Source organism: Pseudomonas sp. BYT-1, assembly GCF_023611805.1.
Taxonomy (GTDB): domain Bacteria; phylum Pseudomonadota; class Gammaproteobacteria; order Pseudomonadales; family Pseudomonadaceae; genus Aquipseudomonas; species Aquipseudomonas guariconensis.
This window is the reverse complement of the sequence record NZ_CP072559.1, coordinates 3937676-3994615: the sequence shown is the minus strand read 5'-3', so window position 1 is coordinate 3994615 and position 56940 is coordinate 3937676. Positions and strand designations below refer to the sequence as shown.

General features: G+C 61.9%; 48 protein-coding genes, 11 tRNA genes and 1 pseudogene (2 of these 60 only partly in view). 50 read left to right on the top strand and 10 right to left on the bottom strand.

Features of this window, described 5'->3' with window-relative positions:
• The 7 genes from J5X93_RS18550 to J5X93_RS18520 all read left to right on the top strand — a co-directional run.
• Nucleotides 1-671, top strand: the 3' portion of a protein-coding gene (locus tag J5X93_RS18550; protein ID WP_090343789.1) for a DNA polymerase III subunit delta'. It extends 316 nt beyond the left edge of the window; only the last 671 of its 987 coding nucleotides appear in the window; its start codon lies beyond the left edge, outside the window; it ends in the stop codon at nt 669-671.
• A 33-nt stretch (nt 672-704) separates the two neighbouring features.
• Nucleotides 705-1490, top strand: a complete 786-nt coding sequence (locus tag J5X93_RS18545) for a TatD family hydrolase (protein ID WP_090343791.1) — start codon at nt 705-707, stop codon at nt 1488-1490.
• A gap of 392 nt (nt 1491-1882) precedes the next feature.
• On the top strand, nt 1883-2518 hold the full coding sequence (locus tag J5X93_RS18540; RefSeq protein WP_043215450.1) for a TetR/AcrR family transcriptional regulator: 636 nt from the start codon (nt 1883-1885) through the stop codon (nt 2516-2518).
• Between the two features lie 104 nt (nt 2519-2622).
• Nucleotides 2623-3591: a GTP 3',8-cyclase MoaA gene (locus J5X93_RS18535; protein ID WP_043215448.1), complete on the top strand. Its 969-nt coding sequence runs from the start codon at nt 2623-2625 to the stop codon at nt 3589-3591.
• Between the two features lie 66 nt (nt 3592-3657).
• Nucleotides 3658-4263 (top strand): DUF4823 domain-containing protein, encoded by a 606-nt coding sequence (locus J5X93_RS18530; RefSeq protein WP_043215446.1) that lies wholly within the window; start codon nt 3658-3660, stop codon nt 4261-4263.
• A 10-nt stretch (nt 4264-4273) separates the two neighbouring features.
• Nucleotides 4274-4831, top strand: coding sequence for a DUF1285 domain-containing protein (locus tag J5X93_RS18525; RefSeq protein ID WP_090343793.1), 558 nt, complete (start codon nt 4274-4276; stop codon nt 4829-4831).
• A gap of 137 nt (nt 4832-4968) precedes the next feature.
• Nucleotides 4969-5382, top strand: a complete 414-nt coding sequence (locus J5X93_RS18520; RefSeq protein ID WP_250033806.1) for a cupin domain-containing protein — start codon at nt 4969-4971, stop codon at nt 5380-5382.
• A 62-nt stretch (nt 5383-5444) separates the two neighbouring features.
• Here the strand turns inward: J5X93_RS18520 and J5X93_RS18515 are convergent.
• Together J5X93_RS18515 and J5X93_RS18510 are read right to left on the bottom strand one after the other, a co-directional pair.
• A tRNA-Asn gene (locus J5X93_RS18515) sits at nt 5445-5520 on the bottom strand.
• Nucleotides 5521-5582: 62 nt separating this feature from the next.
• Nucleotides 5583-6779: an amino acid aminotransferase gene (locus J5X93_RS18510; RefSeq protein WP_102082656.1), complete on the bottom strand. Its 1197-nt coding sequence runs from the start codon at nt 6777-6779 to the stop codon at nt 5583-5585.
• A gap of 287 nt (nt 6780-7066) precedes the next feature.
• Between J5X93_RS18510 and uvrB the strand changes: the two genes are divergently transcribed.
• Complete coding sequence (gene uvrB, locus J5X93_RS18505; RefSeq protein WP_043215438.1) at nt 7067-9082, top strand: excinuclease ABC subunit UvrB; 2016 nt, start codon at nt 7067-7069, stop codon at nt 9080-9082.
• A gap of 63 nt (nt 9083-9145) precedes the next feature.
• On the opposite strand, the gene J5X93_RS18500 is transcribed toward uvrB, so the two are convergent.
• Nucleotides 9146-10696, bottom strand: coding sequence for a DHA2 family efflux MFS transporter permease subunit (locus J5X93_RS18500; RefSeq protein ID WP_043215436.1), 1551 nt, complete (start codon nt 10694-10696; stop codon nt 9146-9148).
• Nucleotides 10686-11741, bottom strand: coding sequence for an HlyD family secretion protein (locus tag J5X93_RS18495; RefSeq protein ID WP_043215434.1), 1056 nt, complete (start codon nt 11739-11741; stop codon nt 10686-10688). Before J5X93_RS18495 ends, J5X93_RS18500 begins: the two co-directional genes overlap by 11 nt.
• 143 nt (nt 11742-11884) lie before the next feature.
• On the opposite strand from J5X93_RS18495, the gene gltX reads away from it, so the two are divergent.
• The 13 genes from gltX (at nt 11885) to J5X93_RS18430 (ending at nt 19393) form a co-directional block, all read left to right on the top strand.
• Entirely contained in the window at nt 11885-13366 is a 1482-nt protein-coding gene (gene gltX, locus J5X93_RS18490) for a glutamate--tRNA ligase (RefSeq protein WP_043215431.1), read from the top strand.
• Between the two features lie 285 nt (nt 13367-13651).
• Nucleotides 13652-13727: transfer RNA gene (locus J5X93_RS18485), tRNA-Ala, on the top strand.
• Between the two features lie 78 nt (nt 13728-13805).
• A tRNA-Glu gene (locus tag J5X93_RS18480) sits at nt 13806-13881 on the top strand.
• A gap of 51 nt (nt 13882-13932) precedes the next feature.
• Nucleotides 13933-14008: transfer RNA gene (locus J5X93_RS18475), tRNA-Ala, on the top strand.
• Nucleotides 14009-14050: 42 nt separating this feature from the next.
• A tRNA-Glu gene (locus J5X93_RS18470) sits at nt 14051-14126 on the top strand.
• A gap of 70 nt (nt 14127-14196) precedes the next feature.
• Nucleotides 14197-14272 (top strand) — tRNA-Ala (locus J5X93_RS18465).
• Between the two features lie 43 nt (nt 14273-14315).
• Nucleotides 14316-14391: transfer RNA gene (locus J5X93_RS18460), tRNA-Glu, on the top strand.
• 165 nt (nt 14392-14556) lie between these two features.
• Nucleotides 14557-15096, top strand: a complete 540-nt coding sequence (locus tag J5X93_RS18455) for a TetR/AcrR family transcriptional regulator (RefSeq protein ID WP_043215808.1) — start codon at nt 14557-14559, stop codon at nt 15094-15096.
• A 25-nt stretch (nt 15097-15121) separates the two neighbouring features.
• Nucleotides 15122-15955 (top strand): alpha/beta fold hydrolase, encoded by an 834-nt coding sequence (locus J5X93_RS18450; RefSeq protein WP_043215806.1) that lies wholly within the window; start codon nt 15122-15124, stop codon nt 15953-15955.
• Between the two features lie 44 nt (nt 15956-15999).
• Nucleotides 16000-16434 (top strand): acyl-CoA thioesterase, encoded by a 435-nt coding sequence (locus J5X93_RS18445; protein ID WP_043215805.1) that lies wholly within the window; start codon nt 16000-16002, stop codon nt 16432-16434.
• 50 nt (nt 16435-16484) lie between these two features.
• Nucleotides 16485-17459 (top strand): tRNA dihydrouridine synthase, encoded by a 975-nt coding sequence (locus J5X93_RS18440; protein WP_043215804.1) that lies wholly within the window; start codon nt 16485-16487, stop codon nt 17457-17459.
• Nucleotides 17460-17625: 166 nt separating this feature from the next.
• Nucleotides 17626-18069, top strand: coding sequence for an Hsp20 family protein (locus J5X93_RS18435; protein WP_043215803.1), 444 nt, complete (start codon nt 17626-17628; stop codon nt 18067-18069).
• 104 nt (nt 18070-18173) lie between these two features.
• A protein-coding gene (locus tag J5X93_RS18430; protein ID WP_102081846.1) for an IS3 family transposase occupies nt 18174-19393 on the top strand; the annotation gives its coding sequence in 2 pieces (ribosomal slippage) (nt 18174-18522 and nt 18522-19393; 1221 coding nt in all).
• A 70-nt stretch (nt 19394-19463) separates the two neighbouring features.
• On the opposite strand, the gene J5X93_RS18425 is transcribed toward J5X93_RS18430, so the two are convergent.
• Complete coding sequence (locus J5X93_RS18425) at nt 19464-22763, bottom strand: PAS domain S-box protein (protein ID WP_250033803.1); 3300 nt, start codon at nt 22761-22763, stop codon at nt 19464-19466.
• A gap of 60 nt (nt 22764-22823) precedes the next feature.
• A complete protein-coding gene (locus J5X93_RS18420) occupies nt 22824-23702 on the bottom strand; it encodes a LysR family transcriptional regulator (RefSeq protein ID WP_090343803.1) in 879 nt (292 codons plus the stop codon).
• 131 nt (nt 23703-23833) lie between these two features.
• Here J5X93_RS18420 and leuC point away from each other — a divergent pair, with 131 nt between their 5' ends.
• The 20 genes and pseudogenes from leuC to J5X93_RS18320 all read left to right on the top strand — a co-directional run bounded on the left by leuC (nt 23834) and on the right by J5X93_RS18320 (nt 43314).
• Nucleotides 23834-25267, top strand: coding sequence for a 3-isopropylmalate dehydratase large subunit (gene leuC, locus J5X93_RS18415; protein ID WP_043206843.1), 1434 nt, complete (start codon nt 23834-23836; stop codon nt 25265-25267).
• Nucleotides 25264-25908 carry a 3-isopropylmalate dehydratase small subunit gene (leuD, locus tag J5X93_RS18410; RefSeq protein WP_043206841.1) on the top strand — a complete coding sequence of 215 codons (645 nt, stop codon included), beginning with the start codon at nt 25264-25266 and terminating at the stop codon, nt 25906-25908. Before leuC ends, leuD begins: the two co-directional genes overlap by 4 nt.
• A 116-nt stretch (nt 25909-26024) precedes the next feature.
• On the top strand, nt 26025-27107 hold the full coding sequence (gene leuB / locus J5X93_RS18405; RefSeq protein WP_043206840.1) for a 3-isopropylmalate dehydrogenase: 1083 nt from the start codon (nt 26025-26027) through the stop codon (nt 27105-27107).
• Nucleotides 27108-27171: 64 nt separating this feature from the next.
• Complete coding sequence (gene asd / locus J5X93_RS18400) at nt 27172-28284, top strand: aspartate-semialdehyde dehydrogenase (RefSeq protein WP_043206838.1); 1113 nt, start codon at nt 27172-27174, stop codon at nt 28282-28284.
• Nucleotides 28285-28552: 268 nt separating this feature from the next.
• Nucleotides 28553-29557, top strand: coding sequence for an aspartate-semialdehyde dehydrogenase (locus J5X93_RS18395; RefSeq protein WP_182815970.1), 1005 nt, complete (start codon nt 28553-28555; stop codon nt 29555-29557).
• Between the two features lie 71 nt (nt 29558-29628).
• Complete coding sequence (locus tag J5X93_RS18390) at nt 29629-32310, top strand: FimV/HubP family polar landmark protein (RefSeq protein WP_250033800.1); 2682 nt, start codon at nt 29629-29631, stop codon at nt 32308-32310.
• Between the two features lie 169 nt (nt 32311-32479).
• Nucleotides 32480-33334 (top strand): tRNA pseudouridine(38-40) synthase TruA, encoded by an 855-nt coding sequence (gene truA, locus J5X93_RS18385; RefSeq protein WP_043206829.1) that lies wholly within the window; start codon nt 32480-32482, stop codon nt 33332-33334.
• Between the two features lie 60 nt (nt 33335-33394).
• A complete protein-coding gene (locus J5X93_RS18380) occupies nt 33395-34015 on the top strand; it encodes a phosphoribosylanthranilate isomerase (RefSeq protein ID WP_043206825.1) in 621 nt (206 codons plus the stop codon).
• Between the two features lie 251 nt (nt 34016-34266).
• Nucleotides 34267-35160, top strand: a complete 894-nt coding sequence (accD, locus tag J5X93_RS18375; protein ID WP_043206823.1) for an acetyl-CoA carboxylase, carboxyltransferase subunit beta — start codon at nt 34267-34269, stop codon at nt 35158-35160.
• Nucleotides 35160-36463 (top strand): annotated as a pseudogene (gene folC / locus J5X93_RS18370) (bifunctional tetrahydrofolate synthase/dihydrofolate synthase). Before accD ends, folC begins: the two are co-directional and overlap by 1 nt.
• The gene (locus tag J5X93_RS18365) at nt 36447-37133 is read left to right on the top strand and encodes an SPOR domain-containing protein (protein ID WP_197853106.1); all 687 of its coding nucleotides are present in this window, start codon (nt 36447-36449) and stop codon (nt 37131-37133) included. Before folC ends, J5X93_RS18365 begins: the two are co-directional and overlap by 17 nt.
• 154 nt (nt 37134-37287) lie before the next feature.
• The gene (locus J5X93_RS18360) at nt 37288-37842 is read left to right on the top strand and encodes a CvpA family protein (RefSeq protein WP_043206819.1); all 555 of its coding nucleotides are present in this window, start codon (nt 37288-37290) and stop codon (nt 37840-37842) included.
• 42 nt (nt 37843-37884) lie between these two features.
• Nucleotides 37885-39390 carry an amidophosphoribosyltransferase gene (purF, locus tag J5X93_RS18355; RefSeq protein ID WP_043206817.1) on the top strand — a complete coding sequence of 502 codons (1506 nt, stop codon included), beginning with the start codon at nt 37885-37887 and terminating at the stop codon, nt 39388-39390.
• 15 nt (nt 39391-39405) lie between these two features.
• The gene (locus tag J5X93_RS18350; protein WP_043206813.1) at nt 39406-40617 is read left to right on the top strand and encodes an O-succinylhomoserine sulfhydrylase; all 1212 of its coding nucleotides are present in this window, start codon (nt 39406-39408) and stop codon (nt 40615-40617) included.
• Nucleotides 40614-41387 carry an SDR family oxidoreductase gene (locus J5X93_RS18345; protein WP_043206810.1) on the top strand — a complete coding sequence of 258 codons (774 nt, stop codon included), beginning with the start codon at nt 40614-40616 and terminating at the stop codon, nt 41385-41387. The genes J5X93_RS18350 and J5X93_RS18345 overlap by 4 nt, the downstream gene beginning before the upstream one ends.
• Before the next feature lie 230 nt (nt 41388-41617).
• Nucleotides 41618-41693 (top strand) — tRNA-Val (locus J5X93_RS18340).
• Between the two features lie 78 nt (nt 41694-41771).
• Nucleotides 41772-41848, top strand: a tRNA-Asp gene (locus J5X93_RS18335).
• A gap of 99 nt (nt 41849-41947) precedes the next feature.
• Nucleotides 41948-42024, top strand: a tRNA-Asp gene (locus tag J5X93_RS18330).
• Between the two features lie 136 nt (nt 42025-42160).
• Nucleotides 42161-42237, top strand: a tRNA-Asp gene (locus tag J5X93_RS18325).
• A gap of 201 nt (nt 42238-42438) precedes the next feature.
• Nucleotides 42439-43314 (top strand): DUF2242 domain-containing protein, encoded by an 876-nt coding sequence (locus tag J5X93_RS18320; protein WP_197853104.1) that lies wholly within the window; start codon nt 42439-42441, stop codon nt 43312-43314.
• Nucleotides 43315-43543: 229 nt separating this feature from the next.
• Here J5X93_RS18320 and J5X93_RS18315 read toward each other — a convergent pair whose 3' ends face one another.
• On the bottom strand, nt 43544-44584 hold the full coding sequence (locus J5X93_RS18315) for an AraC family transcriptional regulator (protein WP_250033797.1): 1041 nt from the start codon (nt 44582-44584) through the stop codon (nt 43544-43546).
• Nucleotides 44585-44588: 4 nt separating this feature from the next.
• Nucleotides 44589-45707, bottom strand: a complete 1119-nt coding sequence (locus tag J5X93_RS18310; protein ID WP_090344033.1) for a carbon-nitrogen hydrolase family protein — start codon at nt 45705-45707, stop codon at nt 44589-44591.
• Between the two features lie 183 nt (nt 45708-45890).
• On the opposite strand from J5X93_RS18310, the gene J5X93_RS18305 reads away from it, so the two are divergent.
• The 3 genes from J5X93_RS18305 (at nt 45891) to J5X93_RS18295 (ending at nt 50284) form a co-directional block, all read left to right on the top strand.
• A complete protein-coding gene (locus J5X93_RS18305; protein WP_090343819.1) occupies nt 45891-47927 on the top strand; it encodes an NADPH-dependent 2,4-dienoyl-CoA reductase in 2037 nt (678 codons plus the stop codon).
• Between the two features lie 164 nt (nt 47928-48091).
• Complete coding sequence (locus J5X93_RS18300) at nt 48092-49315, top strand: hypothetical protein (protein ID WP_182815961.1); 1224 nt, start codon at nt 48092-48094, stop codon at nt 49313-49315.
• A gap of 72 nt (nt 49316-49387) precedes the next feature.
• The gene (locus tag J5X93_RS18295; RefSeq protein ID WP_250033791.1) at nt 49388-50284 is read left to right on the top strand and encodes a 1-aminocyclopropane-1-carboxylate deaminase/D-cysteine desulfhydrase; all 897 of its coding nucleotides are present in this window, start codon (nt 49388-49390) and stop codon (nt 50282-50284) included.
• Here the strand turns inward: J5X93_RS18295 and J5X93_RS18290 are convergent.
• Together J5X93_RS18290 and J5X93_RS18285 are read right to left on the bottom strand one after the other, a co-directional pair.
• The gene (locus tag J5X93_RS18290) at nt 50275-50820 is read right to left on the bottom strand and encodes a cytochrome b (RefSeq protein WP_090343824.1); all 546 of its coding nucleotides are present in this window, start codon (nt 50818-50820) and stop codon (nt 50275-50277) included. The two genes, J5X93_RS18295 and J5X93_RS18290, sit on opposite strands and share 10 nt — an antisense overlap.
• A 146-nt stretch (nt 50821-50966) precedes the next feature.
• Nucleotides 50967-51956, bottom strand: coding sequence for a DUF1853 family protein (locus tag J5X93_RS18285; RefSeq protein WP_250034906.1), 990 nt, complete (start codon nt 51954-51956; stop codon nt 50967-50969).
• A gap of 58 nt (nt 51957-52014) precedes the next feature.
• On the opposite strand from J5X93_RS18285, the gene J5X93_RS18280 reads away from it, so the two are divergent.
• The 6 genes in view from J5X93_RS18280 to pepN are tightly spaced (at most 13 nt apart) and all read left to right on the top strand, a layout consistent with a single transcriptional unit that may run on beyond the window.
• Nucleotides 52015-52905, top strand: a complete 891-nt coding sequence (locus tag J5X93_RS18280) for an NAD(+) kinase (RefSeq protein WP_043206793.1) — start codon at nt 52015-52017, stop codon at nt 52903-52905.
• Nucleotides 52905-53876, top strand: coding sequence for a metallophosphoesterase (locus J5X93_RS18275; RefSeq protein ID WP_090343828.1), 972 nt, complete (start codon nt 52905-52907; stop codon nt 53874-53876). The genes J5X93_RS18280 and J5X93_RS18275 overlap by 1 nt, the downstream gene beginning before the upstream one ends.
• Nucleotides 53873-54745 (top strand): rhomboid family intramembrane serine protease, encoded by an 873-nt coding sequence (locus J5X93_RS18270; RefSeq protein WP_250033787.1) that lies wholly within the window; start codon nt 53873-53875, stop codon nt 54743-54745. Before J5X93_RS18275 ends, J5X93_RS18270 begins: the two co-directional genes overlap by 4 nt.
• 13 nt (nt 54746-54758) lie before the next feature.
• Nucleotides 54759-55019, top strand: a complete 261-nt coding sequence (locus tag J5X93_RS18265) for a YeaC family protein (protein WP_043206786.1) — start codon at nt 54759-54761, stop codon at nt 55017-55019.
• Nucleotides 55016-55846 (top strand): DUF2797 domain-containing protein, encoded by an 831-nt coding sequence (locus J5X93_RS18260; protein ID WP_043206785.1) that lies wholly within the window; start codon nt 55016-55018, stop codon nt 55844-55846. The genes J5X93_RS18265 and J5X93_RS18260 overlap by 4 nt, the downstream gene beginning before the upstream one ends.
• A gap of 13 nt (nt 55847-55859) precedes the next feature.
• Nucleotides 55860-56940: the 5' end (the start) of an aminopeptidase N gene (gene pepN / locus J5X93_RS18255; RefSeq protein WP_250033784.1), read on the top strand. Its footprint extends 1577 nt past the window's final position; the window shows 1081 of its 2658 coding nt (coding positions 1-1081); its start codon is at nt 55860-55862; the stop codon falls past the right edge of the window.

The window sequence follows — 56940 nt, the reverse complement described above, 5'->3', positions numbered from 1 at the left end:
GGCGCAAGGTGGTGCTGATCGAGCCGGTCGAGGCAATGAACGTCAATGCATCGAACGCCTTGCTCAAGAGCCTGGAGGAACCCTCCGGCGACACCGTGTTGCTACTGGTCAGTCATCAGCCGAGCCGCTTGCTGCCGACTATCAAGAGCCGTTGCCAGCAGATCGCATGCCCGCAACCAAGCCTGGCTCAAAGCCAGGCTTGGTTGGCCGGTGCCTTGCCCGAGAGCAGCGCTGAGGAGCGCGATGAGCTACTGGCCCTCGCTGCTGGCTCGCCGTTGATGGCTGTCAGTCTGCAGGCACAAGGCGTGCGTGAACAGCGTGCGCTGGTCACCGAAGGGGTCAAGAAGCTGCTCAAGCAACAGCAATCGCCCAGTCAGCTCGCCGAGGCCTGGAACAACGTCCCTTTGCTCTTGTTGTTCGACTGGTTCTGTGACTGGTCGCACCTGATTCTGCGTTATCAATTGACCCAGGACGAAGAGGGGCTAGGCTTGGCCGATATGCGCAAGGTGGTTCAGTATCTGGCGCAGAAGAGCCGACAGGGCAGGGTGCTGGAGGTCCAGGCGTGGATTCTCGAACAGCGCCAGAAAGTACTGGCCAAGGCCAACCTCAATCGTGTCCTGCTGCTGGAAGCCTTGCTGGCCCACTGGGTCCAGTTGCCTGGCGCCCGCTGATACTTTCGTTTTCTCCATGTGTGCCGTCATCCCATGCTCGTAGATTCCCATTGCCATCTTGATCGTCTGGACCTCAGTGCCCACCAGGGCTCCCTCGATGCGGCGCTGCAGACCGCCCGGGAGCGGGGTGTCGGGCATTTTCTGTGTATCGGGGTGAGCGCCGAGAACGCCGCTGCCGTCAAAGCGCTGAGCGAGCAATACGCCGATGTGGATTGCTCGGTGGGGGTGCACCCGTTGGACCTTGCACCCGGTGAAACACCCGCGCTGGAGTGGCTGCTGCGTGAGCTGGCCCACCCCCACGTCGTCGCTATTGGCGAAACGGGTTTGGATTACCACTACGAGCCGGAGGCGGCAGCTTTGCAGCAGGCATCCTTCCGTCTGCACCTGGAGGCGTCGCGCCAGACCGGCAAGCCGGTGATCGTTCATACTCGCGCGGCACGGGCCGACACCTTGGCGTTGCTGCGTGAGGCCAACTTGCCCCAGGCCGGTGTGCTGCACTGCTTCACCGAAGACTGGGACATGGCCCGCCAAGCCTTGGACCTGGGTTATTACATCTCTTTGTCGGGCATTGTCACCTTCCGCAATGCCGATGCCCTGCGTGACGTCGCCCGTCAGGTGCCTGCCGACCGGCTGCTGGTCGAGACCGACTCGCCATACCTTGCGCCGATTCCATACCGGGGCAAGCCGAATCTGCCGCAATACGTGCGTGAAGTGGCCGAGTACGTGGCGTCGCTACGAGGTGTCAGCTATGCCCATTTGGCCGAGCAGACCACAGCCAACTTCAAGCGACTGTTCCCGCTGGCGCGGGTGGCTGGTTGATCCGAGTGCCCTGACCCTGCAACGCGCATGGGGATCCGGGCAAAAAAAACCCGGGTTCTGGGGGGGGAATCCGGGTTAAGACCATTAGGAGTAAAACAAAGGTACCGCGGTCCCTGGGCACCTTTATTGACGCGCCACTTGGGGGGATGCGCCGCGCCAACACTCCAAGTATTGGTCAGGTTTGGCACAGTGCCAGCGACAACTGGTCGTTTTTTAAACAGATTTGGAATACGCCTTGGAACCATTGGGCCATCCCTGTATGGCTGGGCGTATTTTCCAAAGGCTTGAGGGCTTCCTTGCACGTATCGTGATACACAGATGCTTGGATGATCCGTGCAATTTCCTGCAAGTTAGGCATAATAATCCGCTTCGATTGTCATCCAGTCCTTCCTATGCAGAAAGAACCTCGTAAGGTCCGTGAGTTTCGCCGCCGCGAACAAGAGATCCTCGATACCGCGCTCAAGCTGTTTCTCGAACAAGGGGAAGACAGCGTCACCGTCGAGATGATCGCCGACGCCGTGGGCATCGGCAAAGGCACGATCTACAAGCACTTCAAGTCCAAGGCGGAGATATACCTGCGCCTGATGCTCGACTATGAGCGTGACCTGAACGCGCTGTTGCATTCGGACGACGTCGACCGTGACAAGGAGGCCCTGTCGCGCGCCTATTTCGAGTTCCGCATGCGCGATCCGCAGCGCTACCGGCTGTTCGACCGCCTGGAAGAGAAAGTGGTCAAGGGCAACCAGGTGCCGGAGATGGTCGACGAACTGCACCGCATCCGTGCCTCCAATTTCGATCGCCTGACCCTCTTGATCAAGGGGCGCATCAGCGAGGGCAAGCTCGAGGACGTGCCGCCATACTTCCACTATTGCGCCGCCTGGGCGTTGGTGCATGGCGCCGTTGCGCTGTACCACTCACCCTTCTGGAGCAATGTACTGGAGGATCAGGAAGGTTTCTTCCAGTTCCTCATGGACATCGGCGTACGCATGGGCAACAAGCGCAAACGCGACCCGGAAATCGCAAACTGAAGGTCTGACCGGCCTTTCCCTGCACCGTCCGGCATTGAGGCTTGCAAAAACCTGATTTTTGAGTCAGGTTTTGCAGGCCCGATTCTTCCATGCCGGAGTCATTCATGATCGTCGATCGTCAAGGTAGGCGTTTTCGCAACCTGCGTGTCAGCCTGACGGCTGCTTGCAACTACGCCTGTACCTACTGTGTGCCTGATGGCAAGCGCCTGGTGGCGGCACAGGATGAACTCCCGGCGCAAACCCTGGCCCGCGGCGTAGCCTACCTGGTCGAGGCGGCTGGCATCGAGCGACTACGCATTACCGGGGGGGAGCCCTTGGTCAGTCCCCGCTTGGAAGGCTTTCTGGAGTCGGTGGCCAAGCTGGGGCTGGCCGAGATCGGACTGACCACCAATGGCCAGCTGCTTTCACGCAAGCTGCCGCTGTTGCTAGATGCTGGTATTCGCCGCCTGAATGTTTCCCTCGATACCCTCGATCCGCAGGCGTTTCGCCGAATTGCGCGCGGAGGTGACCTGCAGAGCGTGTTGACCGGCATGGCGCAAGCCAGTGCCGCTGGTATGAGCATCAAAGTGAACATGGTGCCGATGCGTGGGCAGAACCTCGATCAGGTGTTGCCGCTACTGGATTATTGCCTGGAGCGAGGATACGAGCTGCGCTTCATCGAGCTCATGCGCATGGGGCATCTGGCCCGCGATCACAACGCTTTTCTGCAGCAGTTCGTGAGCCTGGAGCAACTGCTTGGGTTGATCGGCCAAGTTCATGCCTATCAACAGGCGAGTGCCCCTATCGATGCCACTGCGATGCGTTATCGCATTCCCGGCAAAGGGCATTTCGGCGTGATTGCCAACGAGAGCGTGCCATTTTGCCGAACCTGCTCACGCCTGCGGTTGTCCTCCACGGGCTGGCTGCATGGCTGCTTGTCATCGGGTAATCGGCATTTTGTCGGCGATTTGCTCGACAAGCCGCGTCACCAGGCGCTTCCCAGCCTGCAGCGGTTATTGGTCAAGGCTTTGGCGGACAAGCAGGATGTGGCGTTTTCCGGTGGGGTGACGATCATGAAAGTGATCGGCGGTTGATTCTGGCGCAAAAGCTGCATCTGGCGGCTATTCGCCGGTTTTTCGTCGCCGGGTTCTGGAGGAATGATGCGTAGCCTGGTCTTGTCGCTCGCCCTGATGGCGTTGGGCGGCTGCATGAATGTCAGTGATATGGGAGAAGGCGTTCGGTACCACATGAGCGATGCTGGGCTGCTGGATCACAGCGAGACTCGGCGCAGCCTGTCGGTGCGTCTGCAACCAGATTCGTTCATCTTCATCGGCCAAGGCCACTTCGTACCGCCGGCCAAAGGTCCGGTTCCACGCCAGAACGCTGTGGCCGAGGAAGCCTACAAGAATTTTGTCGAGTACTTCCCGCTGGTACGTCGTGCACAGGGGCCGTTGGGGCTGGAGGAGGCGATTGCCGAGGCGCGCTCGGTTGGGGCCGATTACGTCCTGTACACTCGCTTCGCTCGTAGCGACGACCGCATCGGCAATGGGGACGAATGGTATGACGAGCAGGCTGTGGATCGTTTGGGCGTGGACACTGGCGTGGTACAGATGATGCTGATCGAGACTAGCACTCGCTATCTGATCGACACCGTACGTATCAAGAGCCGTGGCGGTTTGTTGACGTTCCACGACAATGCGCCGGAAGATTTGCTTGCTCAGCCCATGCGCGATTACGCTCGTAGTCTCGTGGGTATGAGTCGTTGAGGGCAGGGGCATGACAGGTAGCGGCAAGGCCAACGATCTTCTGGCGCAGATCCCCAAGGAGAAGGGCTTGCCGCCGGTGCATCTATGGAACCCTGACTTCTGCGGCGACATCGACATGCGCATCGCCCGGGATGGCACGTGGTATTACCTGGGCACACCTATCGGGCGCAAGCCGATGGTGCGGTTGTTCTCCACCATCATTCGCCGCGACGGCGATGACTATTTTCTGGTTACCCCGGTGGAGAAGGTCGGCATCCGCGTCGATGACGCACCGTTCGTCGCTGTCACGCTGGATGTGGAAGGCAGCGGCGAGCAACAGGTGCTGCGCTTTACCAGTAACGTCGACGATCAGGTCGCTGCTGGCAAGGACCATCCCCTACGTGTCGAAATCGATTCGCGAACCCAGGAACCTTCGCCTTATATCCTCATGCGCAGCAACCTCGAGGCGTTGATTCACCGCAACGTATTCTACCAATTGGTCGAGTTGGCGGTGCCGCGCGAGATCGACGGACAAGTGTGGCTGGGTGTCTGGAGTAGCGGCGAGTTCTATCCGATCGGTCGGCCTTGAAGAGCTGAAGGTTGATATGGGGCGCACAGCGGCCCAGGATCGACGCCGATCGGCCTCCTGCTTTTTCGCTGAATTGGCCATTTGCCCCTAGCGCATCGGGACATAACCTGCTGGCAATCGCCCATCAGGAGAAACCCATGAAAACCCTCCATCACTCCCTCGTCTTGCTGCTGTCCTTCGGCCTTTGGGGCCTACAAGCGCCAGCCTGGGCCCACGGTGAGCAGCCCAATCAGGTCAAGATCCTGCAAGAGCGGCTTCCCGGCAATGCGCCTGGCAAAAAAGCCGTCATGCTCACCGTCAGTTATGCACCGGGACAGGCCTCGCCGGCCCATCAGCACCCTGGCGCGGTTATGGCCTATGTACTCGAGGGGGCGGTGGCTTCCAAGCTCAATAATGAGCGAGAAAGGATCTACAAGGCAGGGGAGTACTGGTACGAGGCACCGGGTACCGTGCACAGTGTGTCGCGTAACGCCAGCCAGAGCCGGCCCGCCAAGCTGCTGGTTTGGAGTCTGGTCGATGAGGGCAAACCTGTCACCGAGCCACTGAAATAGAACGCAACGGCAGAAACGAAAAAACCTCCAGTGCTTGCGCGTCTGGAGGTTTTTTCAATGTTTGGCTCCGCGACCTGGACTCGAACCAGGGACCCAATGATTAACAGTCATTTGCTCTACCGACTGAGCTATCGCGGAATCTGCGCGTATCTTACTGATCGCCAGGGGGAAGTCAAGCTTCCCCCTGAGCAATCAATGAGTTACAGCACTTCGACGATGGCCTTGGTGACGACGTGGATGTTGCTCTGGTTCAACGCGGCAACGGCGATACGGCCAGTGTCCAGGGCATAGATACCGAAGTCGTTCTTCAGGCGGGCCACTTGTTCAACGGTCAGGCCCGAATAGGAGAACATGCCCACCTGGCGGCCCACGAAGCTGAAGTCGCGCTTGGCGCCGTACTGGGCCAGCAGCTCGACCATCTGCTTGCGCATGCCGTGGATACGCTCGCGCATCTCTCCCAGCTCCGCTTCCCACATTTGGCGCAGTTCAGCGTTGTTGAGCACGGTGGCGACGATGGTCGCGCCGTGAGTCGGCGGGTTGGAGTAGGTGGTGCGGATGACACGCTTGACCTGCGACAGCACACGGGTGCTTTCGTCTTTCGAGGCGGTGACGATCGACAGCGCACCAACGCGCTCGCCGTACAGCGAGAACGACTTGGAGAACGAGCTGGAAACGAAGAACTCCATGCCCGACTCGGCGAACAGGCGCACCGCGAAGGCGTCCTCAGCGATGCCGTCACCGAAGCCCTGGTAGGCCATGTCCAGGAAGGGCACGTGGCCCTTGGCTTTGACGACGTCCAGAACGTTTTTCCAATCGTCCAGGGTCAGGTCGACGCCGGTCGGGTTATGGCAGCAGGCGTGCAGCACGACGATGGAGCCGGAAGGCAGATTGTTCAGGTCCTCGAGCATGCCAGTGCGGTTGACGTCATTGCTCGGCGCATCGTAGTAGCGGTAGTTCTGCACCGGGAAGCCAGCGCTTTCGAACAGGGCGCGGTGGTTTTCCCAGCTCGGATCGCTAATGGCTACGACGGCGTTGGGCGAAATACGCTTGAGGAAGTCGGCGCCGATTTTCAGAGCACCGGTACCGCCAACGGCCTGTACGGTGACCACGCGGCCAGCGGCCAGCAGTGGCGACTCGGCGCCGAACAGCAGCTTCTGTACGGCCTGGTCGTAGGTGGCGATACCATCGATCGGCAGGTAGCCGCGCGAGGCGTGCTGGGCAGCACGCTGGGTCTCGGCTTCGATCACGGCGCGCAGCAGCGGAATGCGGCCTTCCTCATTGCAGTACACGCCTACACCCAGGTTGACCTTGTCGGTACGTGGGTCGGCGTTGAATGCTTCGTTGAGGCCCAGGATGGGGTCGCGGGGTGCCAGCTCGACAGCGGAAAACAGGCTCATTGTTACCTTGGCTCTGATTGGAGAGTGATAGGACGCGCACACTCCGGCCGAGTGCACAGAAGTGGTGCGCAAACGGGGAGTCAGTATAGTGATACCCATCGGTCACCGCGACAGTCTGGCGCAGGTTTTCCGGGCTTTTGTGCGAATATTTTTCAACCATTGGTCGAATTGCCCGGTCCACTGTAATGCGCGTTCGCAGCTTGACCTTGATTCTGGTCCCGGGCGAGCGCATTTGGGTATAGACTACTGGCTAAATTTACAGTTGCTGCGTTACCGCGAGGTCCGTCATGTCCGAGTTCCAACTCGTCACCCGTTTCCAGCCGGCCGGCGACCAGCCCGAAGCCATCCGACTGATGGTCGAAGGCATCGAGGCTGGGCTTTCGCACCAGACCCTGCTGGGCGTGACCGGCTCGGGCAAGACCTTCAGCATCGCCAATGTCATCCAGCAGGTCCAGCGTCCGACCCTGGTACTGGCACCGAACAAGACCCTGGCGGCGCAGTTGTACGGCGAGTTCAAGGCGTTCTTTCCGAACAACGCAGTGGAGTATTTCGTCTCCTACTACGACTACTACCAGCCTGAGGCCTACGTGCCCTCGTCCGACACCTTCATCGAGAAGGACGCCTCGATCAACGATCACATCGAGCAGATGCGACTGTCGGCTACCAAAGCCTTGCTGGAACGCCGCGACGCGATCATCGTCACCACGGTGTCCTGCATCTACGGCCTGGGTAGCCCCGAGACCTACCTGAAGATGGTCCTGCACGTCGATCGTGGCGATAAACTCGACCAGCGCGCACTGCTGCGCCGCCTGGCGGACCTGCAATACACCCGCAACGAGATGGACTTCGCCCGTGCCACTTTCCGCGTGCGTGGGGATGTGGTGGATATCTTCCCGGCCGAATCGGACCTTGAGGCCATCCGCATCGAGCTGTTCGACGATGAGGTGGAGAACATCGCCGCATTCGACCCGCTCACCGGCGAGGTCTTCCGTAAGCTGCCGCGCTTCACCTTCTACCCCAAGAGCCACTACGTCACGCCACGCGAGACCTTGCTCGAGGCAGTGGAGGGCATCAAGGAAGAACTCAAGGACCGCCTGGACTACCTACAGAAGGCGAACAAGCTGGTAGAAGCCCAGCGTCTGGAGCAGCGCACCCGCTTTGACCTGGAGATGATCCTCGAGCTTGGTTACTGCAACGGCATCGAAAACTACTCGCGCTACCTGTCCGGCCGACCGGCCGGCGCGCCGCCACCGACTCTGTACGACTACCTGCCGGCGGACGCGTTGCTGGTTATCGATGAATCCCACGTCAGCGTTCCCCAGGTCGGTGCGATGTACAAGGGCGACCGCTCGCGCAAAGAAACTCTGGTGGAGTACGGCTTCCGTCTGCCATCGGCCCTGGACAACCGCCCCATGCGCTTTGACGAGTGGGAGGCCGTCAGCCCGCAGACCATCTTTGTCTCGGCCACCCCCGGTCCGTACGAGGCCGAGCACGCCGGGCGGGTGGTGGAGCAGGTGGTGCGCCCCACCGGCCTAGTGGATCCGCAGGTGGAGGTGCGGCCGGCCCTGACCCAGGTCGATGACCTGCTGTCGGAAATCCGCAAGCGCGTGGGTGCTGGCGAGCGGGTGCTGGCCACCACCCTGACCAAGCGCATGGCCGAGGACCTTACCGACTACCTGGCCGATCACGACGTGCGGGTACGCTACCTGCACTCGGACATCGATACTGTCGAACGGGTCGAGATCATCCGTGACCTGCGCTTGGGTACATTCGACGTGCTGGTGGGCATCAACCTGTTGCGCGAGGGCCTGGACATGCCCGAGGTGTCTCTGGTGGCCATCCTGGATGCCGACAAGGAAGGTTTCCTGCGTTCGGAACGCTCCCTGATCCAGACTATCGGCCGCGCCGCACGTAACCTCAACGGCAAGGCGATCCTTTATGCCGACCAGGTCACCGGCTCCATGCAACGGGCCATCGACGAGACCGAGCGACGCCGGGCCAAGCAGATCGAATTCAACCTGGCCCACGGCATCGTGCCCAAAGGCGTGGTCAAGGACATCACCGACATCATGGAAGGCGCAAGCGTTCCGGGCGGACGCAGCAAGAAGCGCAAGAGCATGGCCAAGGCAGCGCAAGAGAGCGCCCGCAACGAGGCTGAGTTGCAGACGCCGGCGCAGATCACCAAGCGCATCAAGCAATTGGAAGAGAAGATGTTCCAGTACGCCCGCGACCTGGAGTTCGAGGCGGCCGCCCAATTGCGCGACGAGATCACCCAACTGCGCGATCGATTAATAGTGAGTTGATCGCTCGAGTGCCTGTAAGACTTCTTCGCGGATTTGCCCGCGAAAAGGGCAGGCGACACCCATTCAATGGGCCTCGCCCGGCTTCATTCCCGGTGGCAACTTGCGGGTCAGCAACACGGCCACCATGCTCACCACCAGTCCCAAGCCAACCCAGTGGAAGGCGTCGTTGTAGGCCATGATCAGCGCTTGCTGGTGGGTGATCTCGCTCAGTTTGCCCAGCGCCGCGTTATCGCTGCCCAACCGCTCGGCCAACTGCGATAGCCGTTCGGCCACCTGTGGATTGCTTGGCACCACTGATTCTCGCAGGTAATCGAAATACACCTTGGTTCGCGCGTCCAGCAGTGTCGCCAGCAGGGCGATACCGATCGCCCCGCCCAGATTGCGCAGGATGTTGAACAGGCTCGACGCTGAGCCGGCGTCTTCCGGCAGAATGTAGGCGGTGGCGATAAGCGAGATGGTCACCATGATCATCGGCTGCCCCACGGCACGGATGATCTGGATTTGATCGAATTGCGGCCCGGCAAAATCAGGGTTCAATACGCCTGAGCCGAAGCTGGCCAGTCCGAACAGGCAAAAGCCCAGTGCGCAGAGGACCTTGGGCGGAATCACCTTCATCAGCAGCGGCACCAGCGGAATCAGGAACAGCTGCGGCAACCCCATCCACATGATCACCTCGCCGATCTGCAAGGCGTTGTAGCCCTGGACCTGCGCCAGGTACAGCGGCAACAAGTAGATCGAGCCATACAACCCTACGCCCATCCCCAAGCTTGCCACGCTGCTGAGCCCGAAATTGCGGTTGCCGAGGATGCGCAGGTTGATCAGCGGGTGAGGTCTGGAGAACTGCAGGATGACAAACGTGATCAGGCTTATCAGTGCTACCGTGCCGAGGCTGACGATCAGGTTCGACTCTAGCCAATCCTTGCGATGGCCTTCCTCTAGAAACACTTGCAAGCAGCCCAGGCCCAGCCCCAGCGTGACGATGCCGGCGTAATCGGTGCGCTTGAGCAGGTCCCAATGGGCCTCTTTCTTCTCAAGACCATAGAGTAGGCCCGCGATCATCACGATGCCTGGTGGCACATTGATATAAAAGATGTACTCCCAGCCCCAGTTCTCGGTCAGCCAGCCGCCCAGTGTCGGGCCGATCGACGGGGCGAACGTGGCCGTCATGGCAAACATGGCCATGCCCTTGGCGCGTTGGTGCTCCGGCAGCTTGATGAGCGTAAGGGTGAACGCCAGGGGGATCAGGGCGCCGCCGGTGAAACCCTGAAGAGCGCGAAAAAGGATCATGCTCTCCAGGTTCCAGGCCATGGAGCACAGCAGCGAGGAAGCGAGAAATCCCAGTGACACCCAGACCGCCAAGCGCCGGGCCGAGAGCAGCTGCACCAGCCAGGCGGTAAGAGGGATCATGATGATCTCCGCCACAAGGTACGAGGTGGAGATCCATGAGCCTTCCTCAAGGGTGGCCGAAAGCGCGCCCTGAATGTCTTTGAGCGATGAGTTGGTGATCTGGATATCCAGCACCGCCATGAAGGCCCCGAGCATCGCGCTCATCACCGCGATCCAGTCGCGGCGGCTTGGCTCCGCAGTGGGGCGTATCAGCGCGTCACCGGCCATCTTGGCCTTCGTCCGCATCGCGCAGGTCAACGGTCACGGTTACCGACATGCCCGGACGGATACGTCCATGCAGCGGGTTGTCCGCGGCAAAGGTGAGCTTCACCGGGATACGTTGGACCACCTTGGTGAAATTGCCGGTGGCGTTGTCCGGCGGCAGCAGGCTGAACTGTGCCCCGGAGGCGGCGAACAGGCTGTTCACCTGGCCTTCTATTGGGGTATCCGGGTAGCTGTCGAACACCAGCTCTGCGCGTTGCCCTGGGTGCATGCGGCCAATCTGGGTCTCCTTGAAGTTGGCCTGCACCCAGATGTCTTCATCCGGAACGATCGATAGCAGGTAGGCACCAGCTTGCACTACCTGTCCATTGCGTGCGTTGCGTTGGCCGATGGTGCCGCTGATCGGCGCGCGGATTTCGCAGCGGCTCAGGTTCAGCTCGGCCTGGGCCAGGTCGGCACGAGCATTGGCGATCTGCGCATCGAGGCGCTTGAGGTCAGCGCTCAAGGCATTGACCTGCTGGCGCTGGCTTTGCAGATCGGCCTGGGCCTTGTCGACTTGGGAGCGGGCCACGTGACTCTCCGCCGAGAGAGTAGTGACACGTTCCTCAGAGACAAAACCCGGCTTACGCAAGGCTTGGGCGCGGTTGAGGTCTAGTTGCGAGCGGTTGAAGGTCGCCTGGTTGGCGGCCACCTGGGCTTGGCCGGCCGCGATCAGGCTGCCTTGCTGGGTCAGCCGGCTTTGCGCCTGCTCACGTTCGGCTTCGCGGGTGGCCAGGGCTGCCCGGGCGCGCTCGACGGCCAGTTCGAAATCGGCCCGTTCCAGGTGAACCAGGAGCTCGCCCTTGGTCACATGCTGGTTGTCCTCGACCAGGACGTTGTCGATGCGGGCACCGAGCTGGCTTGAGATGCGCGTGATTTCACCTTGGACATAGGCATTGTCGGTGCTCTCGTAGAAGCGGCCCTTGAAGTACCAATGGGCCAGGAAGGCGAGGGCGACGAGCAGGACCAGGGTGAAGAAGATCAACAGGCGACGTTTGAGCTGGGCGGGCATGGGTACTATGGTTCCAGAAATGTAAGTAAATTTAACAGCCAGTACTGGCGCCCTCACAAGTGACAATCGCGCCATTGCTGGAGCCGGACGCCCGCTCCCTGCTAACATCCCGCCTTTGTTTCATCTTTCGTTCGAGACTCTCCATGACCACCGTTCGCACGCGCATCGCGCCATCGCCCACCGGCGATCCCCATGTCGGCACCGCCTACATCGCCCTGTTCAACTACTGCTTTGCCAAGCAGCACGGCGGTGAGTTCATCCTGCGTATCGAAGATACCGACCAGTTGCGCTCGACCCGTGAGTCTGAGCAGCAGATCTTCGACGCCCTGCGTTGGCTCGGCATCGAATGGAACGAAGGCCCGGACGTCGGCGGCCCCCACGGTCCATACCGGCAGAGCGAGCGCGGTGAGATCTACGCCAAGTACGCCAAGCAACTGGTCGATGCCGGCCACGCTTTCTATTGCTTCTGCACCGCTGAAGAGCTGGAGCAGATGCGTGCCGAGCAGATGGCCCGGGGTGAGACCCCGCGCTATGACGGCCGCGCGCTGTTGCTGAGCGCCGAGGAAGTGCAGCGACGACTGGACGCCGGCGAACCCCATGTGATCCGCATGAAGGTGCCGAGCGAAGGTGTCTGCGTGGTTCCTGACATGCTCCGTGGCGACGTCGAGATCCCATGGGATCGCATGGATATGCAGGTGTTGATGAAAAACGACGGCCTGCCGACCTACTTCCTGGCCAACGTGGTCGATGACCATCTGATGGGCATCACCCACGTCCTGCGTGGTGAGGAGTGGCTGCCGTCGGCGCCGAAATTGATCAAGCTGTACGAGTACTTCGGCTGGGAGCAGCCCAAGCTCTGCTACATGCCGCTGCTGCGCAACCCCGATAAATCCAAACTGTCCAAGCGCAAGAACCCCACCTCGGTGACGTTCTACGAGCGCATGGGCTTCATGCCTGAAGCCATGCTCAACTACTTGGGCCGCATGGGCTGGTCGATGCCGGACGAGCGCGAGAAGTTCTCCCTGGCCGAGATGGTCGAGCACTTCGACCTGTCGCGCATCTCCTTGGGTGGTCCGATCTTCGACATCGAAAAGCTGTCCTGGCTCAATGGCCAGTGGCTGCGCGAGCTGCCGGTGGAAGAGTTCGCCGCACGCGTGCAGAAGTGGGCCTTCAACAGCGACTATATGATGAAGATCGCGCCACACGTGCAGGGCCGGGTCGAGACCTTCAGCCAGATCGCTGCGCTGGGCGGCTTCTTCTTCGAAGGTGCCCTCAAGCTCGATGCCAAGCTGTTCGAGAGCAAGAAGCTGTCCGCCGATCAGGTGCGCCAGGTCATGCAATTGATCCTGTGGAAGCTTGAAAGCTTGCGCCAGTGGGAGAAGGACCGTATCACCGGCTGCATCCAGGCGGTGGTCGATGCCCTTGAGTTGAAACTGCGTGACGCCATGCCGCTGATGTTCGCGGCCGTCACGGGCCAAGCCAGCTCGGTATCGGTGCTTGATGCCATGGAAATCCTCGGCCCTGACCTGACCCGTTACCGTCTGCGCCAGGCGTTGGACTTGCTCGGTGGCGTGTCGAAGAAAGAAAACAAGGAATGGGAAAAACTGCTGGCGAGCATCGCCTGACAGCTTTCCGAGGCTCGTCGTTGAGCTGTGGGGGCGGGTTGGCCCGCGTATACGAAGGTGCATTCACCTCGGCATTCGCGGACAAACCTGCTCCTACGGGCGCGGCGTTGCGGGTTCCTCAGGGCAGGGCGGTAAGTGATTGTTATCTGTGAAAAAATTTTTGGGTATTTTCAAAAATTTGTTTGACAGCCCTGCAATCGGAACTTAATATGCGCCCCGTCCACAGCGATGAGCAAAACGAAGCGCAAGGCACCCAGCCAGCACTTCAGCTCAGCGCGACATCGTGGGGCTATAGCTCAGCTGGGAGAGCGCCTGCATGGCATGCAGGAGGTCAGCGGTTCGATCCCGCTTAGCTCCACCAAATTCCGCTTCACGATCAAGGTAATTGATCGGGAAGAAAGATCGGTTCCAGCAATCCGGTCTTTGAGGTAGAAGGTTCGTCCCCTTCGTCTAGTGGCCTAGGACACCGCCCTTTCACGGCGGTAACAGGGGTTCGAGTCCCCTAGGGGACGCCAGTTTTGCACAAGCGATATTTCGATGTCGCTGGGCCGAGAGGCTAGAAATCCGGGGCTATAGCTCAGCTGGGAGAGCGCCTGCATGGCATGCAGGAGGTCAGCGGTTCGATCCCGCTTAGCTCCACCAATTTGCCGCGGTCCGTGGAAACGGATTGGCACGAAGGTTGTTGTCCCCTTCGTCTAGTGGCCTAGGACACCGCCCTTTCACGGCGGTAACAGGGGTTCGAGTCCCCTAGGGGACGCCACTTTTACCCGCGCTTTGCGGGAGTTGAAAGGCTCATTCTCATGTTTGGATGGGCCTTTTGTTTTCACTTTGGGGCTATAGCTCAGCTGGGAGAGCGCCTGCATGGCATGCAGGAGGTCAGCGGTTCGATCCCGCTTAGCTCCACCAATTCTGCCAGGGTCTGCATCAGCGGATCTGCACGAAGGTTCACGTCCCCTTCGTCTAGTGGCCTAGGACACCGCCCTTTCACGGCGGTAACAGGGGTTCGAGTCCCCTAGGGGACGCCACTTTTACCCGCGTTTTGCGGGACTTTAAAGGCTCATTCGCATATTGAATGGGCCTTTTGTTTTTCTGCCTCGAAAAAAGCAGTCCTCCAGACGGGATGGCGGTTTTCTGCTTGCAAAAAAATATTATGGAAATAATATTCCGATCATAATATTTCCGAGGTTGCCATGAGTGACAAGAAGAGCAAGACCCGCGAGCGCATCCTGGCGGCAGCCCGCAGTGCCTTGATTCAACAAGGCCCCGCCGACCCTAGCGTAAGTCAGGTGATGGGGGCCGCCGGGCTGACAGTCGGGGGCTTCTACGCCCATTTCGACAGCAAGGACGAGCTGATGCTCGAGGCATTTCGCCAGTTGCTTTGTGAGCGCCGAGCCTTGCTTGCCCAAGTGGACCCGAGCGTCGATGGGGCAGGGCGACGTGCGCTGGTGGCAGCGTTCTACTTGTCGCGCAAGCACCGCGATGCCCATGAGCACGCCTGTCCACTGCCCACTGCCCTGAGCGAGATGCAGCGCCTACCCGAAACCTTCCGTGAGGTGTTGGCCGAGCACCTCGAGTTGATGACCGCGCAAATGGTTGATCGCCCAGAAGACATCGACAAGGCCTTTGCCGATCTATCCCTGATGATTGGCGGATTGACCTTGGCGCGGGCCTTGGGTGATAGCGAGCTGTCCGACCGTATCCTGCGCGCCGCCAAATCGGCGGTGATCTGAGCTAACCGACCTCTGGAGCAAGGTGATGACTACTCTGAGCTGGATTCGTGGCGTCAATGGCACTCTGGGTCGCCTGGCCCCAGAGCATGTCGCCGGTAAGATGCGTCGCGCATTCATGACCCCGCGTCCTTTGCCGCCTCGGCAATGGGAACTGCCCCTGTTGTCCAGGGCCGAGCGCATCACCCTGCGTTTTGGGCTCTCGGCCTTGCGCTGGGGCAAGGGGCCGACCGTGTTGATGATGCACGGTTGGGAAGGTCGGCCCACTCAGTTCGCAGCCCTGATCGAGGCACTCGTAGCGGCCGGGCACACCGTGGTGTCACTTGAGGGGCCGGGTCACGGGCGGTCTCCCGGGCAGCATGCCCATGTAGGGCTGTTTGCCCGCGCCTTGCTGGAGGCGGCTGCCGAATTGCCGCCGCTGCGTGCGGTGGTGGGGCATTCCATGGGCGGGGCCAGTATGCTGCTGGCTCTGCAATGGGGGCTGCGTGCCGAGGCCGCGGTGAGCATCGCTGCGCCGGCGCAATTGCTTGGTGTATTGCGAGGTTTTGCCCATCGCCTGGGGCTACCGGCGCGGGCTAGAGCAGCGTTCATCCGCCAGGTCGAGCAGGAAGTTGGCGTGCAGATCTCGCGGCTGGATGTCAGCGGCTACCAGTTGGACGTGCCTGGCCTGGTGGTGCATGCCTGCGACGATATCCTGGTGCCGGTCAGTGAGGCTCAGGCCATCCACAACGCCTGGTTCGACAGCCGCCTGATGTTGTTGGAGGAGGGTGGCCATCAGCGTGTGCTGGCTGATCCGCGGGTGAATCAGGCGGTGCTTGAGCTGCTGGCGCGCACGTCACAAGGAGCGCGGCAAAGCGCCTGAGCATCCGGTACACTCTGCCCGATCACTGACCAAGGGGAGCGGGCATGAGCTGGGATCTGGCATCGCCATTCATCATTGATCTTCGCGTCGGCACCGAGGACATCGACGGCCTCGGCCATGCCAACAATGCGGTCTACGTCACCTGGCTGGAGCGTTGCGCTTGGCGTCATTCGCAGCGGCTGGGGCTGGATCTGGCCGAGTACCGCCGCCTGGACCGTGCCATGGCCGTGGTCCGCCACGAGATCGACTACCTCGCCGCCGCCTATGAAGACGACGAGTTGCAATTGGCCACCTGGATCATCGACTGGGACCAGCGCCTACGCATGACCCGCCGCTTTCAGCTCAAGCGCCCGCGTGACGGCGTCACCCTATTGCGAGCGCAAACCACCTTTGCCTGTATCGAGTTGTCCAGCGGCAAGCCCAAGCGCATGCCTGCAGAATTTATCGAAGGCTACGGCCCGGCGCTGGCCGGTGCCTGATCCGGCAGTCTTTTTTGCTAGACTGCCGCCTTTTTCGCCGAGACCCTGACATGCAAATTGCCCTGGCCCCCATGGAGGGGCTGGTAGACAACATCCTGCGCGACGTCCTGACCCGGGTGGGCGGCATCGACTGGTGTGTCACCGAGTTCATCCGTGTCTGTGATCGCCTGCTGCCGGCCTCGTCGTTCGACAAGCTGGCGCCTGAGCTGCGCCAGGGCGCGCGGACGGCAGCCGGGGTGCCGATGCGCGTGCAATTGCTGGGTTCGGATCCGGCCTGTCTGGCCGACAACGCCGTGCTGGCCTGCGAGCTGGGCGCGCCGGTGATCGACCTGAACTTCGGTTGCCCGGCCAAGACGGTGAACAAGTCTCGAGGTGGCGCGGTGCTGCTCAAGGAGCCCGAGTTGCTGCATGCCATCGTCCACGAGGTTCGTCGTGCGGTACCGGCCCACATTCCGGTGACCGCGAAGATGCGGCTAGGCTTCGACAGTCCGGACGGTGCCCTGGAATGCGCCACTGCGCTGGCCGAAGGTGGAGCCGAACATCTGGTGGTGCACGCCCGGACCAAGGTTGAGGGCTACAAGCCGCCGGCCCATTGGGAATGGGTGGCGCGGGTGCAGGATGTGGTGAAAGTGCCGGTGTTCGCCAATGGCGAAATCTGGACCGTCGATGATTGGCGGCGTTGCCGCCAAGTCAGCGGGGCCGAAGACATCATGCTCGGCCGTGGTCTGGTGTCGCGGCCGGACCTGGGCTTGCAGATCGCCGCGGCTCGCGACGGGCGGGACTACCGACCGATGACCTGGGACGACCTGATGCCGCTGCTGCGTGAATTCTGGCGTCAGGCTCAGGCCAAACTGTCGCCGCGTTATGCGCCCGGGCGCTTGAAGCAGTGGCTGGCCATGCTGACCCGTAGTTATCCCGAGGCAGTGGTGTTGTTTGCCGAACTGCGGCGTGAGGATGATTGCCAGCGCATCAGCCGGTTGCTAGGCGTAGAGCAGGCGCTAGCGCTGGACGCCTGCGTTGCCTGAGCATGCAATGCCGGCTGGTCCCGTGCCAGCCGACGCTGGCATGGCTTCGAAAAAATTTTTGGATGACCTCTTGAAACCCTCTTGTCGGGCCCTATCTCTTGAGTACGCGATGCCGAAGCCGGGTCGCGTAGTGACTTAACTTGCTGAATCTCAGGAGTTCATGACCATGACTACCGCTTTCTCTCTCGCTCCACTGTTCCGTCATTCCGTTGGTTTCGACCGTTTCAACGATCTGTTCGAATCCGCGGCACGTAACGAGGCGGGTAGCAGCTACCCTCCCTACAACGTGGAAAAACATGGCGATGACCACTATCGCATCGTGGTTGCCGCAGCCGGTTTCCAGGAGCAGGACCTCGACCTGCAGGTCGAAAAAGGCGTCCTGACCGTTATCGGTGGCAAGCGCGACAACAGCACCGAAGGCGTCACCTATCTGCACCAGGGCATTGCCCAACGGGCCTTCAAGCTGTCTTTCCGCCTGGCTGACCACATCGAAGTGAAGTCCGCGGGCCTGGCCAACGGTCTGCTCAGCATCGATTTGCTGCGCATCGTGCCGGAAGAGGCCAAGCCAAAGCGCATCCCGATCAATGGCGAGCAGCCAGCGCTGAACTAAGTTCGGCAGAGTGAAGAAAGGGCACCTTCGGGTGCCCTTTTTTTGTATCTGTGTCCCGTCCTGAATAAGGTTTACACCTTTCCCCCGAGAATCTGGAGACCTCGATGGTGCATGGTGTGAAGCGAACACAGCGTGATTACTCGCTGACTTTTAAATTGGCTGTAGTGGATCAGGTCGAAAAAGGTGAATTGACCTGTACTCAGGCCCAGGAGCGGTACGGTATCCAGGGCAAATCTACAGTTCTGGTATGGTTGCGTAAGCATGGTCGGCAGGATTGGAGCCAAGGGGCGTCGATCCGGGCCGAGAGGAGCTTCGCGATGTCCGACCCCAAAACGCTCACTCCAGAGCAGCGGATCAAAGAGCTTGAGCAGCAGCTTGAGCTGATGAGCCAGAAGGCTCAGTTCTTTGAGACCGTCGTTGATGTCCTGAAGAATGACTACGGTGTATCGGTCGTAAAAAAGCGATCCGGCAAGTCCTCTCGCAAGGTCAAGTCGCAGGACTGAGCATTGCCAGGGCTTGTCAGTTTCTAGGCATTAGCCGGCAGGCTTATTACAAGCGCAATCGAGCTGCCGACAGTAAAGCTCATCAGGCAGATCGGGTTGTCGAGTTTGTTCAGAAAATCCGGATGCGTCAGCCGCGACTGGGAACACGGAAACTGCACTATCTGCTGCATTGCCAGCCTGATAAACGAGTCCAAGTTGGCCGAGACCGGCTGTTTGAGGTTTTGGGCGAGCGCCGCTTGCTGGTGCTGCCCAAGCGGGCGTATCACAAGACAACCCAAAGCTATCATCGCTTCTACCGTCATCCCAATCTTCTCAAAGCAGGCCCAAATCAGGTAGTTCCGTCAGGGCCAGAGCACGTCTGGGTGGCGGATATTACCTACCTGCCCTCCAGAAGCGGCCCGCTGTACCTGAGCCTGGTAACGGATGCATATTCCAGAAAGATTGTTGGCCATCATGTCCATGAAAGCCTACATGCCGAGTCGGTTGCACAAGCCTTTAGACAGGCCCTGCGCAAGCGGCGGCGCCACCAGCCGTTAGTCCATCACTCCGACCGCGGTATTCAATACTGCTCAGCGCTATACCAGTCGCTGCATACAAGGCACGGAGTTCATTGCTCGATGACTGACGGGTACGACTGCTACCAGAACGCTCTAGCCGAGCGCATCAACGGAATCCTCAAAACAGAGCTGTTGCTGAGTAACCCAGAAGATCTGGAGCAGGCACGGAAGATGGTTGATGAGGCCGTGCAGATCTATAACACGGAGCGGCCTCACATGGCCCTGAAACACAAAACGCCCGATGCGGTGCATCGGGCGTTTTGAGGCCTACCGGCCTACCTGAACAGGTGTAAACCTATTTCAGGACTAGACACTGATGATGCGTGCAGGGAAATCAATAATCCGCCGGTGCCTCCATCAACATCTGGCGAAACTCTGGCAAGGGCAGCGGGCGGCTGTGCAGGTAGCCCTGGTAGAGGTAGCAACCCTGGCGCTCGAGAAACTCTAGCTGATCGGACTGTTCGACCCCTTCTGCGATCACCGCCAGATCCAGGCTACGGGCCATGGCCACGATGGCGCGGACGATCTCGGCATCGTTGGGGTCGATCGGGGCGTCCCGCACGAAGGTCTGGTCGATCTTCAGGGCATCGACGGGTAGGCGCTTGAGGTAGGTCAGAGAAGAATAGCCGGTGCCGAAGTCATCCATGGCGAAACTCACCCCGTAACGCTTGAGTTCGCGCATCTTGCTAATGGTGTCCTCCAGATTCTGGATAACGATGCCTTCGGTAATCTCCAGCTTCAGCATGCGCCGTGGCAGGCGGTAGTCGTCGAGGCTGCGCAGCACCCGTTCGACGAAATCGTTCTGACGGAACTGCCGGGGGCTGATATTCACGCACAGGCTGAAATCATCGGCATCGATCAGTCCATCCTCTAGCATGCGCGCGCAGGCATCGCAGGCTTCGTCAAGGATCCAGCTGCCCACTTCAAGGATCAGGCCGCTCTCTTCAAGCACCTGGATGAATTGCGAGGGTGGCTGCTGGCCCAGTTGCGGGTGATGCCAGCGCAGCAGTACCTCGGCACCGACGATGCGATTGTCGCGGGCGTCCACTTGCGGCTGGAAGTGCAGGGCGAGTTCGCCGCGGGCCAAGGCCAGGCGCAGGTCGGTTTCCATGCGCAGGCGTTCGCTGGCGGCCTTTTGCATGCTGGTGTGGAACAGTTGTGTGGTGTTGCGCCCGGAGTCCTTGGCTCGATACAGGGCGATGTCGGCGCGTTTGAGCAGGTCGGCGGGGGTCGCGCCATGGTCGGGTATCAGCGCCACGCCGATACTGGGTGTGACCTGCAGGCGCTGGCCATCGAGGGACATAGGCTCGGCGAGTAGTTCGCGCAGGGTATCGGCCAGGTCGCGGACTTTCGCTTCCACTTGATCGCGACTGCCCTCCAGGCCGCTGAGCAGTACCACGAACTCGTCGCCACCCAGGCGGGCCACTGTGTCCTCCAGGCGTACGCTAGCCTCCAGGCGCGCGGTGATGATCTTGAGCACCGTATCGCCCACCGGATGACCGAGCGAATCATTGATGTGCTTGAAATGGTCAAGGTCCAGGAACAGCAGCGCGCCGCGCAGATTGTGGCGTTTGAGCAGGGCGATCTGTTGGCTGAGGCGGTCCATCAGCAAGGCACGGTTGGGCAGGTTGGTCAGCGGGTCGTGATAAGCCAGGTGGCGGATCTGCGCCTGGGCGTTCTTCAGTTGACTGACATCGCGGGCAGTGAGCAGCAGGCAATCGGCCTCGTTGAGGCTCAGCGGCTCCACCGAAACCTCCACGGTGAGGATGTCGCCGCGTTTGTTGCGGCCCAGCATTTCACGGTGGTGCACCCTGCCACGTTCGCGCAGCTCGGTGAGCAGGGCGGCGCGTTGCTTGTCGTCAGCCCAGATGCCGATCTCATAGACCGTGCGTCCGATCACGTCGGCGCTGCTGTAACCGGTCAGTCGGCAGAAACCATCGTTGACTTCGAGGTAGCGGCCTGTCGAGCGCTCGGTCAGGGTGATGGCGTCGGGGCTTGAGTGGAAAGCCTTGGCGAATTTCTCTTCGCTGGCCTTGAGGGCCGCCTCGGCGCGCTGCTGTTGGGTGATGTCGCGCAAGGTCGTGACGCTGCAGGGCTGGTTGTCGACGGTGATCTGGCAACTGGAGATGACGCATGTCAGCGACGAGCCGTTGTGGTGATTGACTACCACCGCCACATTGCTCAATGCCCGTTCCCGGATCACTTGCTCGATGCGTTGTGCCCGTTTCGCCGACTCCGCCCACAGACCGATCTGTTCGGCAGTGCGGCCGATGACCTGTTCGGCGCTCCAACCGAAAGTCTGAGTAAAGGCGCGGTTGATCTCGATGAACTGGCCATTGTCCTGGCGCGTGACGCAAATCGGGTCAGGGCTGACCTGGAACAGGCTGGCGAATTTTTCCTCAGAGGCGCTCAAGCGCTGTTCGCGTTCCACTTGGTCGGTGATGTCGAGCAACGTGCCGGCCATGCGTAGGGGGTTGCCCTGTTCGTCGCGATAGAGGCGGGCGCGGCTTTCGATGTAACGCGACTGGCCGTTGTCCAGTTGCACGCGGTAGGTGACCTGATAGTTGCCCGCCGGTCCCTCACGCAGGCTGCGATAGGTCTGGCGCATGACGCTGCGTTCGTGCTCCGAGACCCCTTCGAAGAAGGCCTCGAACGACTCGTGGAAAGGCACCGGGGGCAGGCCGTGCAGCTGTGCGGCGCGGGCCGAGCCGTAGAGCATGCCGCTGGGGATGTGCCAGTCCCAGGTGCCCAGTTGCGCCGAATCCAGGGCCAGGTCCAGGCGTTCCTGGCTGTCTTTGAGGGCTTGTTCAGCGCGCTTGCGTTCGCTGGTATCGACGAAGGTGCTGAGCAGGTAGGTCACGCCTTCGAGCTCGATACTCTGGGTGCAGAGGATGCCGTCGTGAAGCTTGCCGGTGCTGGCGCGAAACTGGACCTCTAGGGTCAGTGGGCCGCCATTGCTGTTTCGGGTGTTGTCCAGCACCTGATGGCGCAGTTCAGGGTTGACCCACAACCCGAGCTCCAAGGTGGTCTTGCCGATGACCTGGTGTCCGGGCCAGCCGAACATGTCTTCGAAATGCTGGTTGACCTCGAAGATCATGCCGTCCTGGCGACGGGTCAAGAGAATGACATTAGGGCTCAGGTGAAAGAGCGTGGCGAAGCGCTTCTCGGAGTTGATCAGTGCGGTTTCCCGATCGTGTTGACGGGTGATTTCCCGTACGACCCCGATCATTTGAGGGCGACCGTCAGGGGCGTGTGTCAGGCTGCCTGTGACTTCCAGCCAATGCACGCTGCCATCGGGCCAGCGTATGCGATGGCGCATCGCCGGTTCCACGGGTTCGCCATTGACCACGGCCTGGAACATCTGGCGCGTGCGGGCCCGGTCCTCCTCGGGCAGCAGGTCGAGGTAGTCGATGTCGTTGGGCAGGGGCCGATCGGGTTCGAAGCCGAACAGCGCCTGGGTGGCCCGCGACCAGCTGATCCGGCCACTGTCGATATCCCACAACCACGCCCCCAGACGCGCGCCATTGAGCGCGGCCAACAGTTGCGGAGCGTTCTGCCAAGTCTGCTCCGACTCCTGGGGGGCTGCCGCGTGGATGCGCGGCAGGCGCGGAAAACGGTTTGCTGATTTGGGCATCGGTACCAGACCTTTGGCGGATGACGCGTCCCTGTAGTGTGGAAGACCGGCCGACTGCGCTCAGGCGGTCGCTGCGTGGCTGTCGAGCAGCGCCATGAAGGCCTTGGCCGCGTTCGACAGCGTGCGTTCCGTATGCAGAATGTAGCCTAGCTGGCGCGACAGCTGTATGCCGGGCAAGGCGATGGGTGCAACCTGCTCGTCGAGCATGGTGCGCGGTAGCACGCTCCAGGCAAGCCCAATGGAAACCATCATCTTGATGGTCTCCAAGTAGTTGGTGCTCATGGCGATGTTCGGCGTCAGGCCCTGACTTTCGAACAGCCGCTGGACGATATGGTGGGTGAAGGTATTGCCGCCGGGGAATACCGCCGGGTGACGGGCGACATCGGCCAGGCTGACCTGCTGGTTGCTGGCCAAGGGGTGTTCCGGTGCGGCGACGAAATCCAGTGCATCGTCCCAGACGGGCACGGCACGCACCAGATGGTGGGGTTCGGGAGCCAGGGTGATAACCGCGATCTCTGCGCGCCCATGCAGAATCTCGTCGTAGGCCGCTTCCGAATCCAGGAACTGAATATCCAACGCCACCGCCGGATGCTCGCGGGTGAAAGCCCGCAATAGCGGGGGCAAGCGGTGCAAGCCGATGTGGTGACTGGTGGCGAGGGTCAGGCGACCACTCACCTCACCGGTCAAATTGGTCAGGGCTCGTCGGGTATCATCCAGGACATTGAGGATCTGGTAGGCGCGCGGTAGCAGGGCGCGCCCGGCCTCGGTCAAGGTCACTTCCCGACCCAGGCGATCGAACAGGCGCACATCCAGTTGCTGTTCGAGCCCGGCAATGCGTTTGCTGACAGCCGGCTGGGTCAGGTGCAGGCGTTCCCCGGCACCGGAAAAACTTCCGGTTTCGGCAATGGCGATGAAGGCACTGAGGTTGGCCAGGTCCACGGCTTAGAATTCCTATTGGTTATCCAAAGCATAAAAATTATGAATTTGAGTTATTCAATCTAACCCCATAGCATCGACCGTACAAGCCAAGGGGTTATTGGCATAGAAATACGCTGATGAGGAATAGTCAGATGTCTGGCAAAACGCTCTACGACAAACTCTGGGATGCGCACGAAGTCAAGCGGCGCGACGACGGTTCGTCCTTGATCTACATCGATCGTCACATCATCCACGAAGTGACTTCGCCCCAGGCCTTCGAAGGCCTGCGTCTGGCCAACCGCAAGCCATGGCGTATCGATGCCAACATCGCGACCCCTGACCACAACGTGCCGACCACGCCAGAGCGCAAGGGCGGCATCGCAGCCATCGCCGACGAAGTGTCGCGCCTGCAGGTGCAGACCCTCGACGAGAACTGTGACGAATACGGCATCGTCGAATTCAAGATGAACGATGAACGTCAGGGCATCGTGCACGTCATCAGCCCCGAGCAGGGCGCCACCTTGCCAGGCATGACCGTCGTCTGCGGTGACTCGCATACCTCGACCCACGGCGCCTTCGGCGCGCTGGCCCATGGCATCGGCACCTCGGAAGTCGAGCATGTGCTGGCCACCCAGTGCCTGGTTGCCAAGAAAATGAAGAACATGCTGGTACGCGTCGAAGGCGAGTTGCCTGCAGGCGTGACCGCCAAGGACATTGTCCTCGCTGTGATCGGCAAGATCGGCACCGCCGGCGGCAATGGCCACGCGATGGAGTTCGCTGGCAGCGCCATCCGCGCGCTGTCCATGGAAGGCCGCATGACCATCTGCAACATGTCCATCGAAGCCGGTGCCCGTGTGGGGCTGGTCGCTGTGGATGACACTACCATCGCTTATGTCGAGGGTCGTCCGTACGCGCCCAAGGGCGAGCAGTGGAAACAGGCGGTGGAGGCTTGGAAGGGGCTGGTTTCCGATGCCGATGCCGTGTTCGACACCATCGTTGAGCTGGACGCTGCCCAGATCAAGCCGCAAGTGAGCTGGGGCACCTCGCCGGAGATGGTCCTGGCCGTCGATCAGCGTGTGCCGGATCCGGCTGCCGAGCCTGACCTGATCAAGCGTGGCTCCATCGAGCGCGCCCTCAAGTACATGGGCCTGGCCGCCAATCAGGCGATCACCGACATCAAGCTCGACCGTGTGTTCATCGGTTCGTGCACCAACTCGCGCATCGAAGACTTGCGCGCCGCCGCCGAGATCGCCAAGGGCCGCAAGGTCGCGGCGAACGTCAAGCAAGCCTTGGTGGTGCCAGGCTCGGGCCTGGTCAAAGCCCAGGCCGAGCGCGAAGGTCTGGACAAGATCTTCATCGAGGCAGGTTTCGAATGGCGTGAGCCCGGCTGCTCCATGTGCCTGGCGATGAACCCGGACCGCCTGGAGAGCGGCGAACATTGCGCCTCGACCTCCAACCGCAACTTCGAAGGCCGTCAGGGCGCAGGAGGTCGTACCCACCTGGTCAGCCCGGCCATGGCCGCCGCCGCCGCGGTCACCGGCCACTTCATCGATGTCCGCGAGTTGATCCAAGGGAGCGCAGCATGAAAGCCTTTACCCAGCACATCGGCCTTGTCGCTCCATTGGATCGCGCCAACGTCGACACCGACCAGATCATTCCCAAGCAGTTCCTGAAATCGATCAAGCGCACCGGTTTCGGTCCGAACCTGTTCGATGAGTGGCGTTACCTGGACGTAGGCCAGCCCTACCAGGACAACAGCAAACGTCCGCTCAACAAGGAGTTCGTGCTCAACCACGAGCGCTACCAGGGTGCCAGCGTGCTGCTGGCGCGGGAGAACTTCGGTTGCGGCTCGAGCCGCGAGCACGCGCCGTGGGCGTTGGACGAATACGGTTTCCGTAGCGTCATCGCACCGAGCTTCGCCGATATCTTCTTCAACAACAGCTTCAAGAACGGCCTGTTGCCGATCATCCTCAGCGACGAAGAAGTCGATGAGTTGTTCAAGCAGGTCGAAGCCAACCCGGGCTACCAACTGACCATCGACCTGCAAGCCCAGGCCGTGACACGTCCAGACGGCAAGGTGCTGCATTTCGAGATCGATGCCTTCCGCAAGCACTGCTTGCTCAACGGCCTCGATGACATCGGCCTGACCTTGCAGGACAGTGACGCCATCCAGGCGTTCGAGGCCAAGCACCGGGCCAGTCAGCCTTGGTTGTTCCGCGACGCCTGATACGCGGATTGCCCGGCTAGGCGGCTCCTGTAACGATGTAGGCAGGCGCCGGTTCGCCGGGCCGGTTTTTTTCGGTGGGCCGAGCAGGCGCGCCGTTCGAATGGATAGAGGAAAGCATGAGCAAGCAGATTCTGATTCTCCCAGGTGATGGTATCGGCCCGGAAATCATGGCCGAGGCGGTCAAGGTGCTGGAGCTGGCCAACGACAAGTTCCAGCTCGGCGTCACCCTGGAGCACGACGTGATCGGCGGCGCCGCCATCGACAAGCATGGCATTCCGCTGGCCGACGAGACCCTGGAGCGCGCACGCAAGGCCGATGCCGTGCTGCTCGGCGCGGTCGGCGGGCCCAAGTGGGACAAGCTTGAGCGTGATATCCGTCCAGAGCGCGGCCTGCTCAAGATCCGTTCGCAGCTGGGCCTGTTCGCCAACCTGCGCCCGGCCATCCTCTATCCGCAATTGGCCGATGCCTCCTCGCTCAAGCCGGAAATCGTCGCGGGCCTGGATATCCTCATCGTCCGCGAGCTGACCGGCGGTATCTACTTCGGTGCGCCACGTGGTCAGCGCGAGCTGGAAGGTGGCGAGCGCCAGGCCTACGACACGCTGCCGTACAGCGAAAGTGAAGTGCGCCGCATTGCCCGCGTCGGCTTCGACATGGCCCGCGTGCGCGGCAAGAAGCTGTGCTCGGTGGACAAGGCCAACGTGCTCGCTTCCAGCCAACTGTGGCGTGAAGTGGTCGAGGAGGTGGCCAAGGATTACCCGGACGTCGAACTCAGCCACATGTACGTCGACAATGCCGCCATGCAGCTGGTCCGCGCGCCCAAGCAGTTCGACGTGATGGTGACCGACAACATGTTCGGTGACATTCTGTCGGATGAAGCTTCCATGCTGACCGGTTCCATCGGCATGCTGCCGTCTGCGTCCCTCGATGCCAACAACAAAGGCATGTACGAGCCTTGCCACGGTTCGGCGCCGGACATCGCAGGCCTTGGCATTGCCAACCCGCTCGCGACCATTCTGTCGGTGTCGATGATGCTGCGCTACACCTTCAACCAGGTGGTTGCCGCCGACGCGATCGAGAAGGCTGTCAGCGTGGTATTGGATCAGGGCCTGCGTACCGGCGACATTTGGTCGGCCGGCTGCAGCAAGGTAGGTACGCAGGAAATGGGCGACGCAGTAGTCGCAGCGCTGCGGAATCTGTAATCTCTCTGGCCCGCCATCGTCTTCCCTTCGATGGCGGCCCACTTTTAGCAAAGGTGTAGTTGCGATGAAACGTGTAGGTCTGATCGGTTGGCGAGGTATGGTCGGTTCCGTGCTCATGCAGCGGATGCTGGAGGAGCAGGATTTCGACCTCATCGAGCCGGTGTTCTTCACCACGTCCAACGTGGGTGGCCAGGGTCCGAATGTGGGCAAGGACATTGCTCCGCTCAAGGACGCCTATAGCATTGAAGAGCTCAAGACCCTCGACGTCATCCTGACCTGCCAGGGTGGCGACTACACCAACGAAGTCTTCCCCAAGCTGCGTGAAGCCGGCTGGCAGGGTTACTGGATCGACGCTGCTTCGTCCCTGCGCATGCAGGATGACGCCGTGATCATCCTTGATCCGGTCAACCGCAAAGTCATCGACCAGCAGCTCGACGCTGGCACCAAGAACTACATCGGCGGCAACTGCACTGTCAGCCTGATGTTGATGGGCCTGGGTGGTCTGTTCGAAGCGGGCCTGGTCGAGTGGATGAGCGCCATGACCTATCAGGCCGCCTCCGGCGCCGGTGCGCAGAATATGCGCGAGCTGATCAAGCAGATGGGGGGTATCCATGCGGCGGTCGCTGATGACCTGGCCAACCCGGCCAGTGCCATCCTTGACATCGACCGCAAGGTTGCCGAGACCATGCGCGGCGAAGCCTTCCCGACCGAGAACTTCGGCGTACCGCTGGCAGGCAGCCTGATCCCCTGGATCGACAAAGAGCTGCCGAACGGCCAAAGCCGTGAGGAATGGAAAGCCCAGGCCGAGACCAACAAGATCCTGGGACGCTTCAAGAACCCGATCCCGGTCGACGGCATCTGCGTGCGCATCGGCGCCATGCGTTGCCACAGCCAGGCGCTGACCATCAAGCTGAACAAAGACGTGCCGCTGGCAGATATCGAAGGCATGATCAGCCAGCACAATCCATGGGTGAAGCTGGTGCCGAACCAGCGTGAGATCAGCATGCAGGAACTGAGCCCGACCAAGGTGACTGGCACCCTGAACGTGCCGGTTGGCCGTCTGCGCAAGCTGAACATGGGTTCTCAGTACCTGGGGGCCTTCACGGTCGGTGACCAACTGCTGTGGGGCGCTGCCGAGCCGCTGCGTCGCATGTTGCGGATCCTGCTCGAGCGTTGATCGCACCTTTGCTTTGACCGAGAACCCACGCCTGGCGTGGGTTTTCTGTTTTTGGGGCGGGTGTTGGTGTTGCGAGGTGGAAGGTATATCCACTTGATAGGGTGACGCTAGTTCACCATTGCGCCGTAAAGGCGCAAAGCGCCAGTGGCGCCCCCACAAAAAATGGATATGCTCAAAACTCCAAGCGCCCAAGCCCAAGCAAAACTACTCCCCATCGCCCAATCCAAGTAAAGTGCCGCACCCTAAGTTCCACCAGAAGGACCCAACCATGCCCCAGCCCATAGACATCGCCATCATCGGCGCCACCGGCAGCGTCGGCGAAACCCTCGTCCAGATCCTCGAGGAACTCGAATTCCCCGTCGCTACCCTGCACTTGCTGGCCAGTATGGAATCCGCTGGCAGCAACATGATGTTCGCGGGCAAGAAACTGCGCGTCCGGGAAGTCGACAGTTTCGACTTCTCTCAGGTCAAGTTGGCGTTCTTTGCCGCAAGCCCCGCAGTCACCCGTAGTTTTGCTCCCAAGGCCCAGCAGGCCGGTTGCTCTGTGATCGACCTGTCCGGAGGACTGGAGCAGGCATTGGCTTTGGTCCCGGAAGCCAACGGGGACAAGGTTGCCCAGCTCAAGCATCCCGCGCTAATTGCCAGCCCCAGTGCAGCGGCCGTCGCGCTGGCGGTGGCGCTGGCCCCGCTCAAAGGCTTGCTCGACATCGAGCGGGTACAGGTGATGGCTAGCCTGGCCGTGTCGGCCCAAGGCCGGGAGGCGGTGAGCGAACTGGCCCGACAGACAGCCGAACTGCTCAATGCCAGGCCGCTGGAGCCGCGCTTCTTCGATCGTCAGGTCGCTTTCAATGTGTTGGCGCGGGTCGGTGCCGCCGACGAGCACGGTCATACCAGCCTGGAGCGGCGCTTGGTCGATGAGTTGCGTGTGCTGCTCGACCTGCCGGCGCTGAAAATCTCCGTGAGCTGCGTTCAAGTCCCGGTGTTTTATGGCGATAGCTTCAGTGTGGCGGTGCAGAGCCGTCGCCCGGTCGACCTGGTCGCGGTCAATGAGGCGCTCGAGGCTGCACAAGGTATCGAGCTGGTCGAGCCGGATGATTATCCGACGGCTGTCGGCGACGCAGTGGGGCAAGACGTGGTCTATGTTGGTCGTGTACGCCATGGCATCGACGAGCAGGAACAACTCAACCTTTGGCTGACGACCGATAACGTGCGCAAAGGGGCCGCCCTTAACGCCGTGCAAGTGGCCGGATTGTTGATAAAAGACATGGTGTAAAAGATACTGGCGCGTACTTTTGTCCTACACCACACGCAGGTCTAGGGACGATTCTTAGAAGGGAAGAGGTCATGCTTCGAATTCGCAAACTGGTTCTGGCCATGGCAGCAGCCTCGGCGCTGTCGTCGGGCATGGCCAATGCCCTCGGGTTGGGTGAGCTGACCCTCAAGTCGGCGCAGAACCAGCCGCTGGACGCCGAGATCGAACTGCTCGACGTGCGTGACCTCACCACTGCCGAAGTGGCGCCGAGCCTGGCACCGCCGGAAGAATTCGCCAAGGCTGGGGTGCCTTACCCTTCCTACCTCGAAGACCTGACCTTCACGCCGGTGATCAACCCAAACGGTAAGAGTGTGTTGCGGGTGACTTCCAGCCAGCCGCTGCCGGCACCGGTGGTGAAATTCCTGGTCCAGGTGATGTGGCCTCAAGGTCGCCTGCTGCGTGACTACAACATGCTGCTCGATCAGCCCAAGGCTCAGGGCGAGGCGGCTTCCGCCGCTGGTATCGCGCCGGCGGTCAGTGGCGCGGGTCGCTACACCACCAAGCGGCGCGATACGCTTTGGCAGATTGCCGCGCGTAACACCCAGGGCGGCTCGGTCCAGCAGACCATGTTGGCTATCCAGGCCTTGAATCCGGATGCTTTCATCGGCAACAACATCAACCAGCTCAAGGTCGGGCAGGTGCTGCGCCTGCCTGACCAGCAGCAAATCCAGAACATCCCACAGGGCGAGGCCATTCGCGAAGTTGCCGAGCAGTACGCTGCCTGGCGTGAAGGTCGACGCCTGGGCCCGCGGGCCCGTCAGCTGGACGCGACCCGCCGAGGCGCTGCCGAGGCCGCACCGGCGCGCATCGCCCAAGGTGACAACCTGCGCCTGGTCAGCCCGGATGCCAAGGGCGCTGCGGGCGATGCCAAGGCGCTCAGCGACAAGCTGGCCGTGGCTCAGGAGAGCCTCGACACCAGCCGACGTGACAACGAAGAACTCAAAAGCCGCATGGCAGACCTGCAGAGCCAGTTGGACAAGCTGCAGCGTCTGATCCAGCTCAAGAACGATCAACTGGCCCGCCTCGAAGCCCAGGGTGCTGCAGCGCAGCCCCCTGCTGCAGCGGCCTTGCCAGGCGAGCCAGCTCCTGCGCAGCCTGCGGTCAGTGCCCAGCTGACGCCGGCCGAGCCCGTGGTCGAACCGGCGCCGGCAGCGGTGGACACGGCGCCTGTGGTCAAGGAAACCCCTTATCAAGGCGTGCTCGACGAGCTGCTTGGCAACCCGCTGTTGCTGGGGTTGCTGGCCGGTTCGACTTTCCTGGTGTTGCTGTTGTTGCTGCTGCTTCTGGCGCGCAAGCGCAAGGCTCAGCAGGAAGCGGAGAAACACTTGCGCATGGCGCGGGCTTTGGCTGAGGAAAATGAGCGCGGCCCTGACCTGAACATGCCGCCGGGCAGCTTCGATGACCTGGAGGTGTCGGCACCTAGCGTGACGCTGTCTCCCGCCGTGGTCGCAGCCTCCGCAGCGGCTGCCGTTGCCGCGGAGAAACCGGCTGCACCGGCACCGGAGCCCGCCCCTGCAATTTCGCCTGCGCCAGTGACCGATCCATTGGCCGGCCTGCTGGTCGAGGTCGACCAGAGCTTGGCGCAAGGCCGTCTGAACCACGCCGCTGACTTGCTCGAGCCGGCGCTGGCCGCTCACCCCGAGCGTGGCGACCTGCGTCTTAAGCTGATGGAGGTCTATGCCCGCCAGGGCGATCAGAACGCGTTCGCCAACGAGGAGCGCCAACTGGCGCCGACCGAGCAGAACAAGGCCGAAGTCGAGTCGCTCAAAGAGCGTTTCCCGGCGATGGTTGCAGTGGCCGCTGCAGGCCTTGGTGCCGCAGCCCTGGCTGCCGAAATGGACGCGCAGTACGTTCAGGACCTGCTGCAGGAAAGCACGGATGATGTCGCTGAAGGCAAACCTGCGCCAGAGCCCGAGCCAGAAGCCGTTACCCAGGTCGAGGCGGAGCTACAGCCGGAGCCTGAGCAGGACGCGATCATCGAGGCGCCAGCTATCGATGAAAGCGATCTGGACAGCGCCTTCGATCTCAGCTTGGATGATGACCTTCCTGAGGATGCGGCGCTTGAGCTGCCGCAAGAGCCCGTGGTCGCCGAAGAACCCGTTCTGGACAGTGCCGAACCTGTCGCACCCCAGACCGATGCCGACGAAGATTTCGAAGCCTTGCTCGAGCAGGCCCAGGTCCAGACCGAACCACAAAGCCTGGACGATCTGGCCGACTTCGATCTGGACATTGGCGAGGCGCAGTCGCCGGAGCCTGCTCCAGTGGAGACCGAAGAGGCACCGGTGGATGTGGCGGCTGAGTTGGCGGCCTTCGACGAGATTCCAGAGTTCGATCCAATCTCCGAACTGGAACTGCCGGAAGACTTCGACCTGTCCCTGTCGCTGGACGATGAGTCGCCTGCGGCCAAGAGCTTTGCCTCGGAGCTCGACGACGTCAACGCCGAGCTGGACAAGCTTTCCCAGAGCCTTGAGTCGCCTTCGCTCGAGCCGCATTTCACCGCCGAAGATGCCGCCCAGGAGCTTGATCCGCTGGATGACCTGGACTTCGATTTCTTCTCCGGCGCTGACGAAGTGGCGACCAAGCTGGATCTTGCTCGCGCTTACATCGACATGGGCGACCACCAAGGCGCGCGAGACATCCTCGACGAAGTGGTCAAGGATGGTGATGACAACCAGCGCCAGGAAGCCGAGGAGATGCTTTCGCGCCTGGTGTAGTACCTTCCCGAGGCCTGGCCCATTCCCACGCGCGCAGCACAGGTGGGGCGGGCCCGCCTGTCAAGATAGCGCCGCTGTAATACGGCCGGTCCCCCGATAACGGCAGCCCTTGTGGCTGCCGTTGCCGTTATAATGCCGGCCTTTCGTTCCATCCACAGGTTTCAGGTTCTTGGACATCAACGACATCGAGGCAGCCGAATCGGCAGCCGAAGGCTACTCCCGCATCGCCTTGGGCGTGGAATACAAAGGCTCGCGCTACCGTGGCTGGCAGCGTCAGGCCAGTGGCGTGCCAAGCGTCCAGCAAGCCTTGGAGCAAGCGCTGTCGACGGTGGCCAACGAGCCAATCTCAGTGATCTGTGCCGGGCGCACCGACGCCGGAGTGCATGGCTGTGGCCAGATCGTTCATTTCGATACCCGCGCGGTGCGCGATGAGCGCGCCTGGACCATGGGCACCAATTTCAATCTGCCCAACGACATCAGTGTCACCTGGGCACGGCCGATGCCTGCGAATTTCCATGCCCGGTTCAAGGCCGTGGCACGGCGCTATCGTTATGTCATCTACAACGACCCGATCCGCCCCGCGCACCTGGCCGAGGAGGTCACCTGGAACCATCGGCCGCTGGATGTCGAGCGCATGGCCGAGGCGGCGCAGTTCCTGCTGGGGACCCATGACTTCAGCGCGTTCCGGGCCAGCCAGTGCCAGGCCAAGTCGCCGATCAAGCACATCTATCACCTGCGCGTCACTCGCCACGGCAAGATGATCGTGCTGGACGTTCGCGCCACGGCGTTCCTCCATCACATGGTGCGTAACATCGCCGGTGTGCTGATGACCATCGGTGCGGGCGAGCGCCCCGTGACCTGGGCGCGCGAGGTGCTCGAAGGACGCAATCGTCGCGAGGGCGGGGTAACGGCCCACCCCTACGGCCTGTATCTGGTCCAGGTGGAATACCCCGAGGTCTTCGCCTTGCCGCAACGTTACATCGGTCCACACTTTCTCACCGGGTACGAAGCATTGGCAGACTGACGGGCGAAACGTCATTTGCTACCATCCGGCCTTTAACCGCCCACTCAAGGTCCGCCGTCCATGAGCAACGTTCGCAGCAAGATCTGCGGGATTACCCGCATCGAGGACGCCCTGGCGGCCGCCGAAGCCGGTGCCGATGCTATCGGCTTGGTCTTTTATGCCAAGAGCCCGCGTGCGGTGGATGTGCGCCAGGCGCGTGCGATCATCGCCGAGCTGCCACCATTCGTGACTACGGTGGGCTTGTTCGTCAATGCATCGCGGTGCGAGCTCAACGAGATTCTCGAGGTGGTGCCGCTGGACCTGCTACAGTTCCACGGCGACGAAACCCCGGCCGATTGCGAGGGTTACCATCGGCCCTGGATCAAAGCGCTGCGGGTGCGCCCTGGCGATGACCTGCATGCTGCCTGCCAACACTATGCAGGGGCTCGAGGTATTCTCCTGGACACCTACGTGCCGGGCGTGCCGGGCGGCACTGGCGAGGCCTTCGACTGGTCGCTGGTACCTGCTTCGCTGAGCAAGCCGATCATCTTGGCCGGTGGCCTGTCCGCGGATAACGTCGGTCAGGCCATCGCCCAGGTGCGCCCCTACGCCGTGGATGTCAGCGGCGGGGTTGAGCAGGCCAAGGGCATCAAGGACGCGGCGAAGATCGAAGCCTTCATGCGTGCGGTGAAACAGGCGTGACGATGGATGTGACGGCTGCCCGCGCGGCATCGTCCATAGCTTTCGCAGCCCGGTGCTGCCAAGCCTGTTCCTCGGACAGGTGGTGCGGATCGCCGGCATGACAGATTGACGATGGCCCGACCGCCAGGTCGGCTCCGCTTCAATGCGGGCCCCGGACCGGGTCATCATCGTTTCATTGAAGAACATGAGCTCAAGGGCAGGGCATGGCCGGCCAGACCGGCCCCCGCCCACCGATACTGGAGAAAGAAAGCATGAGCAACTGGTTAGTCGACAAACTGATCCCTTCGATCATGCGTTCCGAGGTGAAGAAGAGCTCGGTGCCTGAGGGCCTGTGGCACAAGTGCCCGGCATGCGAGTCCGTGCTGTATCGTCCGGAGCTGGAAAAGACCCTGGATGTCTGCCCCAAGTGCAACCACCACATGCGCATCGGCGCCCGTGCTCGTATCGACATCTTCCTCGACCCCGAGGGGCGTGCCGAGCTGGGGGCTGACCTCGAGCCTGTGGATCGCCTTAAATTCCGTGACGGCAAGAAGTACAAGGATCGCCTGACGGCAGCCCAGAAGCAGACTGGCGAGAAGGACGCGCTGATTTCCATGAGCGGCACCCTGATGGGCATGCCGATCGTGGTCAGCGCCTTCGAGTTCTCCTTCATGGGGGGCTCCATGGGCGCCATCGTGGGCGAGCGCTTCGTACGTGCCGCCAACTACGCCTTGGAAAACCGCTGCCCGATGGTCTGCTTCTCCGCTTCGGGCGGCGCGCGCATGCAAGAGGCCCTGATTTCGCTGATGCAGATGGCCAAGACTTCGGCTGTGCTGGCCCGCCTGCGGGAAGAAGGCATTCCGTTCATCTCGGTACTGACCGACCCGGTCTACGGCGGTGTTTCCGCAAGCCTGGCGATGCTCGGCGACGTCATCGTCGGTGAGCCGAAGGCGCTGATCGGCTTCGCCGGTCCTCGCGTGATCGAGCAGACCGTCCGCGAGAAGCTGCCGGAAGGCTTCCAGCGCAGCGAATTCCTGCTCGAGCACGGTGCCATCGATCTGATCATCTCCCGTGGCGAGCTGCGTCCGCGTCTTGCCCGCCTGCTGGCCCAGATGACCGGCCAGGCGACTCCGGCGCAAGCCCTTGAGGCGGCTGCCGTCGCGTGATGAGCACTCGCACTCTGGGTGACTGGCTCGCCTACCTCGAACAGTTGCACCCATCGGCCATCGACATGGGGCTGGAGCGTTCGCAGCAGGTGGCGGCGCGGCTCGGGTTAGGCAAGCTGGCGCCCCGGGTGGTGACGGTTACCGGTACCAACGGCAAAGGCTCGACCTGCGCATTCGTGGCATCACTGCTCCGGGCGCAGGGGCTTAAAGTCGGCGTGTACAGCTCGCCTCACTTGTTGCGTTACAACGAGCGGGTGCGCATCGACGGAGCCGACGCCAGCGATGAACGCCTGTGCGAGGCGTTCGCTGCCGTGGAGGCAGCCCGTGGCGAGATCTCCCTGACCTACTTCGAGATGGGTACGCTGGCGGCGTTCTGGCTGTTCCAGCAGTCCGCGCTGGATGCCGTGGTGCTCGAGGTCGGCCTGGGTGGCCGTCTGGATGCGGTCAACCTGATCGACGCGGACCTGGCGTTGGTCACCAGCATCGGCGTGGATCACGCCGATTACCTGGGCAATACCCGCGAATCCGTTGCCTTCGAAAAGGCGGGTATCTTCCGTCAGGGCAAGCCGGCCCTGTGTGGCGATCTGAACCCGCCACAGCCTTTGCTGGACAAGGCGCGTGAACTTGCTTGCCCGTTCCTGCTGCGGGGTCGCGATTTCGATCTTGCAACCACTGACCAGCACTGGCAGTGGCGTGGCAGCCGGCTCGACGGCAGCAGCGTGGAACTGCATGACCTGCCTTTGCTTGACCTGCCGATGGAGAATGCCGCCCTGGCGCTGCAGGCCTACTTGCTGATGGGCTTGCCTTTCGAGGCTGGGCAGATACGCCAGGCGCTGCTCGATACCCAGGTTACCGGTCGTCTGGACCGCCGCACGGTGCAGTGGCAAGGCCGGCGTCTGGAGCTGTTGCTGGATGTGGGGCACAACCCCCATGCTGCCGAATACCTGGCTGCCCGTTTGGCCGCGCGCCCGATCAAGGGGCGTCGCCTGGCGGTGTTCGGCCTGCTCGCCGACAAGGATCTGGAGGGCGTGATCGCGCCGCTCAAGGGCGTTGTCGATGAATGGGCGGTGGCACCGCTGCAAACGCCACGCAGTCGTCCGGCCGCGGAGCTGGTAGCAGCCTTGACGAACGTCGGTGCAGCGGTGAAGTCTTATGCCAGCATCGATGCGGCCCTTGAGGGGCAATGCGCGCAGGCGACGGCGGACGATCAGATCCTGCTGTTCGGTTCGTTTTTCTGTGTTGGCCAAGCCCTGGAATGGCTAGAGCGGCAAGCTCCGGAGGAGTAGATGGCAGTGCTGGATAAAGGGATCAAGCAGCGCATGGTGGGTGCGTTGGTGCTGGTGGCGCTGGCGGTGATTTTCCTGCCGATGCTGTTCACCCGCGAAGACGAGATGCGTCAAGTGCGTGTCGAGGCGCCTGAGGCGCCTGCCATGCCGAGCTTGCCGCAGGTGCAGGTCGAGCCTGTGCAGGTACCGGAGCCCCAGCCATTGCCCGACGTGTCGGAGCCGGTGCCGGAGCAGCCAACTGTGGTGGTCAACGAATCCAGTGCGCCGATGACCACGCCGAGCCAGCCGATTACGCCATCCCCGACCCAGGCCGCCCAGGCACCAGCTCCCAAGCCTGCACCAACGCCCACGCCGAAGGCCGAGACGCGTCCGGCCGCCACGCCTGCACCTGCAGCGACAGCCAGCACTACCAAGCCAGCCGCGCCCTCCAAGGTCGATGTCAATGGTCTGCCGGTGAGCTGGTCGATCCAGTTGGCCAGTCTTTCCAATCGCGCTGGCGCCGACAATCTGCAAAAAACCCTGCGCAGCCAGGGCTACAACGCCTATATCCGTGCTGCCGACGGCATGAATCGTGTCTATGTCGGGCCACTGATCGAGCGGGCCGAGGCTGAGCGCCTGCGGGATGTGATCAATCGCCAGCACAACCTCAAGGGCTTTGTGGTGCGCTTCCAGCCAGAGCGCAACTGATCCAGAATGCCTGCGCAGCCTGTCCCGGCTGCGCAGGCTTGCACCCGGACCTGCGTCGCCAGAGGCAAAGTCGCCCTAATGGGCTGACATTCCGCTTACCCCAAACCCGCCGCTCTGGTAAAATGCGCCGCCTCAAACGTCGGCAGGCAACACCGTGGCATTTACCTGGGTCGATTGGGCGATCATCGCGATCATCGCCATTTCCTCACTGATCAGTCTCAAGCGCGGCTTCGTCAAGGAAGCCTTGTCCCTGCTCATCTGGATCATTGCCGGTGCGGTCGCCTGGATGTTCGGCGGCTCCCTTTCGCAGTATCTTGAAAGCTATATCCAGACGCCATCGGCACGCATCATTGCCGGCTGCGCCATTCTTTTCGTCGCCACCTTGCTGGTGGGGGCCATGATCAACTTCCTTATCGGCGAGCTTATTCGCGTGACCGGGCTGTCCGGCACCGATCGTTTCCTCGGCATGGCCTTCGGAGCTGCGCGCGGGGCCTTGCTGGTGGTGGTGGCCATTGGGCTGTTGAGCCTGGGGCCGGTACAACAGGATCCGTGGTGGCAGGAGTCGCGCCTGATACCACAGTTTCTATTGGTCGCTGACTGGTCCAAGAACCTGATTCTGGGATTCACCGGTCAATGGATGTCCAGTGGGATCAGCGCACCGGCTGATCTTCCGTTCAAGGAACAGTTGCTCGGGCCTACCAGGCCTTGAGCGCTTTTCAATCAAGTTTCATCAAAGTAGGGGTTGCGTCGCATGTGTGGCATCGTCGGTATCGTCGGTAAGTCGAACGTCAATCAGGCGCTGTATGACGCGCTAACCGTGCTCCAGCACCGCGGCCAGGACGCTGCCGGTATCGTGACCAGCCACGACGGCCGGTTGTTCCTGCGCAAGGATAACGGCCTGGTACGTGATGTCTTCCAGCAGCGCCACATGCAGCGCCTGGTCGGTCACATGGGCATTGGCCATGTCCGCTACCCGACCGCGGGCAGCTCCACCTCGGCCGAGGCTCAGCCGTTCTATGTCAACTCGCCCTATGGCATCACCCTGGCGCACAACGGCAACCTGACCAACGTCGAGCAACTGGCCAAGGAGATCTACGAATCGGATCTGCGCCACGTCAACACCAACTCCGACTCGGAAGTGCTGCTCAACGTGTTCGCCCATGAGCTGGCCGTGCGCGGCAAGCTGCAGCCGACCGAGGAAGACGTGTTCGCCGCGGTCTCCCACGTGCACAGCCGCTGTGTCGGTGGCTACGCTGTGGTGGCGATGGTTACCGGCTATGGCATCGTCGGCTTCCGTGACCCCAACGGTATCCGTCCGGTCGTGTTCGGTCAGCGTCATACCGACGAGGGCGTCGAGTACATGATTGCCTCCGAAAGCGTTGCCCTGGATGTGCTCGGTTTCACCCTGATCCGTGACCTGGCGCCGGGCGAAGCGGTGTACATCACCGAGGAAGGCCAGCTGTTCACCAAGCAGTGCGCCAACAACCCTAAACTTCAGCCGTGCATCTTCGAACATGTTTACCTGGCCCGCCCGGACTCGATCATGGACGGCGTCTCGGTGTACAAGGCGCGCCTGCGCATGGGTGAGAAGCTGGCCGAGAAGATCCAGCGTGAGCGCCCCGATCACGACATCGACGTGGTCATCCCGATCCCAGACACCAGTCGTACCGCTGCCCTGGAGCTGGCCAACCACCTGGGTGTGAAGTTCCGCGAAGGCTTCGTCAAGAACCGTTATATCGGCCGGACCTTCATCATGCCCGGCCAGGCCGCACGCAAGAAATCGGTGCGCCAGAAGCTCAATGCCATCGAGCTGGAATTCCGCGGCAAGAACGTGATGCTGGTGGACGACTCCATCGTGCGCGGCACCACCTGCAAGCAGATCATCCAGATGGCCCGCGAAGCCGGTGCCAAGAATGTCTACTTCTGCTCCGCGGCCCCCGCGGTGCGCTATCCCAACGTCTACGGCATCGACATGCCGAGCGCTCACGAACTGATCGCCCACAACCGTACCACCGAACAGGTGGCCGAGTTGATCGGCGCCGACTGGCTGGTCTACCAGGACCTGCCTGACCTGATCGAATCGGTCGGTGGCGGCAAGATCAAGATCGAGCACTTCGATTGCGCGGTGTTCAATGGTGAATACGTCACTGGCGACATCGACGAAGCCTACCTTGAGCGTATCGAGCAGCAGCGCAACGATTTGGCCAAGGCGAAGAATCAGGCTGTCAGCGCGATCATCGACCTCTACAACAACTGATTTGGGAGCGACGGCATGACCGATCAATGGGATGCCGGTCGACTGGACAGTGACCTCGAGGGTGTCGGTTTCGACACCCTGGCGGTGCGCGCCGGTCAGAACCGTACACCGGAAGCCGAGCACAGCGAAGCGCTGTTCCTGACCTCCAGTTATGTCTTCCGCACGGCCGCCGATGCGGCTGCGCGCTTTGCTGGCGAAACACCCGGCAACGTCTATTCGCGTTACACCAACCCGTCAGTACGCGCTTTCGAGGAACGTCTGGCGGCCATGGAAGGCGCCGAGCAGGCCGTGGGGACCTCCACTGGCATGGCCGCGATCCTGGCCGTGGTGATGTCCCTGTGCAGCGCTGGTGATCATGTGCTGGTGTCGCAGAGCGTGTTCGGCTCGACCATCAGCCTGTTCGAGAAGTACTTCAAGCGTTTCGGCGTGCAGGTGGACTACGTGCCGTTGGTCGACCTCAGCGGGTGGGAAAAGGCCATCAAGGCCAACACCAAGCTGCTGATCGTCGAGTCACCGTCCAACCCGCTGGCCGAACTGGTCGATATCGCCGCACTGGCCGAAATCGCCCACGCCCGCGGCGCGATGCTGGTCGTGGATAACTGCTTCAGTACCCCGGCATTGCAGCAGCCGCTCAAGCTCGGTGCCGATATCGTCTTCCACTCCGCGACCAAGTTCATCGACGGCCAGGGCCGTTGCATGGGTGGCGTGGTGGCTGGGCGCAGCGAGCAGATGAAAGAAGTGGTGGGCTTCCTGAGGACCGCCGGCCCGACGCTCAGCCCGTTCAACGCCTGGATCTTCACCAAAGGTCTGGAAACGCTGAAGCTGCGTATGCGCGCCCACTGCGAAAGTGCCCAAGCGTTGGCAGAGTGGCTGGAGAAGCAGGAGGGTGTGGAGAAGGTTCATTACGCCGGACTACCTAGCCATCCGCAACACGAACTGGCTAAGCGCCAGATGAGTGGTTTCGGCGCGGTGGTCAGTTTCGAGGTCAAGGGGGGCAAAGAGGGCGCGTGGCGCTTCATCGATGCGACCCGCGTGATTTCCATCACCACCAACCTGGGTGACAGCAAAACCACCATCGCTCACCCTGCTACCACCTCCCATGGGCGTCTGACGCCGCAGGAGCGTGAAGCCGCAGGCATCCGCGACAGCCTGATCCGCGTCGCTGTCGGCCTGGAAGACGTGGCTGACCTGCAAGCCGATCTGGCCCGCGGTCTGGCGGCGCTGTGATCGACTGGAAGGGCGGTGAGCCGGGCCACAATGGTCGGGTCGCCTTGGTCACCGGTGCCGCTCGCGGCATCGGACTGGGCATCGCCGCTTGGCTGATCTGCGAAGGTTGGCAGGTGGTGCTCAGCGACCTGGACCGCGTGCGGGGTTCCAAAGTGGCCAAGGCCCTGGGCGACAATGCCTGGTTCGTGTCTATGGATGTCGCCGACGAGGCCCAGGTCAGCGCTGGCGTCTCTGAGGTGCTGGCGCAGTTCGGCCGTCTGGATGCCTTGGTCTGCAATGCGGCTATCGCCAATCCACACAACCAGACCCTGGAGAGCCTGTCGTTGTCCCAGTGGAACAGGGTGCTGGCGGTCAACCTCAACGGGCCGATGCTGCTGGCCAAGCATTGTGCGCCCTACCTGCGCGCCCATGGCGGGGCCATTGTCAACCTGACATCCACCCGGGCCCGGCAGTCAGAGCCGGACACCGAGGCCTATGCGGCGAGCAAGGGTGGCCTGTTGGCGTTGACCCATGCACTGGCCATGAGCCTTGGGCCGGAGATTCGCGTCAATGCGGTCAGCCCTGGCTGGATCGACGCCCGGGACCCTTCCCAGCGCCGTGCCGAACCGCTGACCGAGGCTGATCATGCCCAGCATCCTGCGGGCAGGGTAGGGACGGTGGAGGATGTCGCGGCGTTGGTGGCCTGGCTGTTGTCACGCCAGGCAGGGTTCGTCACCGGCCAGGAGTTCGTGGTCGATGGCGGGATGAGCCGCAAAATGATCTACACCTGAGCTGCAGGCTTTTAGCCACAAGCTGCAAGAGGGGACCGTGAGGTCCCTTCGTCATTTGTGGGACAGGACTACTTGCTACAGCGGCAGGCGTTTCCTTGTCGCTTGCCACTCGCAGCTTGTAGCTTTTTCGGCCTTTTTGAAAAAAAATCCAATGGGGCTATTGACTTAGCTTCGGTACCTGCGTAAATTTCGCGGCCTCAGCGAAGCAAACGCACCAAGCAACACTGCGAGGGTGATTAGCTCAGCCGGGAGAGCATCTGCCTTACAAGCAGAGGGTCGGCGGTTCGATCCCGTCATCACCCACCACTTCCTGAGATGTTCCTGACCCAGGAGACTTCGTAAGAAGCTTCCTAATTGAGAGGAACCGGACGCAAGTCCATATGCGCAGCGGTAGTTCAGTCGGTTAGAATACCGGCCTGTCACGCCGGGGGTCGCGGGTTCGAGTCCCGTCCGCTGCGCCACTTTTTCTTCAGATGGGTGTCATCACCGGTCTGAGGTCTGAAGGCCAAGAGCAGTTCAGGCCGATCCCAGTTTCAATCAGGTGAAAGCCTGAACGATACGCAGCGGTAGTTCAGTCGGTTAGAATACCGGCCTGTCACGCCGGGGGTCGCGGGTTCGAGTCCCGTCCGCTGCGCCATCTTCGCTTCGAGGTCCCATGAACACCTTGAAGCAACAATCAAAGCGATCAGCGTGTCGCTTTTTTTGTGCCTGCCTTTCGAGCCGTGATCGAAAGGGGGATCCCAGTTTCAATCAGGCGCAAGCCTGAGCGATACGCAGCGGTAGTTCAGTCGGTTAGAATACCGGCCTGTCACGCCGGGGGTCGCGGGTTCGAGTCCCGTCCGCTGCGCCATCTTCGCTTCGAGGCTCCATGAACACCTCGAAGCAACACGAAAGCGACCTTAGGGTCGCTTTTTTGCTTTCTGGGCCCGCCTCACTCAAGTGGGCCTGCTTGTCGATTATATGAATTTTGCCCAGCCAAGCGTGCAACGCGGTTTCAGTGATGAGCCATGTGTTGCACAATAGGCGCAGTTTGTCCTACCCGGAATCCATGATGTCCAGAACCTCCGTCTTCGGTGCGCTCGGGCTAGCCCTTGTGCTGGCGGGCGTATCCGGTTGCTCCTCGAAGAAGCCCGCCATCTACGAGCACGAAAACTTCGACGACTCGGGCACGTTTTCGCGCAGCTTCCCGGTCAGCGAAGCTGGCTCGTGCGAGGCAGCCCGGCGTGCGCTGCTCAGTCAGGGTTACATCATCACCAGCAGCGGTGCCAACCAGATCGCGGGTAACAAGAGTTTCCAGCAGAACGCCGAGAATCACCTGCAGATCAGCTTCAACATCACCTGTGTCCCGGACAGCGGTGATGAGCAGCGCTCCACCATGTTCGCCAACGCCCTGCAGGATCGTTATGCGCTGAAGAAATCCAACACCTCTGCGAGCCTTGGCGTGGGCGTGCTGGGTTCGGTATCCATGCCTATCGGTTCGACTGACGATTCCATGGTCAAGGTGGCCAGCGAGACAGTCACTGCGCCGCAGTTCTACGAGCGCTATTTCGCCTTGGTCGAAAGTTACCTGCCAAAGCCTAAGAAAGTGAAAAAGGCCGAGCCCAAGGTCGAGACGCCCAAGTCCGAAAAGCCGGCTGCTGATCTGGGGCTGCCAGAGCAGACCTCTGCACAGCCTGTGGCCGCGCCGCTCGCGGTCAGCGCACCGGCTTCGACAGCTGAGCCCGTACCGCCCCCAGCCCCCGTGGCAGGCCCAGTTGCAGCCCCAGTTGCACCCGCAGCCCTCGCGGCGCCTGCCAGCGAAGTACCGGCGGCCCCCATGGTCGATGATAGCCAGGGCTCGCAGCCTGTCACCCCGCCTGCCGAACCTGCGCCGATCCAGGTGCAGCAGGAGGCTCCTGTAACCGAGGCGGCGCCTGCGCCTTTGTAAAGGCGATCACCTAACTTCCCGAATGTCGGCTACGTTTACCTTTCATAAACCTGTCATGAAACCTTCATCCGTCCCGCTTAGCGTGACGGCATGACCGAACAGATGAATGAGAAGAGGAAGCAAGCCAATGGATGACTATCAGGAAGAGCTGCTCGAATACCAGGCCTATGAGCTGGACCCTATGGAGCCGGCGGACGACGCCACCGAGCTCTAGCATTTCACACAGGCCTTAGCCCACCCGCCGCTGATTGCGGCGAAACTCCCCCGGCGTCAGGCTGGTCCAGCGCTTGAATGCGCGCTGGAAGGCCTCCGCCGAGGCAAACCCCAAAAGATAAGCGATTTCACCGAAGGCCAGCTCCGTATCGCGGATGTAGGTTTCGGCGAGGTCGCGGCGTGTGTCATTGAGCAGGCTGCGAAAGCGCGTGCCTTCCTCGGCCAGCTTGCGACGCAAAGTCCAAGTGGGTAGTTGCAGGTGACGCGCCACGGCTTCAAGGTCCGGTTCCTGTCCACCATTGAGCAACGGGCCGAGCAGATGAGTGATGCGTTCACCCAGGCTGCGCACGCGGGTGCGTTGGGCCAATTCCGCTTCGCACAGCTGCAACAGGTGCTGCCAGGTGCTAGGGCAATGCTGGAGGTTGGGCAAATCCAGGGTGGCGCGGTTCAGGCGCAATTGGTTGCTGGATGCGCCAAACTGCACCGGGGTTGCGCTAAACGCCTGGTATTGGGCCGCATAGCTGGGCGCCTGGAATTCGATCTCCATGCGCTCGGCCTGCACCGAGTGGCCTGCCAAGTGCGAGAGTTGGGCCAGCCAGCCAGCCAGCAGCGAGTCGACCACGAAACGGTTGTAGGCATTGTAGGGGCTGATGGAGTAGAAGCGCAGCCAAGCGCCGTGGGCGTCCTCCTGAAAGCTCGACTGGCCCCGGTAATTGGCGGCATACAGCGGCTCGAAGTGCAGCAGGGCACGCGCGGCCTCGCCCAGGGTCGGGGCCTGGGCTGCCGTGACGCCAGCCAGCCCTGCCTGGGCCAGACGACTCAAGCGGCCCATGTGCAGGCCTAGGGCTGGTTCGCCGCACAGCTCGATGGCGGCATGGCCCAAATGCATGTAGCGGGGAATCGACAGGCGTGCGCCCGCTTCGGCCAGGCGAGGGTGGTCCAGTCCATAGCGGCGTAGGAGAGGAGCCGGGTCGTGGCCCAGTTGCTGGAGTGCTTCGCCCAGCGGTTGGACGAAGCCCACCGAGAGGTCGCCCAGGCGTACGCGAGGCCGGGTCATGGGGTTACAACCAAAGGTTCAGCAGGCGGGCACCCTGGCTGGAAGTGCCGGCCAAATGCGTGCCTGCCTGGTTGGCAAAGCCCTGTCCGTCACTGCCTTGTTCCCAAAACTGGCCACGCAGGAATACGCTCAGGCTTGGGGTGATGCTGTTGGCGGTCAGGGTCAGTTGTTGCCAGGCCGTCTGTTCGCTGACTTCGCCACGTTGCAGTGGCAATTCGGCCGTCGCGTCCTGGTGGCGGTTGCCGCGCCAGGGTGTATTCCAGGTGTCCTTGCCGCTGAGGAAAACAGGATTGGCGATCAGATCCACCGACTGCTGCGCCAATTGCCGGTAGTTTTCCGGGTACCAGCTGTCGCTGCCCACCAGCACGCCGAGGCGGCCAGCCGGGGTCTGAATGACCTGCAAGGGAAACTTGCGTCCGTGATGGACGTAGCGGCGTACTTCGCTGTCCGGATACTGTTGGCGTTGGGGTTGGCCCAGTACCGAACCGTCACCGCCGAACACCAGGCTGCTGTTGAACAGAGGGCCGCTGCCGGGGCGCAGCACGCCGTTATCCAGGTAGGGCGCGGGCAGGACGATGGAGCCTGCCACCAGCGTCACGCCGAACTCCTTGGCCAGGCCACCGAACAGTTGCTGATAGTCGCTGGCCATCTGTTCGGCCTTCATTCGCAGGTGGGCGTCGGAGCGGCGATCGTCACCGGTCGCGGTGAGCATGGCCAAGCCGTAGCGCAGTGGGTTGCTCACCTCCAGCCACTGCCAGGCTTCGTGGCGCTGGGTGACCTGGTACAGCTCGTTCTTTTCGCCCCGGGCCCAGAGCCAAGTGCCGATGTGTTCCGGCAACACCACCACTGTACGCGGGCTGACCAGACCTTGGGCGCGAGCCTGTTCCAGATAGGCTGACAGCTTGCGGTGCAGACGTTGCAGGTTCTGGTAATCGCCCGGGTAGAGCACCGGTTCGATTCCCAGCAAGTTGCCGTGTTCGCCCGGTACGCCGTGATTGAGCGCCAGTTCGATTCGCAAATCGGAAAGGTAATGGCCTTCCGGTCGCTGCATCGTCCAGAAGCCGTAGCCGCAGAGGGCGGCGATCATCACCAGCGCTAGAGCGCCTGCCAGGAGTTTTCGCATGAAGCGCCAAGGCACCTTCACTGTATAGGGTGTCCTAGGGTAGACCTGCTGTGCAGGAGGATCAATAAGTTGTCAGTTTCGATCATTGAGCCTGTTCAAACGGCTGTTTAATGTCGCTGTCTATAAACGACGGGGCCTGCGAGGCACCCGCGCTCCGTGATCCTGCCACCTGGGAGTTCATCCATGGCCGCCACCCTTTATCCGCACCTGCTGGCCCCGCTCGACTTAGGTTTTACCACCTTGCGCAATCGGACCTTGATGGGCTCGATGCACACAGGCCTCGAGGAGCGCCCAGGTGGTTTCGAACGCATGGCCGCCTATTTCGCCGAGCGGGCTCGGGGTGGTGTCGGCCTGATGGTCACCGGTGGCATCGCGCCGAATGACGAAGGCGGGGTGTATTCCGGCGCGGCCAAGCTCAGTACCGAGGAGGAGGCCGACCAGCACCGGATCGTCACCGAGGCTGTGCATGCCGCCGGTGGCAAGATCTGTCTGCAGATACTGCACGCCGGGCGTTACGCCTATAGCCCACGCCAAGTCGCGCCCAGCGCCATCCAGGCGCCGATCAACCCGTTCAAACCCAAGGAGCTGGACGAGCAGGGCATCGAGAAGCAGATCGCCGACTTCGTCAACTGCGCCACGCTGGCCCAGCGCGCGGGCTACGACGGCGTCGAAATCATGGGGTCGGAAGGCTACTTCATCAACCAGTTCCTCGCCGCCCATACCAACCAGCGTACCGACCGTTGGGGCGGCAGCTACGAGAACCGCATGCGCCTGGCCGTTGAAATCGTGCGCCGGGTGCGTGAGGCAGTCGGGACCGATTTCATCATCATCTTCCGCCTGTCGATGCTCGACCTGGTGGAAGGAGGCAGCACGTGGGACGAGATCGTGCTGCTGGCCAAGGCCATCGAGCAGGCCGGGGCTACCTTGATCAACACCGGAATCGGCTGGCACGAGGCGCGCATTCCAACCATCGCCACCAAGGTGCCGCGCGCGGCTTTCACCAAAGTGACCGCCAAGCTGCGGGGCGCTGTGAGCATTCCGCTGATCACCACCAACCGTATCAACACGCCGGAAGTGGCCGAAGCCGTGCTGGCTGAAGGCGATGCCGACATGGTGTCCATGGCCCGACCATTCCTGGCTGACCCGGAGTTCGTCAACAAGGCCGCCGCAGGCCACAGCGAAGAGATCAACACCTGCATCGGTTGCAACCAGGCCTGCCTGGACCACACCTTCGCCGGCAAGCTCACCAGTTGCCTGGTCAATCCTCGTGCCTGCCACGAGACCGAGCTCAACTACCTCCCAGTCACCCAGATCAAGCGCATCGCCGTGGTCGGTGCGGGCCCCGCGGGCCTGGCCGCGGCTACTGTGGCCGCCGAACGTGGTCACCAAGTGACGCTGTTCGACAGTGCCAGTGAGATCGGCGGGCAGTTCAATGTCGCCAAACGTGTCCCAGGCAAGGAAGAGTTCCATGAAACCCTGCGTTACTTCCGCAACAAGGTGGCGCGCACCGGTGTCGACCTGCGTCTGAATACTCGGGTCGGGGTCGATCAGCTGGTGGCGGGCGGTTTTGACGAGATTATTCTCGCCACCGGCATCAGCCCTCGCACACCGGCCATTCCAGGCATCGAGCATGCGAAGGTGTTGAGCTACCTGGACGTGCTGCTCGAGCGTAAACCGGTCGGTAAGCGCGTGGCGGTGATCGGAGCGGGCGGCATCGGTTTCGACGTATCCGAGTACCTGGTACATCAGGGGGTGGCTACCAGCCAGGATCGCGAGGCGTTCTGGAAAGAGTGGGGCATCGATACCCATCTCGAGGCCCGTGGTGGTGTGGCAGGCATCAAGGCCGAGCCGCATGCGCCAGCGCGGCAGGTGTACCTGTTGCAGCGTAAGAAAACCAAGGTCGGCGATGGCCTGGGCAAGACCACAGGCTGGATTCACCGCACAGGCCTGAAGAACAAGCGGGTACAGATGCTCAACAGCGTGGAATACCTGGCCATCGACAATGATGGCCTGCATGTGCGTATCGGCGAGGGCGAGCCGCAAGTGCTGGCAGTGGACAATGTCGTCATCTGCGCGGGTCAGGAGCCGCTGCGTGAGCTGTACGACGGGCTGGTCGCGGCGGGGCAATCGGTGCACCTGATCGGTGGGGCGGACGTTGCGGCGGAGCTCGATGCCAAGAGGGCAATCAACCAGGGGTCGAGGCTGGCTGCTCAATTGTGATCGTCTAGAGGGCGCGGGGGCTTTGCATCCCCCGCAGTTTGTTCCGCTTCCCGTGATCTCGGTCTTGGGAAGTTTCTTCAAAGACGCTCGGAAACGTCGCCTGTAGGGATGATCGGGATTACGCGTACGCTCCTGAAAGCTATCCAAGCTTATGAGAGCGTTGCATGTTTTCCACCAAAATCATTAGTGCATTTACAGCCTCGCGTCTATTCAGCACGAGCGTGTTGTTGTGGTTGTTAACTGCGCCGCTTGATGGTCAGACAGCAGAGGTCACTGTCAGTGCTCGTTACAAGGGGAATGTGACCGGAGCGTTTGAGAACACCACACCCCAGGCCAGCTTCTGCAGTATCTGGGTCGGTGTGTGCAAGGACTTCCAGGCGTTCACGGTGAGCTTGCCGCTAACCTACGACAAGGTGTCGACCCATCAAGCTGCGAATCCACGGGAACAGTTCTATATAAAGTTACCGGCACGTCGTACTGTTCAGGTGGTCCATGAAAAGGGCATCGACACCCATCAGCTGGTTTTCGAGATCACTCACAGCAGTCAGAAAATACAAGGCGACACAAATTTTTCCAATACGGCAAATCCTGTGTTCACGGCTTATCCTCAGGGCGGCTGCAGTTATCTGAGAACCTATCTGACTGCGCATCGGGCTTATTATCTTTGGGCAACGCGGTTACCCGAAAGTCCCTCGCCCTGTTATTCCAGCGGTCAGGGGGGGCAGCCAAAAGAGGTGTATTTCACCCCGGTGAGTGACATGGGGATCGGCTATAGACTGACCATGCCTTCAGCTTTGCGCATGAAGCAGGGCCTCTATCGAGGCAGTGCAAGCTTCACGGTGGGGCCGGGAGGTGATTTTGATCTGGGCGATGGCGTCAGCAATCTCAACTCGCCGACTCTCACAATCAACTTTGAACTGGACGTGCAGCACGCCTTCGTCCTGAACTTCCCCGCAGCGAGTGATCGTGCCGTGCTGGAACCTCCAGGGGGCTGGTCGCGGTGGCTCGGGGGTGGCACGCCGCCTTCTCGCCTGGAGCGCAGCCTGCGCTTGAACCTGTGGTCCACTGGCCCGTTCAAGGTCTATAAGACGTGTCAGTACGATCAAGGGACGAGCTGTGGCATTCGCAACGGCGCGGGGCATCAGGTGCCGGTAGACGTGGCCTTGACGCTGCCCTCAAGCGTGCAGCATGCCAATGCGCCTGTGCAGCGACTGACTATTCCGACCGGCCGCGCTAGCGCCCTGGCGTTTGACATGGCCATGCCCGTGGCTGGCCAGTCGGGGCAGTTGCACTTCGATGTCGTCTCCCAGCATGTCAAATCCATGCTCGACTATCCCGGCAGTGTGTATCAGGGCGATGTGACGGTATTGTTCGATGCCACGCTCTGAGCGGGTGCCCACCGGGTGCAAAGGCGCAGGACGGGGTGCACAGGAGCCTCCTGATCTCGATACACTCGCCTAATGTCTTACGCCTTTGCCGACCTTCCCCAAGCACCTTTGCAGCCGTTGTCCTTGCCCTGGCTCGAGCACGCCGGTGTCCAGCTCGCCGTGCTGCGGCTGGACTTGATCGACCCGCTGATCAGCGGCAACAAAGGCTTCAAGCTTCGCCACCACCTGCGCGACGCCCATGCCATGGGCGCCCCCGGGCTGATCAGCCTCGGCGGCAATCACTCCAATCACCTTCACGCCCTGGCGGCGGCGGGCAAGCGCTTTGGCTTCGCCACCGCGGGGCTGCTGCGTGGGCATCCGCAGGACACTGCCACCGTTCGTGATCTGCAGGCCTTTGGCATGGAGCTGCACTGGTTGGGTTACGGCGGCTACCGGGAACGTCACCAGGTAGGTTTCTGGACGCCTTGGCTGGCGCGCTATCCTGGGTGGTACTGCATTCCCGAAGGCGGTGGCGGGCTGGCGGGCGCCGAGGGTTGTCGACTGATCGTGGAGCAGGCGAGGGCGCAGCTACCGATGCTGGGTTGGACGGATTACCACGGCTGGTGGCTGGCGGTGGGGACCGGGACCACGTTGGCAGGCCTGGTGATGGCAGAGCAGGGCCGTCGTGGGGTGCATGGCGCCTTGGCGGTGCCACCTGGGCATGGCGTCGAAGAAAACCTCTCGGCCTTGGTGCAGGGCGGCTATGAACTGCATGGCGCGTGCCGTGGCGGATTCGCCCGGATCGACGATGAGCTGCTGGCGTTCATTGACCAGAGCGAGAGCGAAAGTGGCCTGCCGCTGGAAGCGGTGTACACCGGCAAGGCCTTGTTGGCCCTGCGCGATCAGGTCGTGGCCGGGCGTTTTGCGCGCGGCACACGCCTGATCTTCCTGCACACCGGCGGGCTGCAGGGACGTCGCGGTTACTTGTAGGGCAGCATGCGCAGCAGCGTGTCGTCGCGGCGCACATAGTGGTGATAGAGGCCGGCCACGGCGTGCAGGCCGATCAGCCAGTAGCCCCAACTGCCGACTCGCTCATGCCAGCCTTTGACGAATTTGGCCAGGTCTTGATCGGGCGCGACCAGTGCAGGCAGGTCGAGGCCATAGAAAGGGATCGGTTTGTCGGCGGCGCTGAGGATGATCCAACCGGCGATTGGCAGGCCGATCATCATCACATACAGCAGCAGGTGCACCAGGTGCGCCAGCCCCGTCTGCCAGGCCGGTGGCTTGGGGACGATCGGTGGCGTCGGGCGGCTCAGGCGCAGGGCCAGGCGCAGCCAGACCAACACGAACACCGTCAGGCCAAGCATGAAGTGCAATTCTTTCATCAGGTCGCGCTCGGCGCTGCCTTTGGGAAACAGACCGCGCAGCTCGATGGTGGCGTAGACCGCAGCCAGTAGCACCAGCATCAGCCAGTGCAGGGTGATGGACAGACGCGCGTAATGCGCCGTGGGCGTGGGTGAAGCCATGGTGGTTCCTCATCATCAGGTCGCAATTGCGCTCTTGAGTGGCGCGTGAGAGGTATTTTAATGGCAGGCTGGATTTTTTCTTTGCGCCAGGTCGATGAAATTTGTTCTTGGTGTGGCCCCGACGCGAGGTCGGGGCGCTTTGATTATCAAGCCGAGAGTTGCGGCCAACTGTCGGCGACCAGGAACACCCGCTCGGTCTCTTGCCAGGTACCGTCCCCGGCCACCTCCAGCCTGACCAGCAATTGCGCGCGCGCCTGATCGTCCAGTTCGCCCAGCCAGGCCTTGAACTGCAGGGGCGACCAGCACGCCGTGGCCTCCACCCGCGCCGGTGCCAGCCAGGCATGGCGGGGCAGGGGCTGCCAGCGTCCGGTTGGATTGGCCTGCTGGTAATCAGGCCAGTCGTTTCGACGCAACCAGCGCCCGCGCAGATGCTGTGCGTTGGCGCCGACCGGTGATTCGGCAAGCACTGGCCAAGGGTAGAACAGGTAGCCGCCGAGCCAGGCATGTGCCCGTGCCTCGTGCACCCCTAGCGATGCCAGGGCCTGGCGGCTCTGGGGCCAGGATGAGATCGTCAACTGATGGCGGGCCAGGTGGCCCAGTTTGCGGTCCAGGCGGTCATGGCAGCCCGGGCCCAGCCAGTGCGCCGGATCATGGCCGTCCCCGCCGGATGGCCCCAGGTAGAGCTTGATGGCCAATTCCAGATGGTGAACGCCTTCCCGGTCACGTACGACGATATCCAGCTCTCCCAGGGTGTGTCCGCCTTCGCGGATCGGCAGGTTGGCTGCCAGCAGCTCGACGCCGGGCGCCTGGCCCAGGGCGAACTGCCACAGGCTTTCGTAGTACAGCCCGAGGCGGTGGCTGGTGAGGCGGGCGAGCCAGTCGAGCAGCGCCTGTTCGTCTTGGTCCAGCGCCAGTAGCCACTGTCGCAGGCGTTCGGGGTCGTCCGCCCAGGCGCTGGCCGTCAACGGGTGACGTTGCGCACAGGGCGGTTGGCTCAGCAGGGCAGGCGACAACACTGTCCACGCCAGGTCGCGTACGGCGGGGCGGCGCAACTGGCCAGGGAGGTCGTGAAGATCGGCGAAAGGCGTCATCCAGCGAGCATAGCCGGTTTGCCGCTGGCTGGTCGTTTCGCCCATAATCCCAAGGGCCACACTGGCCATCCGTCACCCCGCCGCAGAGCCTTGCAGGAGCACCATGGAGCAATTTCGCAATATCGGTATCATCGGTCGCCTTGGCAGCTCCCAGGTGCTGGACACCATTCGCCGACTGAAAAAATTCCTGATCGAGCGCCACCTGCATGTGATCCTCGAGGACACCATTGCCGAGGTGCTGCCCGGCCATGGCCTGCAAACCTCCACACGCAAGCTGCTGGGCGAGGTCTGCGACCTGGTCATCGTGGTCGGTGGCGACGGCAGTCTGCTCGGCGCGGCTCGCGCCCTGGCTCGACACAACATCCCGGTGCTGGGGATCAACCGCGGCAACCTGGGCTTTCTCACCGACATCCGTCCCGACGAGCTGGAGACCAAGGTCGCCGAGGTGCTCGACGGCCACTACCTGGTGGAAAACCGCTTCCTGCTGCAGGCGGAGGTACGTCGCCACAACGAGGCCATCGGCCAGGGCGATGCGCTCAATGACGTGGTGCTGCACCCAGGCAAGTCGACGCGGATGATCGAGTTCGAGATCTACATCGATGGCCAGTTCGTCTGCAGCCAGAAGGCCGACGGCTTGATCATCGCCACCCCCACCGGCTCCACCGCCTACGCGCTCTCCGCGGGTGGGCCGATCATGCACCCCAAGCTCGATGCCATCGTCATCGTGCCGATGTACCCGCACACTTTGTCCGGGCGGCCGATCGTGGTGGACGGCAACAGTGAACTCAAGATCGTCGTCTCCCAGGACCTGCAGATCTACCCGCAGGTCTCGTGCGACGGCCAGAACCACTTCACCTGCGCCCCAGGCGACACCATCACGGTAAGCAAGAAACCGCAGAAGCTGCGCCTGATCCATCCGCTGGACCATAACTACTACGAGGTGTGCCGCACCAAGCTCGGCTGGGGCAGCCGTCTGGGGAGTGGAGGCGACTGATGTTCGATCCGGCACGCAGTTTCGACATCATCGGCGATGTACACGGTTGTGCCCTGACCCTGGAACGCCTGCTCGACGCCATGGGCTACAAGCGCCAGGGGGGCGTGTGGCGCCATCCTCGCCGCCAGGCGCTGTTCCTCGGCGATATCGTCGATCGCGGCCCGCGCATCCGCGAGGCCTTGCACATCGTCCATGACATGGTCGAAGCCGGGCAGGCCTTCTGCATCATGGGCAATCATGAGTACAACGCCCTGGCCTGGGTCACTCCGGCGCTGCCAGGCAGTGGCAAGACCTACGTGCGCGAGCACACCCCGCGCCACGCTCGGCTGATCGACGAAACCCTGACCCAGTTCGCCCAGCACCCAGGTGACTGGCACGATTTCCTGCAATGGTTCTATGAGCTGCCGTTGTTCGTCGACGCTGGGCGCTTCCGCCTGGTCCATGCCTGCTGGGACCCGGGGCTGATCGAGCCGCTGCGTCGGGAGTACCCGAACGGGTGCATCGATGAGCATTTCATCCAGGCCTCGGCGGTCTCCGGTAGCTTTGCATCTACCGTGTGCAACCGCCTGCTGCGCGGTACCGACATGCGCCTGCCGGACGGTCTGACGCTGACCGGTGGCGATGGTCTGACTCGCGCCTTCTTCCGCACCAAGTTCTGGGAAGAAGACCCTCAAACCTATGGAGACATTGTGTTCCAGCCCGACGCCCTGCCCGAGGACGTGGCCCGCACGCCCCTGAGCCACAGCCAGAAAAACGCCCTGCTGCGTTACGCCGAAGACGAGCCGTTGCTGTTCGTCGGTCACTACTGGCGCAGCGGCCGCCCGGCCCCGATCCGCGGCAACCTGGCCTGCCTGGATTACAGCGCCGTGCTCTACGGCAAGCTGGCGGCCTACCGCCTGGATGATGAAACCCGCATCGACCCCCACAAGTTCGTCTGGGTCGACGTCGAACGCCCGCAGGCCAGCCAATGAACGTGATCGCCGCAATGCGCCTGCCGCTGTCGGTCGACCTGGGCGGATTCGTCAAGATGTTGCGCCGGTTGCAGGTCCCGCACCGGGTGGTCGAGCAGGGACAGGAGCAGATCCTCTGGGTGCCGGAGTCGCTGGCCGAGGACGTGCGCGAGCTGTATCAGCGCTATCCCGAGGGCAACGACGAAATCCAGTTGCCCGAAGAAGCGCTCGCGGGCATGGCCCAGCGTCCCTCCCTGGCTGAGCAGGCCCGGGCCTGCAAGATCACCGCCGGGATGCTGCTGGCGTGCCTGGTCGTCGCCGTGCTGACCGGTCTGGGTGACAACCTGTCGACGGTTGGCTGGTTCACCTTCCTGGATTTCCGAGTGCAGGGCCAGTACCTGTACTTCACCTCGCTGGAGCAAGGCTTGGCCGAGGGGCAGTGGTGGCGGCTGGTGTCGCCGATGCTGTTGCATTTCGGTGTGCTGCACCTGGCCATGAACGCCCTGTGGTACTGGGAGTTGGGGCGGCGCATCGAGTTGCGTCAGGGCCCTTGGGCGTTGCTGGGCCTGACCTTGCTGTTCAGCCTGGTGTCCAACCTGGCCCAGCATTACACCAGCGGCCCCAGCCTGTTCGGCGGCTTGTCCGGTGTGCTCTACGGTTTGCTCGGGCATGTCTGGCTGTACCAGTGGCTGGCGCCCAGCCCGTTGTTCAGCCTGCCCAAGGGCGTACTGGTGATGATGCTGGTGTGGCTGTTGATCTGCCTGACCGGCGTGGTCGGCCAGCTCGGCTTCGGCCAGATCGCCAATGCCGCCCACGTCGGTGGACTGCTCATCGGATGCCTGACCGGGCTCTTGGGCGGGGCCCTGGCACGGCGTAAACTGTCGGCTTGATTTAGGAGATGTTATGTCCACCTTTGCGCAAATGATCGAAAACATCACCCCCGAGATCTACGAGAGCCTGAAACTGGCCGTGGAAATCGGCAAATGGGCTGACGGCCGCAAGCTGACCCCGGAGCAGAAAGCGCTGTCGCTGCAGGCGGTGATCGCCTGGGAGATGAAGAACCTGCCCGAGGAGCAGCGCACCGGCTATATGGGCCCACAGGAGTGCGCGTCGAAATCGGCACCGGTCCCCAACATCCTGTTCAAGTCGGACTCGGTACATTGATCGAACTCGCTCGTGGCTCTCTGAGCAAAATGGCGGTGCGCCTGGAAGCACCGGTTGTCCAATACGCCTTTCGCCTCGGTGAGGAGCAGGTGCCGGTCAATCCACTGATCGGCAAGACCCTGCGCCTGGAGTACCTCGGCGCCATCCACTGCACCCACTGCGGCAAGCGCACCAAGACCAGCTTCAGCCAGGGTTACTGCTACCCCTGCATGACCAAGCTGGCCCAGTGCGATGTCTGCATCATGGCCCCGGAAAAATGCCATTACGACGCCGGCACCTGCCGTGAGCCGTCCTGGGGCGAGCAGTTCTGCATGACCGACCATGTGGTGTACCTGGCCAACTCCTCGGGTATCAAGGTCGGTATCACCCGCGCCACCCAGCTGCCCACCCGCTGGCTCGACCAAGGCGCCAGCCAGGCCTTGCCGATCCTGCGCGTGGCCACCCGGCAACAGTCTGGCCTGGTCGAGGATCTGCTGCGCAGCCAGGTACCGGACCGTACCAACTGGCGAGCGCTGCTCAAGGGCGACGCCGACGTGCTCGACCTGCCAGCCATCCGCGAACAGATCTTCGATGCCTGCGCCGAAGGCCTGCAGGGCTTGCAGGCGCGCTTTGGCCTGCAGGCGATCCAGCCGCTGGCCGACGCCGAAGTGGTCGAAATGCGCTACCCGGTCGAGGCCTATCCGAAAAAGATCGTGAGCTTCAACCTGGACAAAGACCCTGTGGCTGAAGGCACGCTGCTGGGCATCAAGGGCCAGTACCTGATCTTCGACACCGGTGTGATCAACATTCGCAAGTACACGGCCTATCAATTGGCCGTGCACCAGTAAAAGGACCAGCACGATGCGTACCGAACAACCGCAAGTGATCTACCTCAAGGATTACCAGGCGCCTGAGTACCTGATCGACGAGACGCACCTGACGTTCGAGCTGTTCGAGGACCACAGCCTGGTCCATGCGCAGTTGGTCATGCGCCGCAACCCGGCCCGGGGCGCTGGTCTGCCGCCGCTGGTGCTCGACGGCCAGCAACTGGAGCTTCTGAGTGTGCAGCTGGATGACCAGACGCTGGCCACCGGCGACTATCAGGTCGATGACGACAGCCTGACCGTGCAGCCCAAGGCCGAGCGGTTCACCCTCGATACCAGCGTGAAGATCCATCCAGAGAGCAATACCGCGCTCGAAGGCCTGTACAAGTCCGGCAAAATGTTCTGCACCCAGTGCGAGGCCGAGGGTTTTCGCAAGATCACCTACTACCTCGATCGCCCGGACGTGATGAGCAAATTCACCACCACCGTGATCGCCGAGCAGCATCGCTACCCGGTGTTGCTGTCCAACGGCAACCCGGTCGGCAGCGGACCGGCCGAGGACGGTCGTCACTGGGCAACGTGGGAAGACCCGTTCATGAAACCGGCCTACCTGTTCGCCCTGGTGGCCGGTGACCTGTGGTGCGTCGAGGACACCTTCACCCGCCAGTCCGGTCGTGACGTGACCCTGCGTATCTACGTGGAGCCGGAGAACATCGACAAGTGCGACCACGCCATGGTCAGCCTGAAGAAGTCCATGCGCTGGGACGAGGAGGTCTACGGCCGTGAATACGACCTGGACATCTTCATGATCGTCGCGGTCAATGACTTCAACATGGGCGCCATGGAAAACAAGGGCCTGAACATCTTCAACTCCAGCTGTGTGCTGGCGCGTGCCGAAACGGCCACCGACGCCGCCCACCAGCGGGTCGAGGGGGTGGTGGCCCACGAGTACTTCCACAACTGGTCGGGCAACCGGGTGACCTGCCGCGACTGGTTCCAGCTGTCGCTCAAGGAAGGCTTCACGGTGTTCCGCGACGCCGAGTTCAGCGCCGACATGAACTCGCGCACGGTCAAGCGCATCGAGGACGTAGCCTACCTGCGCACGCACCAGTTCGCCG

What these genes read in the sequence shown, in the direction of transcription:
- J5X93_RS18285 (WP_250034906.1), bottom strand. Translation starts at nt 51,956, where the DNA reads ATGGGCGAAACGACCAGCCAGCGGCAAACCGGCTATGCTCGCTGGATG.
- J5X93_RS18520 (WP_250033806.1), top strand. Translation starts at nt 4,969, where the DNA reads ATGAAAACCCTCCATCACTCCCTCGTCTTGCTGCTGTCCTTCGGCCTT.
- J5X93_RS18440 (WP_043215804.1), top strand. Translation starts at nt 16,485, where the DNA reads ATGCAAATTGCCCTGGCCCCCATGGAGGGGCTGGTAGACAACATCCTG.
- J5X93_RS18510 (WP_102082656.1), bottom strand. Translation starts at nt 6,779, where the DNA reads ATGAGCCTGTTTTCCGCTGTCGAGCTGGCACCCCGCGACCCCATCCTG.
- asd (WP_043206838.1), top strand. Translation starts at nt 27,172, where the DNA reads ATGAAACGTGTAGGTCTGATCGGTTGGCGAGGTATGGTCGGTTCCGTG.
- J5X93_RS18365 (WP_197853106.1), top strand. Translation starts at nt 36,447, where the DNA reads ATGGCAGTGCTGGATAAAGGGATCAAGCAGCGCATGGTGGGTGCGTTG.
- J5X93_RS18435 (WP_043215803.1), top strand. Translation starts at nt 17,626, where the DNA reads ATGACTACCGCTTTCTCTCTCGCTCCACTGTTCCGTCATTCCGTTGGT.
- J5X93_RS18390 (WP_250033800.1), top strand. Translation starts at nt 29,629, where the DNA reads ATGCTTCGAATTCGCAAACTGGTTCTGGCCATGGCAGCAGCCTCGGCG.
- J5X93_RS18455 (WP_043215808.1), top strand. Translation starts at nt 14,557, where the DNA reads ATGAGTGACAAGAAGAGCAAGACCCGCGAGCGCATCCTGGCGGCAGCC.
- J5X93_RS18545 (WP_090343791.1), top strand. Translation starts at nt 705, where the DNA reads ATGCTCGTAGATTCCCATTGCCATCTTGATCGTCTGGACCTCAGTGCC.
- J5X93_RS18275 (WP_090343828.1), top strand. Translation starts at nt 52,905, where the DNA reads ATGTTCGATCCGGCACGCAGTTTCGACATCATCGGCGATGTACACGGT.
- leuB (WP_043206840.1), top strand. Translation starts at nt 26,025, where the DNA reads ATGAGCAAGCAGATTCTGATTCTCCCAGGTGATGGTATCGGCCCGGAA.
- J5X93_RS18425 (WP_250033803.1), bottom strand. Translation starts at nt 22,763, where the DNA reads ATGCCCAAATCAGCAAACCGTTTTCCGCGCCTGCCGCGCATCCACGCG.
- J5X93_RS18295 (WP_250033791.1), top strand. Translation starts at nt 49,388, where the DNA reads ATGTCTTACGCCTTTGCCGACCTTCCCCAAGCACCTTTGCAGCCGTTG.
- J5X93_RS18450 (WP_043215806.1), top strand. Translation starts at nt 15,122, where the DNA reads ATGACTACTCTGAGCTGGATTCGTGGCGTCAATGGCACTCTGGGTCGC.
- purF (WP_043206817.1), top strand. Translation starts at nt 37,885, where the DNA reads ATGTGTGGCATCGTCGGTATCGTCGGTAAGTCGAACGTCAATCAGGCG.
- J5X93_RS18535 (WP_043215448.1), top strand. Translation starts at nt 2,623, where the DNA reads ATGATCGTCGATCGTCAAGGTAGGCGTTTTCGCAACCTGCGTGTCAGC.
- J5X93_RS18270 (WP_250033787.1), top strand. Translation starts at nt 53,873, where the DNA reads ATGAACGTGATCGCCGCAATGCGCCTGCCGCTGTCGGTCGACCTGGGC.
- J5X93_RS18310 (WP_090344033.1), bottom strand. Translation starts at nt 45,707, where the DNA reads ATGCGAAAACTCCTGGCAGGCGCTCTAGCGCTGGTGATGATCGCCGCC.
- J5X93_RS18445 (WP_043215805.1), top strand. Translation starts at nt 16,000, where the DNA reads ATGAGCTGGGATCTGGCATCGCCATTCATCATTGATCTTCGCGTCGGC.
- J5X93_RS18530 (WP_043215446.1), top strand. Translation starts at nt 3,658, where the DNA reads ATGCGTAGCCTGGTCTTGTCGCTCGCCCTGATGGCGTTGGGCGGCTGC.
- uvrB (WP_043215438.1), top strand. Translation starts at nt 7,067, where the DNA reads ATGTCCGAGTTCCAACTCGTCACCCGTTTCCAGCCGGCCGGCGACCAG.
- J5X93_RS18280 (WP_043206793.1), top strand. Translation starts at nt 52,015, where the DNA reads ATGGAGCAATTTCGCAATATCGGTATCATCGGTCGCCTTGGCAGCTCC.
- J5X93_RS18540 (WP_043215450.1), top strand. Translation starts at nt 1,883, where the DNA reads ATGCAGAAAGAACCTCGTAAGGTCCGTGAGTTTCGCCGCCGCGAACAA.
- J5X93_RS18350 (WP_043206813.1), top strand. Translation starts at nt 39,406, where the DNA reads ATGACCGATCAATGGGATGCCGGTCGACTGGACAGTGACCTCGAGGGT.
- J5X93_RS18525 (WP_090343793.1), top strand. Translation starts at nt 4,274, where the DNA reads ATGACAGGTAGCGGCAAGGCCAACGATCTTCTGGCGCAGATCCCCAAG.
- J5X93_RS18305 (WP_090343819.1), top strand. Translation starts at nt 45,891, where the DNA reads ATGGCCGCCACCCTTTATCCGCACCTGCTGGCCCCGCTCGACTTAGGT.
- J5X93_RS18320 (WP_197853104.1), top strand. Translation starts at nt 42,439, where the DNA reads ATGTCCAGAACCTCCGTCTTCGGTGCGCTCGGGCTAGCCCTTGTGCTG.
- leuD (WP_043206841.1), top strand. Translation starts at nt 25,264, where the DNA reads ATGAAAGCCTTTACCCAGCACATCGGCCTTGTCGCTCCATTGGATCGC.
- leuC (WP_043206843.1), top strand. Translation starts at nt 23,834, where the DNA reads ATGTCTGGCAAAACGCTCTACGACAAACTCTGGGATGCGCACGAAGTC.
- gltX (WP_043215431.1), top strand. Translation starts at nt 11,885, where the DNA reads ATGACCACCGTTCGCACGCGCATCGCGCCATCGCCCACCGGCGATCCC.
- J5X93_RS18380 (WP_043206825.1), top strand. Translation starts at nt 33,395, where the DNA reads ATGAGCAACGTTCGCAGCAAGATCTGCGGGATTACCCGCATCGAGGAC.
- J5X93_RS18395 (WP_182815970.1), top strand. Translation starts at nt 28,553, where the DNA reads ATGCCCCAGCCCATAGACATCGCCATCATCGGCGCCACCGGCAGCGTC.
- accD (WP_043206823.1), top strand. Translation starts at nt 34,267, where the DNA reads ATGAGCAACTGGTTAGTCGACAAACTGATCCCTTCGATCATGCGTTCC.
- J5X93_RS18500 (WP_043215436.1), bottom strand. Translation starts at nt 10,696, where the DNA reads ATGGCCGGTGACGCGCTGATACGCCCCACTGCGGAGCCAAGCCGCCGC.
- J5X93_RS18495 (WP_043215434.1), bottom strand. Translation starts at nt 11,741, where the DNA reads ATGCCCGCCCAGCTCAAACGTCGCCTGTTGATCTTCTTCACCCTGGTC.
- J5X93_RS18300 (WP_182815961.1), top strand. Translation starts at nt 48,092, where the DNA reads ATGTTTTCCACCAAAATCATTAGTGCATTTACAGCCTCGCGTCTATTC.
- J5X93_RS18315 (WP_250033797.1), bottom strand. Translation starts at nt 44,584, where the DNA reads ATGACCCGGCCTCGCGTACGCCTGGGCGACCTCTCGGTGGGCTTCGTC.
- J5X93_RS18265 (WP_043206786.1), top strand. Translation starts at nt 54,759, where the DNA reads ATGTCCACCTTTGCGCAAATGATCGAAAACATCACCCCCGAGATCTAC.
- J5X93_RS18290 (WP_090343824.1), bottom strand. Translation starts at nt 50,820, where the DNA reads ATGGCTTCACCCACGCCCACGGCGCATTACGCGCGTCTGTCCATCACC.